General features: G+C 60.1%; 54 protein-coding genes and 2 pseudogenes (2 of these 56 cut by a window edge). 24 read left to right on the forward strand and 32 right to left on the reverse strand.

Annotation, left to right across the window (positions count from 1 at the left end; all coding sequences use genetic code 11):
• Positions 1–285, reverse strand: the 5' portion of a protein-coding gene (gene cadR, locus AC1DHT_RS01080) for a Cd(II)/Pb(II)-responsive transcriptional regulator (protein WP_427533924.1). 165 nt of this gene lie to the left of the window's left edge; only the first 285 of its 450 coding nucleotides appear in the window; its start codon is at positions 283–285; the stop codon falls past the left edge of the window.
• Positions 286–369: 84 nt separating this feature from the next.
• Here cadR and AC1DHT_RS01085 point away from each other — a divergent pair, with 84 nt between their 5' ends.
• The 9 genes from AC1DHT_RS01085 (at position 370) to AC1DHT_RS01125 (ending at position 10,789) form a co-directional block, all read left to right on the forward strand.
• Positions 370–2,658 (forward strand): heavy metal translocating P-type ATPase, encoded by a 2,289-nt coding sequence (locus tag AC1DHT_RS01085; protein WP_477748991.1) that lies wholly within the window; start codon positions 370–372, stop codon positions 2,656–2,658.
• Positions 2,659–2,674: 16 nt separating this feature from the next.
• The gene (locus tag AC1DHT_RS01090) at positions 2,675–3,538 is read left to right on the forward strand and encodes a LysR family transcriptional regulator (RefSeq protein WP_054594505.1); all 864 of its coding nucleotides are present in this window, start codon (positions 2,675–2,677) and stop codon (positions 3,536–3,538) included.
• Between the two features lie 222 nt (positions 3,539–3,760).
• Positions 3,761–4,837 carry a putative 2-aminoethylphosphonate ABC transporter ATP-binding protein gene (locus tag AC1DHT_RS01095; protein ID WP_442114408.1) on the forward strand — a complete coding sequence of 359 codons (1,077 nt, stop codon included), beginning with the start codon at positions 3,761–3,763 and terminating at the stop codon, positions 4,835–4,837.
• Positions 4,837–6,561 carry a putative 2-aminoethylphosphonate ABC transporter permease subunit gene (locus AC1DHT_RS01100; RefSeq protein ID WP_427546215.1) on the forward strand — a complete coding sequence of 575 codons (1,725 nt, stop codon included), beginning with the start codon at positions 4,837–4,839 and terminating at the stop codon, positions 6,559–6,561. The genes AC1DHT_RS01095 and AC1DHT_RS01100 overlap by 1 nt, the downstream gene beginning before the upstream one ends.
• A 53-nt stretch (positions 6,562–6,614) precedes the next feature.
• Positions 6,615–7,640, forward strand: coding sequence for a putative 2-aminoethylphosphonate ABC transporter substrate-binding protein (locus AC1DHT_RS01105; RefSeq protein WP_427546217.1), 1,026 nt, complete (start codon positions 6,615–6,617; stop codon positions 7,638–7,640).
• A gap of 117 nt (positions 7,641–7,757) precedes the next feature.
• Positions 7,758–8,891: a TIGR03364 family FAD-dependent oxidoreductase gene (locus AC1DHT_RS01110; RefSeq protein WP_427546219.1), complete on the forward strand. Its 1,134-nt coding sequence runs from the start codon at positions 7,758–7,760 to the stop codon at positions 8,889–8,891.
• The gene (locus AC1DHT_RS01115) at positions 8,891–9,448 is read left to right on the forward strand and encodes a phosphonate degradation HD-domain oxygenase (RefSeq protein WP_427546221.1); all 558 of its coding nucleotides are present in this window, start codon (positions 8,891–8,893) and stop codon (positions 9,446–9,448) included. The genes AC1DHT_RS01110 and AC1DHT_RS01115 overlap by 1 nt, the downstream gene beginning before the upstream one ends.
• Before the next feature lie 140 nt (positions 9,449–9,588).
• Positions 9,589–10,119 (forward strand): hypothetical protein, encoded by a 531-nt coding sequence (locus AC1DHT_RS01120; protein WP_427533937.1) that lies wholly within the window; start codon positions 9,589–9,591, stop codon positions 10,117–10,119.
• Between the two features lie 214 nt (positions 10,120–10,333).
• Positions 10,334–10,789, forward strand: coding sequence for a hypothetical protein (locus AC1DHT_RS01125; RefSeq protein WP_427546223.1), 456 nt, complete (start codon positions 10,334–10,336; stop codon positions 10,787–10,789).
• A gap of 26 nt (positions 10,790–10,815) precedes the next feature.
• On the opposite strand, the gene AC1DHT_RS01130 is transcribed toward AC1DHT_RS01125, so the two are convergent.
• Together AC1DHT_RS01130 and AC1DHT_RS01135 are read right to left on the reverse strand one after the other, a co-directional pair.
• A complete protein-coding gene (locus AC1DHT_RS01130; protein WP_427546225.1) occupies positions 10,816–12,192 on the reverse strand; it encodes a GTPase/DUF3482 domain-containing protein in 1,377 nt (458 codons plus the stop codon).
• A complete protein-coding gene (locus AC1DHT_RS01135; protein ID WP_427546227.1) occupies positions 12,185–13,564 on the reverse strand; it encodes a DUF2868 domain-containing protein in 1,380 nt (459 codons plus the stop codon). Before AC1DHT_RS01135 ends, AC1DHT_RS01130 begins: the two co-directional genes overlap by 8 nt.
• Before the next feature lie 96 nt (positions 13,565–13,660).
• Between AC1DHT_RS01135 and AC1DHT_RS01140 the strand changes: the two genes are divergently transcribed.
• Positions 13,661–14,173 carry a dihydrofolate reductase gene (locus tag AC1DHT_RS01140; RefSeq protein WP_427546229.1) on the forward strand — a complete coding sequence of 171 codons (513 nt, stop codon included), beginning with the start codon at positions 13,661–13,663 and terminating at the stop codon, positions 14,171–14,173.
• Positions 14,174–14,288: 115 nt separating this feature from the next.
• Here AC1DHT_RS01140 and AC1DHT_RS01145 read toward each other — a convergent pair whose 3' ends face one another.
• Positions 14,289–15,680: an L-cystine transporter gene (locus tag AC1DHT_RS01145; RefSeq protein ID WP_427546231.1), complete on the reverse strand. Its 1,392-nt coding sequence runs from the start codon at positions 15,678–15,680 to the stop codon at positions 14,289–14,291.
• A 240-nt stretch (positions 15,681–15,920) separates the two neighbouring features.
• On the opposite strand from AC1DHT_RS01145, the gene AC1DHT_RS01150 reads away from it, so the two are divergent.
• Complete coding sequence (locus tag AC1DHT_RS01150; protein WP_427546233.1) at positions 15,921–16,976, forward strand: HAD family hydrolase; 1,056 nt, start codon at positions 15,921–15,923, stop codon at positions 16,974–16,976.
• 216 nt (positions 16,977–17,192) lie between these two features.
• Here AC1DHT_RS01150 and ilvD read toward each other — a convergent pair whose 3' ends face one another.
• From ilvD to AC1DHT_RS01175, 5 genes are all read right to left on the reverse strand, one after another.
• Entirely contained in the window at positions 17,193–19,034 is a 1,842-nt protein-coding gene (gene ilvD, locus AC1DHT_RS01155) for a dihydroxy-acid dehydratase (protein WP_427546235.1), read from the reverse strand.
• A 259-nt stretch (positions 19,035–19,293) separates the two neighbouring features.
• Entirely contained in the window at positions 19,294–20,502 is a 1,209-nt protein-coding gene (locus AC1DHT_RS01160) for an MFS transporter (RefSeq protein ID WP_427546237.1), read from the reverse strand.
• Positions 20,495–21,472: a diiron oxygenase gene (locus tag AC1DHT_RS01165; RefSeq protein ID WP_427531869.1), complete on the reverse strand. Its 978-nt coding sequence runs from the start codon at positions 21,470–21,472 to the stop codon at positions 20,495–20,497. Before AC1DHT_RS01165 ends, AC1DHT_RS01160 begins: the two co-directional genes overlap by 8 nt.
• Positions 21,453–22,547 carry a SagB family peptide dehydrogenase gene (locus AC1DHT_RS01170; RefSeq protein ID WP_427546238.1) on the reverse strand — a complete coding sequence of 365 codons (1,095 nt, stop codon included), beginning with the start codon at positions 22,545–22,547 and terminating at the stop codon, positions 21,453–21,455. The genes AC1DHT_RS01165 and AC1DHT_RS01170 overlap by 20 nt, the downstream gene beginning before the upstream one ends.
• Positions 22,548–22,997: 450 nt before the next feature.
• The gene (locus AC1DHT_RS01175; RefSeq protein ID WP_427531873.1) at positions 22,998–24,194 is read right to left on the reverse strand and encodes a class I SAM-dependent rRNA methyltransferase; all 1,197 of its coding nucleotides are present in this window, start codon (positions 24,192–24,194) and stop codon (positions 22,998–23,000) included.
• Between the two features lie 201 nt (positions 24,195–24,395).
• Between AC1DHT_RS01175 and AC1DHT_RS01180 the strand changes: the two genes are divergently transcribed.
• The 3 genes from AC1DHT_RS01180 to AC1DHT_RS01190 are packed head-to-tail and all read left to right on the forward strand — an operon-like array spanning position 24,396 to position 26,433.
• Complete coding sequence (locus AC1DHT_RS01180; RefSeq protein WP_427546244.1) at positions 24,396–25,211, forward strand: HDOD domain-containing protein; 816 nt, start codon at positions 24,396–24,398, stop codon at positions 25,209–25,211.
• A gap of 31 nt (positions 25,212–25,242) precedes the next feature.
• Positions 25,243–26,055 carry a bifunctional DNA-formamidopyrimidine glycosylase/DNA-(apurinic or apyrimidinic site) lyase gene (gene mutM / locus AC1DHT_RS01185; RefSeq protein WP_054594486.1) on the forward strand — a complete coding sequence of 271 codons (813 nt, stop codon included), beginning with the start codon at positions 25,243–25,245 and terminating at the stop codon, positions 26,053–26,055.
• Positions 26,056–26,109: 54 nt separating this feature from the next.
• Positions 26,110–26,433 (forward strand): multidrug transporter, encoded by a 324-nt coding sequence (locus tag AC1DHT_RS01190; RefSeq protein ID WP_427543946.1) that lies wholly within the window; start codon positions 26,110–26,112, stop codon positions 26,431–26,433.
• A 159-nt stretch (positions 26,434–26,592) separates the two neighbouring features.
• Here AC1DHT_RS01190 and AC1DHT_RS01195 read toward each other — a convergent pair whose 3' ends face one another.
• The 5 genes from AC1DHT_RS01195 to AC1DHT_RS01215 form a co-directional block, all read right to left on the reverse strand.
• Positions 26,593–26,844, reverse strand: coding sequence for a YfhL family 4Fe-4S dicluster ferredoxin (locus AC1DHT_RS01195; RefSeq protein WP_019694109.1), 252 nt, complete (start codon positions 26,842–26,844; stop codon positions 26,593–26,595).
• A gap of 124 nt (positions 26,845–26,968) precedes the next feature.
• Positions 26,969–27,448 (reverse strand): pantetheine-phosphate adenylyltransferase, encoded by a 480-nt coding sequence (gene coaD / locus AC1DHT_RS01200; protein ID WP_008019993.1) that lies wholly within the window; start codon positions 27,446–27,448, stop codon positions 26,969–26,971.
• Between the two features lie 115 nt (positions 27,449–27,563).
• Positions 27,564–29,159, reverse strand: a complete 1,596-nt coding sequence (locus AC1DHT_RS01205) for a GMC family oxidoreductase (RefSeq protein WP_429538876.1) — start codon at positions 29,157–29,159, stop codon at positions 27,564–27,566.
• 142 nt (positions 29,160–29,301) lie between these two features.
• The gene (locus AC1DHT_RS01210) at positions 29,302–29,847 is read right to left on the reverse strand and encodes a twin-arginine translocation pathway signal protein (protein WP_427543940.1); all 546 of its coding nucleotides are present in this window, start codon (positions 29,845–29,847) and stop codon (positions 29,302–29,304) included.
• A gap of 26 nt (positions 29,848–29,873) precedes the next feature.
• Positions 29,874–31,304, reverse strand: coding sequence for a coniferyl aldehyde dehydrogenase (locus tag AC1DHT_RS01215; RefSeq protein WP_427543937.1), 1,431 nt, complete (start codon positions 31,302–31,304; stop codon positions 29,874–29,876).
• 146 nt (positions 31,305–31,450) lie between these two features.
• Between AC1DHT_RS01215 and AC1DHT_RS01220 the strand changes: the two genes are divergently transcribed.
• Both AC1DHT_RS01220 and AC1DHT_RS01225 read left to right on the forward strand, forming a co-directional pair.
• Positions 31,451–32,122: a TetR/AcrR family transcriptional regulator gene (locus AC1DHT_RS01220; RefSeq protein WP_427543934.1), complete on the forward strand. Its 672-nt coding sequence runs from the start codon at positions 31,451–31,453 to the stop codon at positions 32,120–32,122.
• 32 nt (positions 32,123–32,154) lie between these two features.
• Complete coding sequence (locus AC1DHT_RS01225; protein ID WP_427543931.1) at positions 32,155–33,009, forward strand: sulfurtransferase; 855 nt, start codon at positions 32,155–32,157, stop codon at positions 33,007–33,009.
• Between the two features lie 139 nt (positions 33,010–33,148).
• Here AC1DHT_RS01225 and AC1DHT_RS01230 read toward each other — a convergent pair whose 3' ends face one another.
• From AC1DHT_RS01230 to AC1DHT_RS01260, 7 genes and pseudogenes are all read right to left on the reverse strand, one after another.
• The gene (locus tag AC1DHT_RS01230) at positions 33,149–33,979 is read right to left on the reverse strand and encodes an AraC family transcriptional regulator (RefSeq protein ID WP_427543928.1); all 831 of its coding nucleotides are present in this window, start codon (positions 33,977–33,979) and stop codon (positions 33,149–33,151) included.
• Positions 33,980–33,983: 4 nt separating this feature from the next.
• Entirely contained in the window at positions 33,984–34,982 is a 999-nt protein-coding gene (locus AC1DHT_RS01235) for a hydrolase (protein WP_427543925.1), read from the reverse strand.
• Positions 34,983–35,135: 153 nt separating this feature from the next.
• A pseudogene (locus AC1DHT_RS01240) lies at positions 35,136–36,491 on the reverse strand (M16 family metallopeptidase); the annotation flags it as partial.
• Between the two features lie 24 nt (positions 36,492–36,515).
• Positions 36,516–37,817, reverse strand: a pseudogene (locus AC1DHT_RS01245) (M16 family metallopeptidase); the annotation flags it as partial.
• Positions 37,818–37,964: 147 nt separating this feature from the next.
• Positions 37,965–38,582 carry a 16S rRNA (guanine(966)-N(2))-methyltransferase RsmD gene (gene rsmD / locus AC1DHT_RS01250; protein WP_427543922.1) on the reverse strand — a complete coding sequence of 206 codons (618 nt, stop codon included), beginning with the start codon at positions 38,580–38,582 and terminating at the stop codon, positions 37,965–37,967.
• Positions 38,582–40,072, reverse strand: coding sequence for a M16 family metallopeptidase (locus AC1DHT_RS01255; RefSeq protein ID WP_427543919.1), 1,491 nt, complete (start codon positions 40,070–40,072; stop codon positions 38,582–38,584). The genes rsmD and AC1DHT_RS01255 overlap by 1 nt, the downstream gene beginning before the upstream one ends.
• The gene (locus AC1DHT_RS01260; RefSeq protein ID WP_427531895.1) at positions 40,065–41,426 is read right to left on the reverse strand and encodes a M16 family metallopeptidase; all 1,362 of its coding nucleotides are present in this window, start codon (positions 41,424–41,426) and stop codon (positions 40,065–40,067) included. The genes AC1DHT_RS01255 and AC1DHT_RS01260 overlap by 8 nt, the downstream gene beginning before the upstream one ends.
• A gap of 342 nt (positions 41,427–41,768) precedes the next feature.
• On the opposite strand from AC1DHT_RS01260, the gene ftsY reads away from it, so the two are divergent.
• The 4 genes from ftsY (at position 41,769) to rpoH (ending at position 45,974) form a co-directional block, all read left to right on the forward strand.
• Positions 41,769–43,319: a signal recognition particle-docking protein FtsY gene (ftsY, locus tag AC1DHT_RS01265; protein ID WP_427543916.1), complete on the forward strand. Its 1,551-nt coding sequence runs from the start codon at positions 41,769–41,771 to the stop codon at positions 43,317–43,319.
• Positions 43,316–43,987 (forward strand): cell division ATP-binding protein FtsE, encoded by a 672-nt coding sequence (gene ftsE / locus AC1DHT_RS01270; RefSeq protein ID WP_019694097.1) that lies wholly within the window; start codon positions 43,316–43,318, stop codon positions 43,985–43,987. The genes ftsY and ftsE overlap by 4 nt, the downstream gene beginning before the upstream one ends.
• Positions 43,984–45,006, forward strand: coding sequence for a permease-like cell division protein FtsX (gene ftsX, locus AC1DHT_RS01275; protein WP_427543913.1), 1,023 nt, complete (start codon positions 43,984–43,986; stop codon positions 45,004–45,006). The genes ftsE and ftsX overlap by 4 nt, the downstream gene beginning before the upstream one ends.
• Before the next feature lie 113 nt (positions 45,007–45,119).
• Positions 45,120–45,974 carry an RNA polymerase sigma factor RpoH gene (rpoH, locus tag AC1DHT_RS01280; RefSeq protein ID WP_019694095.1) on the forward strand — a complete coding sequence of 285 codons (855 nt, stop codon included), beginning with the start codon at positions 45,120–45,122 and terminating at the stop codon, positions 45,972–45,974.
• Between the two features lie 205 nt (positions 45,975–46,179).
• On the opposite strand, the gene mtgA is transcribed toward rpoH, so the two are convergent.
• A complete protein-coding gene (mtgA, locus tag AC1DHT_RS01285) occupies positions 46,180–46,902 on the reverse strand; it encodes a monofunctional biosynthetic peptidoglycan transglycosylase (protein WP_427531902.1) in 723 nt (240 codons plus the stop codon).
• Between the two features lie 74 nt (positions 46,903–46,976).
• On the opposite strand from mtgA, the gene AC1DHT_RS01290 reads away from it, so the two are divergent.
• The 4 genes from AC1DHT_RS01290 to trmB all read left to right on the forward strand — a co-directional run bounded on the left by AC1DHT_RS01290 (position 46,977) and on the right by trmB (position 49,237).
• The gene (locus AC1DHT_RS01290) at positions 46,977–47,348 is read left to right on the forward strand and encodes a DUF423 domain-containing protein (protein WP_427543910.1); all 372 of its coding nucleotides are present in this window, start codon (positions 46,977–46,979) and stop codon (positions 47,346–47,348) included.
• A gap of 90 nt (positions 47,349–47,438) precedes the next feature.
• A complete protein-coding gene (gene thiS / locus AC1DHT_RS01295) occupies positions 47,439–47,639 on the forward strand; it encodes a sulfur carrier protein ThiS (protein WP_007897898.1) in 201 nt (66 codons plus the stop codon).
• A 68-nt stretch (positions 47,640–47,707) separates the two neighbouring features.
• The gene (locus AC1DHT_RS01300; RefSeq protein WP_019694092.1) at positions 47,708–48,502 is read left to right on the forward strand and encodes a thiazole synthase; all 795 of its coding nucleotides are present in this window, start codon (positions 47,708–47,710) and stop codon (positions 48,500–48,502) included.
• A 9-nt stretch (positions 48,503–48,511) separates the two neighbouring features.
• Positions 48,512–49,237, forward strand: coding sequence for a tRNA (guanosine(46)-N7)-methyltransferase TrmB (gene trmB / locus AC1DHT_RS01305; protein ID WP_427543906.1), 726 nt, complete (start codon positions 48,512–48,514; stop codon positions 49,235–49,237).
• 131 nt (positions 49,238–49,368) lie between these two features.
• On the opposite strand, the gene AC1DHT_RS01310 is transcribed toward trmB, so the two are convergent.
• From AC1DHT_RS01310 to AC1DHT_RS01355, 10 genes are all read right to left on the reverse strand, one after another.
• The gene (locus AC1DHT_RS01310; protein WP_054594469.1) at positions 49,369–49,692 is read right to left on the reverse strand and encodes a DUF3392 domain-containing protein; all 324 of its coding nucleotides are present in this window, start codon (positions 49,690–49,692) and stop codon (positions 49,369–49,371) included.
• Positions 49,693–49,701: 9 nt separating this feature from the next.
• On the reverse strand, positions 49,702–50,904 hold the full coding sequence (hemW, locus tag AC1DHT_RS01315) for a radical SAM family heme chaperone HemW (RefSeq protein ID WP_427543903.1): 1,203 nt from the start codon (positions 50,902–50,904) through the stop codon (positions 49,702–49,704).
• Entirely contained in the window at positions 50,901–51,497 is a 597-nt protein-coding gene (rdgB, locus tag AC1DHT_RS01320) for an RdgB/HAM1 family non-canonical purine NTP pyrophosphatase (RefSeq protein ID WP_427543900.1), read from the reverse strand. The genes hemW and rdgB overlap by 4 nt, the downstream gene beginning before the upstream one ends.
• Positions 51,494–51,928: a DUF4426 domain-containing protein gene (locus AC1DHT_RS01325; protein ID WP_442114410.1), complete on the reverse strand. Its 435-nt coding sequence runs from the start codon at positions 51,926–51,928 to the stop codon at positions 51,494–51,496. Before AC1DHT_RS01325 ends, rdgB begins: the two co-directional genes overlap by 4 nt.
• A gap of 24 nt (positions 51,929–51,952) precedes the next feature.
• The gene (gene metW, locus AC1DHT_RS01330) at positions 51,953–52,573 is read right to left on the reverse strand and encodes a methionine biosynthesis protein MetW (RefSeq protein ID WP_071552963.1); all 621 of its coding nucleotides are present in this window, start codon (positions 52,571–52,573) and stop codon (positions 51,953–51,955) included.
• Between the two features lie 7 nt (positions 52,574–52,580).
• Positions 52,581–53,720, reverse strand: a complete 1,140-nt coding sequence (metX, locus tag AC1DHT_RS01335; RefSeq protein ID WP_427543894.1) for a homoserine O-succinyltransferase MetX — start codon at positions 53,718–53,720, stop codon at positions 52,581–52,583.
• 184 nt (positions 53,721–53,904) lie between these two features.
• Positions 53,905–54,198, reverse strand: a complete 294-nt coding sequence (locus AC1DHT_RS01340) for a DUF167 domain-containing protein (RefSeq protein ID WP_427543891.1) — start codon at positions 54,196–54,198, stop codon at positions 53,905–53,907.
• Positions 54,198–54,785, reverse strand: a complete 588-nt coding sequence (locus AC1DHT_RS01345) for a YggT family protein (RefSeq protein WP_103316770.1) — start codon at positions 54,783–54,785, stop codon at positions 54,198–54,200. Before AC1DHT_RS01345 ends, AC1DHT_RS01340 begins: the two co-directional genes overlap by 1 nt.
• A gap of 24 nt (positions 54,786–54,809) precedes the next feature.
• Positions 54,810–55,628, reverse strand: a complete 819-nt coding sequence (proC, locus tag AC1DHT_RS01350) for a pyrroline-5-carboxylate reductase (RefSeq protein ID WP_427543888.1) — start codon at positions 55,626–55,628, stop codon at positions 54,810–54,812.
• 33 nt (positions 55,629–55,661) lie between these two features.
• A protein-coding gene (locus AC1DHT_RS01355; protein WP_427543885.1) for a YggS family pyridoxal phosphate-dependent enzyme crosses the window boundary here: on the reverse strand, positions 55,662–56,062 show its 3' portion. 298 nt of this gene lie beyond the right edge of the window; only the last 401 of its 699 coding nucleotides appear in the window; its start codon lies off the right edge, out of view; the stop codon is at positions 55,662–55,664.

A 56,062-nucleotide genomic window follows, 5' to 3' on the forward strand; every position in this document is an offset into this window, starting at 1 on the left:
GATCCGTGCCTTGACGTGGTGGATGTGCTCGTCGATCAGCGCGTTGACGCTTTCGCATTGATCCTGCGGGCTGTCGCGCAGGCTGAGCAGGCTGCGGATTTCTTCGAGGGTCATGTCGAGGGTGCGGCAGTTACGGATGAAGGTCAGGCGCTCGGTGTGGGCCTGAGTGTACAAACGGTAATTGCCTTCACTGCGGGCCGGTTCCGGCAACAGACCTTCGCGCTCGTAGTAGCGGATGGTTTCGACCTGGCAGTCGGTCAGTTTCGCCAGTTCACCGATCTTCATTGCGCCAGTCTCCAAAAGGTTGCTTGACCCTATAGTGGCTACAGGGTCTTTACTTGGCAACAGGCACTTTTTGGACGCGAACTTATGAGCGACTCCCAGCACACCCACAAACCCCACGCTGATCACGATCACGATCACGATCACGATCACAGCCACGGGCAAAAGCTTCAGCCGGTTCAGAAACACGATCACGCAAGTGGCGGCGGCTCTTGCTGTTCCAGCGCCGCAGCGCCTTCATTGATCAAGCTCAGTGAAACGCCGACCGACGGCGCGCGCCTGAGCCGGTTTCGCATCGACGCCATGGATTGCCCGACCGAGCAGACGCTGATCCAGAACAAGCTCGGCAAGCTTGCGGGTGTGCAGCAACTGGAGTTCAACCTGATCAACCGCGTACTCGGCGTCACCCATGACCTGCCGAGCACCGTGCCGATTATCGACGCCATCAAGTCCATCGGCATGCTGGCCGAGCCGATCGAGGAGGGCGCCAAGGCGAATGACAGCCGTCCGGCTCCAGTGAAAAAGCCCTGGTGGCCGTTAGCAGTATCAGGTGTCGGTGCTTTGGCGGCCGAGGTGATTCACTTCACCAGCGCCGCGCCGACCTGGGTAGTGGCGATCGTTGCGCTGATCTCGATCCTCAGCGGCGGTTTGGGCACTTACAAAAAGGGCTGGATTGCCCTGAAGAACCTCAACTTGAACATCAACGCGCTGATGAGCATCGCGGTGACCGGTGCAGTGTTGATCGGCCAGTGGCCGGAAGCGGCGATGGTGATGTTCCTGTTCACCGTCGCCGAGCTGATCGAAGCCAAATCCCTGGACCGCGCGCGCAATGCAATCAGCGGGCTGATGCAGATGACCCCGGAAAAGGTCACGGTGCAGCAGGAAGACGGAAGCTGGATCGAGCGTGAAGCTAAAAGTATCGATCTCGGTGCGCGGGTGCGGGTTCGTCCCGGCGAGCGGATTGGCCTGGACGGCGAAGTGCTGTCCGGCAGCTCGACCATAGACCAGGCGCCGATTACCGGTGAAAGCCTGCCTGTCGAGAAAACCGTTGGCGACAAGGTCTTCGCCGGGACCATTAACCAGGCAGGTTCCCTGGAGTTCAAAGTGACGGCCGCTGCCGACAACTCGACCCTGGCGCGGATCATTCATGCCGTCGAAGCCGCCCAGGGCGCACGGGCGCCGACCCAGCGGTTCGTCGACCGCTTCTCGAAAATCTACACGCCGGTGGTGTTCGTCTTCGCCTTGGCCGTGGCGCTTATTCCGCCGCTGTTCATGGGCGCGGTCTGGTTCGACTGGATTTATCGCGCCCTGGTGCTGCTGGTGGTCGCGTGCCCTTGCGCACTGGTGATTTCCACTCCGGTGACCATCGTCAGCGGTCTGGCTGCGGCGGCGCGCAAAGGTATCCTGATCAAGGGCGGCGTGTACCTGGAGGGTGGTCACGAACTGGATTACCTGGCGCTGGACAAGACCGGGACAATCACCCATGGCAAACCGGTACAGACCGATTATCTGTCCCTGGACCCGACCGTCGAAGACACTGCGCAGATTCTGGCCGCCAGCCTCGCCGGGCGTTCCGATCACCCGGTATCGCTGGCCATCGCCAACGCGGCTGTGGATAAACAGCTGACGTTGCTCGCTGTGGATAACTTCGAAGCGCTGACCGGTCGCGGTGTGCGCGGTGAGATTGATGGTCAGGTTTACCACTTGGGCAATCACCGCCTGGTGGAAGAGCTGGGCCTTTGCTCGCCAGCGCTGGAAGAGAAACTGTTTGCCCTCGAAGAGCAGGGCAAGACCGTGGTGCTGTTGCTCGACCGGTCGGGTCCGTTGGCACTGTTCGCGGTGGCCGATACGGTCAAGACCTCCAGCCGCGAAGCTATCCGGCAGCTGCATGAACTGGGCATCAAGACCTTGATGCTGACCGGCGACAACCCGCACACCGCTCGGGCAATTGCCGCTCAGGTGGGTATTGATGAGGCGCGAGGCGACCTGCTGCCGACCGACAAGCTCAAGGCTATCGAAGGCTTGTACGCTAAGGGGCATCGGGTCGGGATGGTCGGCGACGGCATCAACGATGCGCCGGCGCTGGCCCGTGCGCAGATCGGTTTTGCCATGGCTGCGGCCGGTACCGATACCGCGATTGAAACCGCGGATGTCGCCCTGATGGACGATGATTTGCGCAAAATTCCGGCATTTATCCGGCTGTCGCGGCAGACTTCGAATATCCTCACGCAAAACATCGCCCTGGCGTTGATCATCAAGGCGATCTTTCTTGGGGTAACCTTCGTGGGTCTCGCCACCATGTGGATGGCGGTGTTTGCCGACATGGGCGTGGCCCTGCTGGTGGTGTTCAACGGTCTGCGCCTGTTGCGCAAATAATCAATGCGAGGGTTAAGTGCTGAGTGCCGAGCTGAAGGCTTTTTACATGGTCGCGCGATTGGGCAGCATTACCCTCGCGGCGAAAAAGCTCGGCTTGAGCCAACCCACGGTGACCACTCAGATTCGTCATCTGGAAAGCCAGTACTCGGTTGAATTGTTCTATCGCGGTGGTCGTCGGCTGACGGTCAGCGAGGATGGCGCACGGTTGCTACCGATGGTCAAAACGCTGTTGCAGCAGGAAGCCGATATCGAGTTTTTCCTGCGCAACAGTGGCCAGGTTCAAGGCGTGCTGCGCATCGCCGCCACTGCGCCGTATTACATTCTCGATCTGGTGAAGACCTTCCGCGAGCGCCTGCCGCAAGTGGAAGTCTCGGTGGAAATCGGCAACTCCCAACAGGTGCTCGAGTCCCTTGAGGAATACCGGGTCGACATCGCCGCATCATCGCAATTGCTCGAAGACTCGCGATTGATCCGCCGCGTGCTGGGCAGCGATCCACTGGTGTTGGCGGTGCACCGTAACCATCCGCTGGCGGTGCATGATCATGTGCCGCTGAGTGCCTTGGTCGGACACACCCTGTTGATGCGTGAAAGCGGCTCGACCACCCGGCGTCTGACTGAAGCGTTGCTGGCAACCGCTGGGGTGAGTTTCGGCCCGTTGCTGGAGATCGGCAGCCGGGAGTCGATTCGTGAAGCGGTGCTGCGCAACATCGGCATCAGCATCATCGCCCGTCAGGAAGTGCCCCATGACCCGCAATTGCGGGTGCTGACGATCGAAAATGCGCCGCAGATCCCTGAATATCTGTACTGCCTCAAAGAGCGCAAAGGCGCACGCCTGCCGGCGGCGTTTCTTGGACTCGCGCAGGAAATGGCGCCGGCTTAAGACATGCGTCGAATGTACGGGCCTCATCGCGAGCAGGCTCGCTCCCACAGGTGATCGCGTTCCCATGTGGGAGCGAGCCTGCTCGCGATGGGGTCAGTCCATGCAACACATGACTTGAACCCAAATCCCCGAATACCACTATCGGCCGATTTTGCCTCGCTGCCACAGGACGGACGCATTACCCACCTAGGATGGCCTTCATCTGCTTGATGAGGTCCGTCCATGAACCACCCGAACGCAACTGCCCAGGTCTTCCCCGGTGCGCCGATGAAGGTACGTGGTATCGAGAAACGCTTCGGCGCGTTCACTGCGCTGGATAACGTTTCGCTGGATGTCGCCGCGGGTGAACTGGTGTGCCTGCTCGGGCCCTCCGGCTGCGGCAAAACCACGTTGCTACGCTGCATCGCCGGCCTTGAACGCCAGGATCGTGGCGAGTTGTACCTCGGTGATCGGAACGTTTCCCTGCTGGCACCACAGGCTCGGGACTACGGCATTCTGTTCCAGTCCTACGCGCTGTTCCCCAACCTCACCGTCGAAGCCAACATTGCCTACGGCCTGGCCGGCAGCGGCCGCGAGGAAGTGCGCAAGCGCGTCGTGCAAATGCTCGAACTGGTGGGCCTGATCGGCAGTGAAAAGAAGTACCCCGGCCAATTGTCCGGCGGTCAGCAACAACGCGTGGCACTGGCCCGAGCCCTGGCGCCGGCACCGTCGCTGTTGTTGCTGGACGAACCGATGTCGGCCCTCGATGCCCGGGTCCGCGAGCACCTGTGCACCGAGTTGCGCCAATTGCAGCGCAGCCTCGGTATTACCACCTTGATGGTCACCCACAACCAGGACGAGGCCATGTTGATGGCCGACCGCATCGCCGTGATGAACAACGGCAAGGTCGAGCAGTACGCCACGCCGCAGGAAATCTACAATCGTCCGGCCACGCCATTTGTTGCCGAGTTCGTCGGGCAGGGCAACTGGCTGCCGTTCCAGCGCAGCAGCGACAGTCACGCGCAGGTCGGCGGGATGAATGTGCGCCTGGCCGACAACTCCGGCAAAGCCGCATCGGGCCGACTGTTCTGTCGCCCGGAAGCGATCAGCATCAACCCGCCGGTGCACGAGGAAAACCTGTTCCCGGCCAAGGTCCGCGAGATCACCTTTCTCGGCAATCGCTGCCGGATGAGCTTCGAGTTGAACCAACTGCCGGGCCATGCGCTGCTCGCCGAACTGGCGCCTGAAGCCATGCCACGCCTCGGCGCGCAGGACATCATGGTCGCCTTGCCGCCGCGCAGTTTGCAGGTGTTTGCCTGATGAGCACGCCGATCGCCCTGCCGATACCGCACAAGCAGGTTCGACAGAGTTCCCGTGCCGAAATCGGTGACTGGGTGTTCGTGGTGGGTGGCAAAGTCTTGCTGCTGTGCCTGCTCAGCGTCGCGGTGTTGATGCCGTTGCTGGCGATCTTCTGGCGCGGCTTCAGCAACGACGCCGGGCAGGGCGGTGGTCTGGTTGCTGCCGGCGAACTGCTGACCAGCGACAACTTCCACTGGTTGCTGGGCAACAGCCTGAAGGTTTCCCTCAGCGTGGCGGCCATTGTCGTACCGCTGGCCTACCTGTTTGCCTACGCGCTGCAACGCACACTGATTCCCGGCAAGGCGATCTGGCGCGGCATATCGTTGTTGCCATTGATGGCACCGTCGATGCTGCCCGGTATTGCGCTCGTGTACCTGTTCGGCAATCAGGGCCTGTTGCGCGGGCTGCTGTCGGACAACATCTACGGCTTCTGGGGCATTGTCCTCGGCGAAGTGATTTACACCTTTCCCCACGCCCTGATGATTCTGCTCTCGGCATTGTCACTAGCCGATGCGCGCTTGTTCGACGCCGCGTCGAGCATGGGCGCCAGCCCCGCCAAGGCGTTTCGCAGCATTACCTGGCCGGCGACCCGGCAAGCGGTGTTCGCCGCGTTCTGCCTGGTGTTCACCCTGACCATCACCGATTTTGGTGTGCCGGTGGTGGTCGGTGGCGATTATCAAGTGCTGGCGCTGGAGGCCTACAAAGCCGTGGTTGGCCAGCAGCAATTCGGTCGCGGTGCGTTGATCGGCATGGTGTTGCTGCTGCCAGCGCTGTTCAGCTTCGGCGTCGACGCGTGGTTGCGTCGTCGGCATGGCGACTCCATGAGCGGGCGGGCGCAAGTCTTTCAACCGGCGCCGTCGCGGCTGCGGGACGGTTGCTACCTGACCATCGTGTTGCTGATCTGCGCCGCGCTGGTGCTGGTGTTCGGCATGGCGGTGTACTCGTCGCTGGTGAAGTTCTGGCCGTACAACCTGTCGCTGTCGCTCAATCACTATCAGTTCGGCGACACTGCCGGTGGCGGCTGGCTGGCTTACGGCAACAGCGTGAAAATGGCCTTGTGCACGGCGTTGATCGGCAGCGGGTTGATTTTTACCGGTGCCTATCTGATGGAGAAAACCCGTGGCCAGCGCGGCCTGAACCTTATGCTGCGCATGCTCAGTTTCGTGCCGATGGCGGTGCCGGGTTTGGTGCTGGGCCTGGGCTACGTGTTCTTCTTCAACCTCACCGGCAACCCGCTGCACGTGTTCTACGGGACCATGACCCTGCTGGTGGTCTGCACCATTGCGCACTATCTGACCACCGCGCAAATGACCGCCACCACCGCATTGCGCCAGCTCGACGCCGAGTTCGAAGCCGCCGCGCTGTCGCTCAAGGCGCCGCTGTACCGCCACTACCTGCGCGTCACCGTGCCGATCTGCCTGCCGGCGCTGCTGGACATCGTGCGCTACCTGTTCGTCTCGGCGATGACCACGGTGTCGGCAGCGATTTTCCTCTACAGCCCCGACACCATCCTCGCAGCGGTGGCGGTGTTGAACATGGACGACGCCGGCAACGTCGGCGGCGCAGCGGCCATGTCGACCCTGATTCTGTTCACCTCGGCGGGCGTTTCCCTGCTCCTGGCCTGGGCCTCGCGCGGCTTGCTGCGCCGCTCCCAGGCCTGGCGGCAAAGCGCGCCCGGTTGCTGATTTCCAATCCCGCAAACCTGAACTCAACTGCCGGTAAACAAAAGGAAAAAGACATGTTCAAGCCTATGGCCCTGGCCGCTGCTGTCCTCACCGCTTTCAGCCTGAACGCCTTCGCGGCGAAAACCGAGTTGACGGTCTACACCGCCCTCGAAGCCGAACAACTGAAGACCTACAAAGAAGCATTTGAAAAGGCCAACCCGGACGTCGAGATCAAGTGGGTGCGCGATTCCACCGGGATCATCACCGCCAAACTGCTGGCCGAAAAAGCCCGACCGCAGGCTGACGCGGTCTGGGGTCTGGCAGCGTCCAGCCTGGCGATTCTCGATCAGCAAGGCATGCTGCAAAGCTACGCGCCGAAGGACCTCGGCAAGATCGGCAGCAACTACCGCGACGCTGCCAACCCGCCAGCCTGGGTCGGCATGGACGTGTGGGCTGCAACCATTTGCTTCAACACCGTCGAAGCCGAGAAACAGGGCCTGAGCAAGCCGGTGAGCTGGCAGGACCTGACCAAGCCTGAATACAAGGGCAAGATCGTCATGCCGAACCCGGCGTCGTCCGGCACCGGTTTCCTCGACGTCAGCGCCTGGCTGCAAACCTTCGGCGAGAAGCAGGGTTGGCAGTACATGGACGCACTGCACCAGAACATCGGCCAGTACGTTCACTCCGGCTCCAAGCCGTGCAAGCTCGCGGCTGCCGGCGAATTCCCGATTGGTATCTCGTTTGAATACCCGGCCGTGCAGTTGAAGCGCCAGGGCGCGCCGCTGGACATCGTCCTGCCGAAGGAAGGCCTGGGCTGGGAAATCGAAGCCACCGCCGTAATCAAAGGCACGCCACATGAAGACGCGGCGAAGAAACTTGCGGACTTCTCCGCAAGCCCCGCGGCGATGGAACTGTACAAAGAAAACTTCGCAGTCCTCGCCCAGCCTGGCATCGCCAAGCCGCAGACCGAACTGCCGGCCGACTACGAGCAACGCCTGATCAAGAACGACTTCGCCTGGGCCTCGAAAAACCGCGACGAAATCCTCAGCGAGTGGCGCAAGCGCTATGACGGCAAATCCGAGAAGGTGGTCGCCAAGTAAGATCTTCATCGGCTGATAGGGCCTCATCGCGAGCAGGCTCGCTCCCACAGGGGAACGCGGTCAACTGTGGGAGCGAGCCTGCTCGCGATAGCGGTCTCGAACCCAGGACATATCTCCATGACTCACCACAGCGACATATTGATCGTCGGCGCCGGCATCCTCGGCCTGTCCCACGCCTATGCGGCGGCCAGGCGCGGGCTCAAGGTCAAGGTCTTCGAGCGCAGCGCCACGCCTTTGGGCGCCTCGGTACGCAACTTTGGCCAGGCGCTGGTCACCGGCCAGCCGCCGGGGCAGATGCTCGAACTGGCCAGGGCCAGCCGCGAAATCTGGGGCCAATGGGCGCAGTTCGCGGGCTTGCAGCTCAAGCGCAACGGTTCGTATCTGTTTGCTCGCACCGAAGCTGAAGAGCAACTGCTGGAAGCCTTCTGCGCCGGCCGCGCGATCGAACACGGTTATCGCGTCGAGCTGTTGCGCGGCGCCGCATTGGGCGATGTGTACGGCGGCCAGTTCCGTCATCACCGCGCGGCATTGCATGGTCTGGATGACCAGCAACTGTATTCGCGCGAAGCGATTCCAGTGTTGATCGACTACCTGCGTCGCGACCTCGGCGTGGAGTTTCACTTTTCCACCCTGGTGCGCGACATTGAACCCGGTCGTGTGCACAGCACCGCCGGCAGCTTTACGGGGGAGCAGATCATCGTCTGCTCCGGCCACGATTATCAGACCCTGCTGGCCGAGCCTATCGCTGCGCTCAAGCCGCAGATCTGCCGTCTGCAAATGCTCCGCGCGCGGCCGCAAATCAACCTCAATTTGCAACATGCGCTGCTCACCGGATTGAGTTGCGTGCATTACGGCGCCTTCGCCGATTTGCCGGAAGCTGCGCCAGTGCAGGCGCAGATTCTGCGTGAGGCGCCGCACTTGCACGAACACGGTATTCACCTGTTGATCAGCCCGACGCCGCACGGCGAACTGATCATCGGTGATTCTCACCATTACGGCAGCGACCCTTCACCGTTCAATGCTGAACAGGTCGATAACTGGCTGATCGAACTGGCCGAACAAACCCTGGGCTGCAAGGTGCAGGTGGTCGAGCGGTGGCAGGGCGTCTATGGCGCTCGCGGAGCACAGCCGTTTTCGTTCCTGCAGGCCGCACCGGGCGTGCATGCCGCGTTGATGCACACGGGCGTCGGCATGAGCGTCGGGCCGGCGATGGCTGAGCGCAACATCAGGACCTTGCTGGGAGAACATTGATGGGCCGCAATGAACAAGTGATTGCTGAAGTATTCGGCTGGTACGAGCGCTTCGGTGATAGCGACTACATCGGTGAGCCAGTGTCGCAGATCGAGCACATGTCCCAGGCCGCTGAACTGGCCATGGCCGAAAGCTTCGACGATGAAGTGGTGCTGGCCGCGTTCTTTCATGACATCGGACATCTGTGCGCCGAGAACGCCGAAAACATGGGCGGCTTTGGTGTGGTCAGCCATGAATGCCTCGGCGCCGATTACTTGCGCCGGTTGGGTTTTGGCGAGCGTCTGGCACGGCTGGTGGAGTACCACGTTCAGGCCAAGCGTTATCTGACGTTCAAAGAACCGGGGTACTACGAACGCTTGAGCGAGGCCAGTCGGCGCACGCTGGCATATCAGGGCGGGGTAATGACGGCTGAAGAGGTGCAGGCGTTTGAGCGCGATCCGTTGTGTGCGATCAGCCTGCGGATGCGCCGGTGGGACGAGCAGGCGAAAGAGATGCGGGTGCCGGTGATTGATCTGGAGGTATTGAAGGCAAAGGCTTTGAGAGTGTTGGCGTTCTGACCCTTGTTTGGATTTTGCGGAGGGAATGGTGGAAGTCAGCAAATCGAGACGTTTCCTACGAGATATCAGGACGAGGCTGGCTAGTCGCTTCGCCAGGGGCTGTCTAGCTTTGCTGACCCTTTCGCGTCAGAGGAACAACCATGCGTTACTTAAAAATTACCGCTCAGGATCGCAGCGGCAATCATCGTGCAGACACGGTCCTCCTGCATTTTTTTGAAGCAGTGAAAAATGGCGAAGACAAACTGATTCACAAGGCGTACGCACTGGATATCACTGCAGATGGCAAGGTTGATTTTCAGGTTGGCGACGTCAATAACGACGGTAAAGAGAACACCAAGGATGAACGGTTGCTCAAGAAGTTCGCAGATGCCTTTTTGCAACTGAACTGGTTCAATCCAGGCGAAACCTCAACGCGCTACCTGAAGATTTTTGTCGAGGACTTTGCTCAGGACGGCTCCCCCGATACGGTCCGTTTGCACTTTCATGAGGGTGAGGGCGAGCCGACAGATAACTCCATCGTCTATACCGCGTCGGCTTATGACACCAACAATGACGGGAAGCTGGATTGGCTCGTGCATTTTGATGTCGACAATGATGGCGATATCGATGCGGTGGATCAGAAACAGGTCACGTTGCTGAGTAACGAGTATTTGAAGTTCAAATGGAAATGATCGGTCGACTGGCAGCGTTTTCAACGTCGCCTTGAAGCATCATTGATGCGGCTCCGGCTTTGTCCGAAGCCGCATTTTTTATACCCCATCGATGTTTTCCCGCAAACAGACGTCAACTGAGGAAAATCCTTACGGACCGCAACGGCCTGATGCCGTAGAGACGGTCTGCTCGGCTGGTTAGTGTTCCAGGCTCTTTACTGTGCAAGGAATGCTCGTGTTCTATTTAAAAGCAACCGCCCAGGACCGTGGCAGGAAGGGCGAGGCAGATACTGTTCATTTCCGGTTCTATGAAGATGAACGCCTGATAAGGGAGGCGATTGTTACTGCTACGGACTCTGGGCGTCACCCGCTGGCGAAATTTGCCAGGACCTATTTGAAGCTTGGGTGGTTCAATGCCGGGGATGGTTCGGAGCGGTACTTGCAGATATTTGCGCAAAACCTCGTCGGCAATGGAACACCGGAAACTGTGCGGCTGCATTTTCATGACGGAACGCTGCGCTCGACCGGGAGCACGATTGCGTACAAGGCATCAGCGCTTGACCAGGATAATGACGGGAGTTTCGAATTGATCCTGAGCTCGGATGTGGACAATGACGGTCGTGCTGACCGGAACGACCGACGTCGAGTGAAGGCGCTGGCCATTGAGTTTCTGAAAATCAACGCAGGCTGACGGCACTGCGGGGCAATGATCAGTTGCTACAGTTGCTGAGCCAACACCTCTACCTGCTCCTGCCGTTCCGCCTGGCTCAACCTTGCATGAGGATTGAGAGCGGACCATTGCGGATGGGCGCGCGCCTTGGTCAGTGCCTCCGGCAGTTTGCCTTCGCGCCAGCTCTTGTCCTGCGGTGTGGCGACCTGGATGCTGTCCATCGCCGCGTGTCCGCGCAGGTTCATGGCCTGCACCAGTTGCCGCTGACGCAATGCCAGCAAACGCAGCACGCTGTCGTCAACGGTCAGCTCACGCTGGCCTTTGATTTTACCCAGCAAGCGGCTGCCATAGCCGCGCGCCGTTTGCAGGGCGCCACCGGCAATCGCCCCGGCCAGCGCTGCGGCACCGAGGGTCAGGCCGCCTACCAGCAGATCCACGCCGGCACCGGCCGCCGCGCCTGCGGCGATCCCGCTGCCGACGCGTACGCCCAGTTGCTTGAGGGTTTCGGGGTTGAACAAGTCATCGCCCCAGCGGCCATCCAGCAGCGGCAAGTCGCTGGTGGCAGCGTCCTGTGGGCGGAAGGCGTACAACTTGAGCAGCGCTTCGACGCAGCGTTGTTCACGTTGACGAACGGCTTTGCGCAGTTCGCCGATGGCCTGCTGTTCCTGTGCGGCATCGCTGACCACGCTGCGCCGACAAGCGGCGCAATCGATCAGCAATTCGGCAATCAAGCGTGCCGCACTTTGCTGGCGCGCCGCGCGTTGGACCTGTTGGTCGACGATCAATCGCTCAAGCTGACCGCGTGCGCTTTCCATCAACAGCGCGAGGCTTTCATAAAGCCGGCGCTCGCCATCTTCGGGCGGCGCCACGCTGTCGAAACGCACCAGCGCATGCAGCCCCAAACGGGCCAGGGCGTCGCGCCAATCCGGCTCGCGGTGGTTGGCGCTGCTGACGAAATTCAGCACCGGCAGTAGCGGTTTGCCGCAACTGGCCAGCACTTCGAGTTCATCGCGGTACTTGGCCAACACCGGTTCGCGGGCGTCGATCACATAGAGGCCGGCGTCGGACGCCAGCAGTTGCCGCAACACCTTGGCTTCCTGCTCGAAACGTTGACGCGCCTCGCTGCCGTCGAGGAAACGCGCCAGCCGCGCCGGGCCGTCGAGGCGTTCGCCGGGACGTTCCAACCGTTCCAGGTAATCAAGCAGGGCGATAGCGTCTTCCAGCCCCGGCGTGTCATAGAGCTCGAGCAAGGCCTCGCCGTCCACCGACAGCCGGGCGCCCTCGACATGCCGGGTGGTGCTCGGGCGATGGGAGACTTCGCCGAAACCGACGTCGCGGGTCAGGGTGCGCAGCAACGAGGTTTTGCCGACGTTGGTGTGGCCGACCACAGCGAGCTTCAGCGGCTTCTTTGCAGAATCAGTCATGACCCGACTCCAGCCAGTTCATCGGAGCACAGTCAGCGAACGGCAACGCCAACTGTTGCAGCGCGGTGTGCCAGTCGCCGAGGCGTTCGGCGTCGAGTGCCTGACCAGGCGGCGCTTGCAGCAGCCAGATCCGGGTCGCGCTGGCGCTGCGAGCGAGTTCGGCGATCAGCGCCAGGCTGCCGCGATCCGGTGAGCGCCGAGGGTCGCAGGCAATGGCCAAGCGTTCCGGCGGGAAACGGGTCAGCTGTTCCAGCAACTTTTGTCGGGATTCGCGGCTGTCGAGGATGCCTGCGTTTTTGACGTTCTTCGGCAGTTGCGGCGGCCATGGGCGCTGGTCGTCGAGTTCGATGGCCACCAGCAACGCGCCGTCGCTGTCCAGCGCATTGGTACCGCCTTCGACCTGATGCAGGCGCTCGGGCGCGAGATCGTTGACGCCGAGGCGTTCGCTGCTCGGCATCAGTTGTTCGCGCAACGGCGCGTAGCCGGGCAGGTTCAGGTCCAGATGCAACGCCGCACGGCCGGTAGTCCAGCGCCACAGGCAGAATAGCGCGAGCAGCAGGCGTGGAAATACGCCGTACACCAGCAACACGCCCACCAGCCATGCGGCCCAGGCTTGCCGGGCGCTTTCGATGTTCAACGCGGTGTCGCCGCTGGCGCGGATCATTTCCACGGTCGGCACGCTGAAGCCGAGCAGTGCCGGTAGCGCACCAAGGGCCTGGGTCATGACCACGAACGTGTCGCCGCTGAGAATCGTGGTTTCCCAGACGAAACCGTAGCGCCGGGTGGCCATCAGCGTCAGCAGAATCGCCAGGGCGCTGAGCATTGCCAGCAGCCACAAGCCGTTGACCAGCATGCCGAGCGCCCAGCGATTGAGTTTCTGCCGCTGCAGCAACAGCAGCAGGGCCGGCGCCAGTTGCGCGGCTTTGGCGTCGCGGGCGAGTTTTTCGCTGAGCCACAACCACAAGCGCCCGAGGGTGGCGCTGTAATCGCCAGCGAAAATCAGGCCCGATGCCCAGCTCAGCAGCAGAATCAGGTTCAACCCCAGCAGACTGCCGAGGGCCCAGAACACGTTGACTGGTGTCTGGCCGTCGTTCAATGCGGCAAATGCCAGCCCGGCACCGCTGACGATCGCCAATACGGCCAGAATGATCAGCGCCAATCGTGCCCCTTGCAGCCAATGGCGCAGCGCGCCGGTCAAGCCATCGCGTTCGGCCAGCCACAGGGCGCGGGCCTCGATGCGGGTCGGCAGGTCGCCGCCCGCGCTGCGGGCCAGACGGTTGGCTTCCTGATCTTCCAGCGGGCCTGCGTGTTCCTCGCGCAGGCGGACGGTTTCGGTCAGCCAAAGTGTTTGCAGTGTGGTCAGTTCAGTCACGCGGCATCCCGTCGCTCAAATGAACGCTGAGCATAACCGCTGTTACGCTGGTCGGGGTACGTTGCGAGATAGTGAGCCTCTGGTATCCTCGCCCGCATGAAAAAAACACTTCCTCTCAGTTTGATCGCTGCCCTCGGTGAAAATCGCGTGATTGGCGTCGACAACAGCATGCCCTGGCACTTGCCGGGGGATTTCAAATACTTCAAGGCCACCACACTGGGCAAGCCGATCATCATGGGTCGCAAGACCTGGGATTCGCTCGGTCGCCCGCTGCCCGGCCGGCTGAACATCGTGGTCAGCCGTCAGACCGACCTGCAACTTGAAGGCGCGGAAGTCTATCCGTCGCTGGAAGCCGCAGTGATTCGGGCGCAGGAATGGGCGCTGGCGCAGGGCGTCGATGAGCTGATGCTGATTGGCGGCGCGCAGCTGTATGCGCAAGGCCTGGCACAGGCCGATCGGCTGTACCTGACCCGCGTGGCGCTGAGCCCCGAGGGCGATGCGTGGTTTCCGGAGTTTGATTCGAACCAGTGGAAACTGGTGTCGAATGTTCCGAATCCGGCGGAGGGCGATAAGCCGGCGTACAGCTTCGAGGTTTGGGAAAAAGCTTAAAAGCATCGCGAGCAGGCTCGCTCCCACAAGGGTTGTTGGTGTTCACACACTATGTGTTTCACCTTGCCCACTGTGGGAGCGAGCCTGCTCGCGATAGCGGTCTGTCAGACGCAGCTTAAGCCTGCGCCAACTCCTCATGCTCATCCGCATCCAGCAGCGCTTTGTCAGTCTGCTGCATGATCTGGCTGGTAATCGCACCGGCAGTCATCGAACCACTGACGTTCAATGCCGTGCGGCCCATGTCGATCAGCGGTTCAACCGAGATCAGCAGCGCCACCAGTGACACCGGCAAGCCCATGGCCGGCAGTACGATCAGCGCAGCGAAGGTTGCGCCGCCACCGACACCGGCAACCCCTGCCGAACTCAAGGTCACAATCGCTACCAAGGTCGCGATCCACAGCGGGTCCAGCGGGTTGATGCCCACGGTCGGCGCCACCATGACCGCCAACATCGCAGGGTAAAGACCGGCACAGCCGTTCTGGCCGATGGTCGCGCCGAACGAGGCGGCGAAGCTGGCGATCGATTGTGGAATGCCCAGGCGGCGGGTTTGCGCTTCGATACTCAGCGGAATGCTCGCGGCGCTGGAGCGGCTGGTGAAGGCGAAGGTCAGCACCGGCCAGACCTTGCGGAAGAAGCGCAGCGGGTTGATCCCGGCCAGCGACACCAGCAGGCCGTGAACCACGAACATCAGGCCCAGGCCGATGTACGACACCACCACGAAACTGCCGAGCTTGATGATGTCTTGCAGGTTGGAACCGGCGACCACTTTGGTCATCAGCGCCAATACGCCGTACGGGGTCAGTTTCATCACCAGACGCACCAGACGCATTACCCAGGCTTGCAGGGTGTCGATGGCGTTGAGCACTTTCTGACCTTTTTCGACGTCATCCTTGAGCAGTTGCAGCGCCGCGACCCCAAGGAATGCAGCGAAGATCACCACGCTGATGATCGAGGTCGGCTTGGCTCGGGCCAGATCGGCAAACGGGTTCTGCGGGATGAACGACAACAGCAACTGCGGGACATTCAGGTCGGCAACCTTACCCGCGTAGTCGGTCTGGATGGTTTGCAGGCGAGCCATTTCCTGGGTGCCGGCGACCAGGCCTTCAGCCGTCAGGCCGAACAGGTTGGTCAGGCCAATGCCGATCAGCGCCGCAATGGCGGTGGTGAACAGCAGGGTGCCGATGGTCAGGAAGCTGATCTTGCCCAGCGAAGAGGCATTGTGCAGACGGGCGACGGCGCTGAGGATCGAGGCGAATACCAGCGGGATCACGATCATTTGCAGCAACTGCACATAACCGTTGCCGACCAGATCGAACCAGCCGATCGAGGCCTTCAGCACCGGGCTACCGGCGCCGTAAACAGTGTGCAGCGCAACACCGAACACCACGCCCAACACCAGAGCGACCAGGACTTTTTTCGCCAGGCTCCAGGTGGTGTGACGGGTTTGTGCCAGGCCAAACAGCAAGGCGAGGAACACCAGCAGATTGAGGATCAGCGGCAGATTCATTGAGACTCCAAAAAGACTTGTGCCAATCGCGTTCCAGGGCGATTGCGAACCGGCAAGCCTAACAGCTTGATATCTAAAGAATTAATATCAAAAACGCATGGCGACCGTCGTTTTTGGAATAAGGCCGTGACGCTGTCGCGAATGCCAGTGACGGGTTCTGAACGCAAACGGTCGTGCGCAGACGAGGACTGTCACACTGATTTGTTAGCGTCGATGGCTTTCATTCAGGGAGAGATGCACATGAAGTTCGTACCGAAACTGTTAGCCGTCGCACTGTGCCTGGGTCTTGCCGGTCAGGCGTTTGCCACCGAACTCAAGCACTGGCCCGAGGCCCAGGCCAAGCAGCTGGACGCGATGATCGCGGCCAACGCCAACAAGGGTAACTTTGCGGTGTTCGACATGGACAACACCAGTTACCGCTACGACCTTGAAGAGTCGTTGTTGCCGTTCATGGAGAACAAGGGCCTGATCACCCGCGAGACCCTTGATCCTTCCCTGAAGCTGATGCCGTTCAAGGACACCGCCGACCACAAGGAAAGCCTGTTCAGTTACTACTATCGCCTCTGTGAAGTCGACGACATGGTCTGCTACCCATGGGTCGCTCAGGTGTTCTCGGGGTTCACCCTCAAGGAACTCAAAGGCTACGTCGATGAGATGATGGCCTCCGGTAAACCGGTGCCGAGCACCTATTACGACGGCGATGTGGTGAAGAACATCGACGTCCAGCCGCCGAAGGTCTACACCGGCCAGGCCGAGCTGTACAACAAGCTGATGGAGAACGGCATTGAGGTCTACGTGATGACCGCAGCTTCCGAAGAGCTGGTGCGCATGGTCGCGGCTGATCCGAAGTACGGTTACAACGTCAAACCGCAAAACGTGATCGGCGTGAGTACGCTGCTCAAGGACCGCAAGACCGGCGAGCTGACCACCGCACGCAAGCAGATCAGCGCCGGCAAGTATGACGAGAAGGCCAACCTGGGCCTGGAGTTGACTCCGTATTTGTGGACGCCAGCGACGTGGATGGCCGGCAAGCAAGCGGCGATCCTGACCTACATCGACGAGTGGAAAAAACCGGTGCTGGTGGGCGGCGACACCCCGTCCAGTGACGGCTACATGCTGTTCCACAGCGTCGACGTGGCCAAGGGCGGCGTGCACTTGTGGGTCAATCGCAAGGACAAATACATGACCCAACTCAACGGCATGATGGCCAAACACGCTGCCGCCCAGGCCAAAGAAGGTCTGGCCGTGACAGCGGACAAGAACTGGGTGATCGTCAAGCCGGAAGATATTCAGTAACCGGGGCGTGGCTAAACACACACTCACAAGCGCCATAGATCCAATGTGAGAAGGGCCGGGCGACGTTCGCTTGCTCGCGAAAGCGGTCTGTCATTCAACATCATTAGTGAATGTGACGGCCTCTTCGCGAGCAAGCCCGCTCCCACAGTTGACCGAGTTGATCACATAAAAATGCCCCGCACTTGGCGGGGCATTTTTGTGTTCAACGGTTAAGCATTACAGCCCGTCGAGCATCGCTTTGTTACGCACAGCGCCCTTGTCGGCACTGGTGGCCAGCAAGGCATAGGCTTTCAGTGCGGTGGTCACTTTACGTGGGCGCACTTCAACCGGTTTCCAGCCTTTCTTGTCTTGCTCGACGCGGCGCGCAGCCAACTCTTCGTCGCTGACCAACAGGTTGATCGAGCGGTTCGGAATGTCGATCAGCACCTTGTCGCCGTCCCGTACCAGACCGATTGCACCGCCGGCAGCGGCTTCTGGCGAAGCGTGGCCGATGGACAGGCCCGAGGTGCCGCCGGAGAAGCGGCCGTCGGTGAGCAAGGCGCAGGCTTTGCCCAGGCCCTTGGATTTCAGGTAGGACGTCGGGTAGAGCATTTCCTGCATGCCCGGGCCGCCTTTCGGACCTTCGTAGCGAATGATGACGATATCGCCTTCTTTCACTTCATCGGCAAGGATGCCGCGTACGGCGCTGTCCTGGCTTTCGAAGATCTTCGCGTTACCTTCGAAGACGTGGATCGACTCATCGACGCCAGCGGTTTTCACCACGCAGCCGTCGAGGGCGATGTTGCCGTACAGCACGGCCAGGCCGCCTTCTTTTGAGTAGGCGTGCTCGACACTGCGGATGCAGCCGTTTTCACGGTCGTCGTCGAGGGTTTCCCAACGGGTCGACTGGCTGAACGCGGTTTGGGTCGGGATGCCTGCCGGACCGGCCTTGAAGAAGTGGTGCACCGCTTCGTCATTGGTCTGGGTGATGTCCCACTTGGCGATACCTTCCGCCATGGTCTTGCTGTGCACGGTCGGCAGGTCGGTGTGCAGCAAGCCGCCACGGGCCAGGGAGCCGAGGATGCTGAAGATCCCGCCGGCGCGGTGCACGTCTTCCATGTGGTACTTCTGGATGTTCGGCGCGACTTTGCACAGTTGCGGAACGTGGCGCGAAAGACGGTCGATGTCGCGCAAGTCGAAATCGATCTCGGCTTCCTGGGCAGCGGCCAGCAAGTGCAGGATGGTGTTGGTCGAGCCGCCCATGGCGATGTCCAGCGTCATGGCGTTTTCGAACGCCTTGAAGTTGGCGATGTTGCGCGGCAACACCGACTCGTCGTTCTCGCCGTAGTAGCGTTTGCACAGTTCGACGATGGTACGGCCGGCTTGCAGGAACAGCTGTTCACGGTCGCTGTGGGTGGCCAGTGTCGAACCGTTGCCCGGCAATGCCAGACCGAGGGCTTCGGTCAGGCAGTTCATCGAGTTGGCGGTGAACATGCCGGAGCACGAACCGCAGGTCGGGCAGGCGCTGCGCTCGTACTCGGCGACTTTCTCGTCAGAAGCGCTGGAGTCGGCGGCGATGACCATGGCGTCGACCAGGTCGAGGCCGTGGCTGGCGAGTTTGGTCTTGCCGGCTTCCATCGGGCCACCGGAGACGAAGATCACCGGAATGTTCAGGCGCAGGGCGGCCATCAGCATGCCAGGGGTGATCTTGTCGCAGTTGGAGATGCACACAATAGCGTCGGCGCAGTGGGCGTTGACCATGTACTCGACGGAGTCGGCGATGATCTCGCGGCTCGGCAGCGAATACAGCATGCCGTCATGGCCCATGGCGATGCCGTCATCGACCGCGATGGTGTTGAATTCCTTGGCGACGCCGCCAGCACGTTCGATCTCGCGGGCGACCAGTTGGCCGAGGTCCTTGAGGTGGACGTGGCCCGGTACGAATTGGGTGAACGAGTTGGCAATGGCGATGATCGGCTTTTTGAAGTCGTCATCTTTCATCCCCGTGGCGCGCCACAGTGCGCGGGCGCCGGCCATGTTGCGGCCATGGGTGGATGTTTTCGAACGGTAATCAGGCATGGAGCACTCCGGGCGGCTAAGCAGGTATCAAAAGGGGAGTGAGCTTCTATTGACCTCGGGAACACTCAGAAATGGCCGTGTGTCCGAAAGTTGCCGATGACTTTGCGGGATCGCCGCGCGCCTCAGCCTGAGCTCATAAACCCGCCGGGGGATGACTGGCGATGAATCGTTCGATTCTACACCGCTGGCGTCAGGAAGGAATGGCGGGAAACGTTGAAGCAGGGCTTGTGAAGCGTGATGAGTGACGACTGGCGGGCTGTCAGTCGGGAATTAGCCCGGGCTGGCGTCTTTCGGTCAGGGCGTTCAAGGTCAGTCCGGCAATACTCAACACTATGAAACACAGCGACAAGGACGTTTGCAGGTTGCTGGTGGTCAGGTTGATCACCACGCTGATCAAGCCACCGACAATGAAGATCAGCATGCTTCCGGCCGACGCCGAAGTACCGGCGTTGTCGGTAAAAATGTTCATGGCTCTGGACGTGGCAGCGGGGCGGGCGATGGTGGTCCCGGCGGTGCAGATGATCATCGGGACCAGTACAGCCAAGGTCGACAGACCCCATTGATTCGACAAATAGAGCATCACCAGACCTGACAACAGGATCAGACAAAGCCCGGTGATGATCTGGATGTTGGGATTGATTCGTCTGCCTGCCAGTGCCGCAAGAATGCCGCCGATAACGTATGCCGCACCATAAGCCAGCAAGGTCAGCGCGAACTCGTAGGCTGACATTTGCAACTGCTCCATGAAGATCAGTGGCGAGATGACGATAAAGGAAAAGTGACAGGCGAATGCAAAGGCTGAAATGAGCCACCAGGCGATAAAGTCGAAGTTACTACAGACCCGGCGGTAGGCCTGGAAGATATTCGCTTGTGGCCCCAGGCTCTTGCTGGGCAAGCTTTCCAGAAAGAAGCATGCCTTCAAGAATACGGCTGCGGCCAAGGCGGTAAACACCAGAAAACTGCCTGGCCAATCCATCAGCTCTTGCAGAAAGGTTCCGGCCAGCGGCGAGACGGAAATGAAAATGCCGGTAGCGGTGACCATCAGTATCCGCAAGCGGTCACGTTCCTGGCCTTCGAACAGGTCTTGCACCAGCGCCTGGGACAGCACGAAACAGCCACAACCCAGAGCCTGGACGACGCGGAACAACAGAAAGTAGACGTACTCGGTGGACAGCACACAGCCGACGGCACCGAGCATTGAAACAGCCATGCCTGACAGCAGCAGACCCTTGCGGCCAATGATGTCCGAAAGTGGCCCGATCAGCAGTTGGGAGAAAGCAATGCCGATGGCGAACAGGCTGATGGACAGCGCGATGTCTGCTGGCACTGTCCGAAAATGTTCCGATAGCGCAGGAAACGATGGCAATAGAACGTCGATCGGAAATACTCCGAGCAGGGTCATCGCCATCAACAGGCCGATGGCCCCTCTGCGTTTTTTTTCCCCCATTGCCGCCGTCACTTCAGGCATCGATCAGCCCCGCCCTGATGAAGAGTTGCTGGTTATAGGGCAGAGCAAAGAAACCGGATTTTTTCATCGCCCGTAGCGTGACTGATGCTCCAGAGCGGGCGCGCTGAATACCCGCTTGTTCACCAGAAACATCGCTGAGAATGTCGACTATGGACGCCGTGGGCAGACCGACGCTGCGTAGGCCTTCACTCAGCCATTGTTCATCGACCTCAAAAAAAGCCCCGATGACCTCCAGTAGAAATTTCCCTGCAAACGTTTGTTGGCCGCTGTCCATCGTCAGCCACAGGTAGTTGAATACTTCGCAGAAATATCGGCTGTGCCGGGCCTCGTCTACCAAGTGGTCAGTGAGCATTTCGTGGACAGTGGAAACCAGGCTGTCGCGGGTAATGTCGAGCAACTCTTTGGCGATGATCGTTTCCGAGACAAACCCGATCAGGAACCATGCAAGGGTCTTGTATTTATTGCGGGCTTTGTCGACCAAGGCTTTTAAACGGTGTATTCGTCGCGGCATCGTGCGGCGATTTTTGATCCTGTAGAGGTCTGCGACCTGCTCGGCCACCAGGTTGGAAAACAACGCGTGATAACCCTCGTCGGTATAGAGCTGAAGGGCTGCGGTTTTCATCCGCACGGGGATTACGGCGTTGAGTTCGCCATGCACGATGGTCTCGACCGCACGATTGACGACCCGATGTTCGAGCGCGGTGGTGTAGTCGAGGAAGTACACCAGATGGTTCGCGGCCAGCCGATGGCGGATTGCTTGTCCGGCTTCCTCAAGCAACGGGTGTTTCAGATAAGGCAGGAAGGCCGGGGGGAACCAGTCTCTGGTTTCCAGTTCGCGCTCAAGTTCAGGAGGCAGCAGGTAAGCGTTCTGGCTGCTGCGCACCGATGCGTTGTTGTTCCAGTCACCCAGGGTAAACCTGCGGATCGGCGAGACTGGCAGGGAGTCTGGTTCATTGATCGCAATGGGCATCATCGGTTTCCTGGCAGTTGATCAGGGCTTTCAGTTCCACGCACAGCGCTTGTCCGTCGCCGTGTCCGCAGCCGACAAAAAACAAAGGTTGTTCGGCGCTGTCTTGCAGCCCCAGCAGTGCTTCGACCCGATCGTCTGTGAGGGCCCCGGTCAACCAGGTGTTCAGCCCCAGGGAGGTGGCGATCAACTGAAAGGTTTGCGAGATGTGGCCGGCTTCGACATAGGCCATTCGGTAGGCTCGCGAGTGTTCATATTTCCACCACAGCGCGTCGAAGCGCGACGTGATGAACAATCCAAATGGCAAGTTGTTGATGAAGTGCTGGCCGCACAGCAGTTGACCGAGCGGCTCTTCAGGCAAGGGCTTCACCAGGCTCAGTGCATGCCGATCGCTGTGGTAGCAGTAGAGTCCAGGCTTCAACTGACTGACATTACGGACATAGACGAACCCTTCACAGGCATTCAGCCCTCCACCGGAAGGGCTGCTGCGTCTGGCTCCGAGGCCTTCAGGAATGGCGTCGTCGCTATCGTTTTCACGTTCTTTCAGATAACCGAGGGACAGGTACAGCAGCGTGCTGACGTCGCTCAGCGAGACAGCATCTTCATTGAAGGCGCGACAGGTTTTCCTGCTGAACAATGACTTGACCAGAGAGCTGGCCGGTGAGCTGGAAGGGGGCGGCAGGACAATCAGGTCGTCTGTCGGGTATTGCGCGCGCATCTCCGTTGGCGATGGCGTGGCCAGTACTTCGTTGCAATGGTCCAGATACTGTTTTGACCATTCATGAATGTCGTAGGGCGTCTGTTCACAGGGAATGTTTTTTGTTCCGGTGTGGAAGATTTTTGAAAGTTCATCCCATCCCCATTTCATGGTGTCCACTTTTGCAGTTGTCAGTAGGTGGGTATTAAGAAGATCGCTATCGATTAAGTTGTTGCTGCAGAATTGCCCGGGGTCTTCAATAAGTTGTATGAGGCGAGTCGAATATTCCAGGTTTAACTCGAATTGAGTGTGGTTCTTGTAATTCCAGATTATTAAATGGGGAGGGCGTGCGAGCATGAATAAATATGGGTTTATATGCATGGTGGCTGGAATACTCTGAAGGTGGTCAGAGAGGGCGCTGGGGTGCCGGCACTCCCCAGCGTCTCAATCACTTAACGGGCTTTTGGGGCAACCAGAAAAGCCAGGTTAGCGATTTTTGCAGCTTCCATATTAATAGCTTTCATTTTTGTAACTCCCTGTAGTTATGCAGCTCGTAATGGGTGCCACCTGCTTGGTGACATTTAGAGAATAGGTTGTATTGAACTTTCAGCAAGGGAGAATTTGGTAGGAGTGTTCCAGTAATTTTGTGGGAGTGATCCCACAGGTTAGAGCTGATTGTAAGTTCTATTCACTGGGTTGGCAGGTGCGCGGAAACGTCCTGCAAATTGATAGGGCGATAAGAGTAAGAAAGTTATGTTTTGAATAGGGTGAAAGTTCGTCAGGGGGGAGCCATGACGGGGAGCCGGTGGGCTCCCCGCCAAGCCAGCGAACTCAGCTGTTAGGCAGCAGGCGGCAGGTGATGCTCTTGATGTAGCGGGTTTCAGCGATGGCCGGGTGCACCGGGTGATCCGGCCCCTGACCGCCACGTTCCAGCAGCTGGATGTTGCGGTCCAGGTGACGGGCGCTGGTCAGCAGGATGTTCTGCAGATCGTCTTCCGGCAGGTGCATCGAGCACGAAGCGCTGACCAGGATGCCGTCCTTGTTGAGCAGACGCATGGCTTGCTCGTTCAGGCGACGGTAGGCGCCTTCGCCATTCTTCATGTCTTTCTTGCGTTTGATGAAGGCTGGCGGGTCGGCCACGATGACGTCGAATCGTTCTTCGTTGGCTTTCAGCTCTTTCAGGGCTTCGAACACGTCGCCTTCAATGCAGGTCATTTTGTCGGCGAAACCGTTCAGTGCGGCGTTACGCTCGACACCATCGAGGGCAAAGGTCGACGCGTCGACGCAGAACACTTCACTGGCACCGAAAGCGGCAGCTTGCACGCCCCAGCCGCCGATGTAGCTGTACAGGTCCAGCACACGTTTACCTTTGGCATAGGGTGCCAGGCGCGCGCGGTTCATGCGGTGGTCGTAGAACCAGCCGGTTTTCTGTCCCTGAATGACTGGCGCTTCGAACTTAACGCCGTTCTCTTCCAGGGCAACCCACTCAGGCACCAGGCCGAAGACGGTTTCGACGTAGCGGTTGAGGCCTTCGGCGTCACGGGCCGCAGAGTCATTCTTGAACAGAATGCCGCTTGGCTTGAGCACTTGGGTCAGCGCAGCGATCACGTCGTCTTTATGAGCTTCCATGGTCGCCGAAGCGATCTGCACCACCAGGATGTCGCCGAAACGGTCGACCACCAGGCCCGGCAGCAGGTCGGAGTCGCCGTAGACCAGGCGGTAGAACGGCTTGTCGAACAGGCGCTCGCGCAGGGACAGCGCAACGTTGAGGCGGTGCACCAGCAGCGACTTGTCGAGCGGCAACTTGATGTCGCGCGACAGCAGGCGAGCGCAGATCAGGTTGTTCGGGCTCATGGCGACGATGCCCAGCGGCTTGCCGCCGGCAGCTTCGAGAATCGCTTGATCGCCAGCCTTGAAGCCGTGCAGTGGGGTGGCGGCTACGTCGATTTCGTTACTGTAGACCCACAGGTGACCGGCGCGCAGGCGACGGTCGGCGTTGGCTTTGAGGCGCAAGCTTGGCAGGGACATGACGTCGCTCCAGGTGAAAAAAAAGAGCGGGATTATAGCGCTAGATGGGAGGCGCAGCGCGGTTGTTTCTGGGCGTTGCGTCGGACAGATCGCCCATGTGGCGGATTTTTTCCGCTAGAATCGCCCCTTGGCCCAGAGTGAGTACGTATGTCCCAAGAGCTATCTTCCGAACAGATTCAACAGGCCCTGCAAGGCATCAGCGTGCCGCCTCAGCCGCAAATCATGGTGGATTTGCAGATGGAGCAGTACATGCCGGACCCGGACCTGGAAGTGATCGCGAAGTTGATCTCCCAGGACCCGGGCCTCTCTGGCGCCTTGTTGAAGATCGTCAATTCGCCCTATTACGGGCTGAGCAACAAGATCGCCTCGATCCAGCGCGCGGTGAACCTGCTGGGCAGTCGTTCGGTCATCAACCTGATCAACGCACAGTCGATCAAGGGCGAGATGAATGACGACACCATCGTCACCTTGAACCGATTCTGGGACACCGCCCAAGACGTGGCGATGACCAGCCTGAGCCTGGCCAAGCGCATTGGTTCGCAAGCGGTGGACGAGGCTTATGCTTTAGGCCTGTTCCACGATTGTGGCGTGCCGTTGATGCTCAAGCGCTTCCCCAGCTATATGTCGGTGCTGGAAGAAGCCTACGCCAGTGCCAACGCCGAGTGCCGGGTGGTGGATACCGAGAACCGTGTGCTCAATACCAACCACGCGGTGGTCGGTTACTACACTGCGAAGTCCTGGCGTCTGCCGGAGCATGTGACCGACGCCATCGCCAATCACCACAATGCGCTGGCGATTTTCAGCGATGAATCATCCCGTAACAGCCAGTTGAAAAACTTGCTGGCGATCCTGAAGATGGCCGAACACATTTGCGCGTCGTATCGGGTGTTGGGTAATCAGACCGAAGACCACGAGTGGGATAGCATCGGGCCGCTGGTGCTCGATTATGTCGGCCTCTCGGACTACGACTTCGAAAACCTCAAACAGACGATTCGCGAGCTCGGCGCTCATCATTGAGTGTCGGTTTTTCAGCTGATCCGGGAACACCATGCCTGAACTGCCAGAAGTCGAAACCACCCGTCGCGGTATTGCCCCGTTCCTTGAAGGGCAGCGCGTCAGCCGCGTGATTGTGCGTGATCGGCGTCTGCGCTGGCCGATCCCCGAGGACCTCGATGTGCGGCTGTCCGGGCAGCGCATCGTGTTGGTGGAGCGACGCGCCAAGTATTTGCTGATCAACGCCGAGGTCGGCACGTTGATCAGCCATTTGGGCATGTCGGGAAATCTGCGTCTGGTGGAAGTCGGCTTGCCGGCGCTCAAGCACGAGCATGTGGACATCGAACTCGAGTCCGGCCTGGCGCTGCGATACACCGACCCGCGGCGTTTTGGGGCGATGCTCTGGAGCCTTGATCCGCTGAATCACGAATTGCTGGTTCGTCTGGGGCCGGAGCCGCTGACTGATCTGTTCGATGGCGAGCGGCTGTTCCAGCTGTCACGCGGGCGTTCGATGGCGGTCAAGCCGTTCATCATGGACAACGCCGTGGTGGTCGGGGTCGGCAACATTTATGCGACCGAAGCACTCTTTGCTGCCGGGATCGACCCGCGCCGCGAGGCCAAGGGGATTTCCCGGGCGCGCTATCTGAAGCTGGCAATCGAGATCAAACGCATTCTGGCCGCCGCGATCGAACGCGGCGGCACCACGCTTCGCGACTTCATTGGCGGTGACGGCCAGCCGGGCTATTTCCAGCAAGAGCTGTTCGTGTACGGTCGTGGCGGTGAGCAGTGCAAGGTCTGTGGTAGCGAACTGCGGGAAGTTCGCCTCGGGCAGCGCGCCAGCGTCTTTTGCCCGCGTTGTCAGAGCTGAGAATTCCTACGGTCTATAGTTAGTGGTCTGACTGCCTAGCCGAAGGACCGTGCCATGACATCGATTCGAACCCTTGCTGCCGCGCTGCTGTTGAGCATCGGCTTATCTGCCCAGGCGTCCGACGGCGGCAGTGGCGACCCCAATTACAGCATCCACAACCCACCGGCCTACGCGATGATCGGCGATCTGCTGATCGCCCGTCCGTTGCTGGTGGCGGCGACGGTGATTGGTGCGGGGGTGTTTATCGTGTCCTTGCCGTTTACCGCGCTGGGCGGCGGGGTAGGTGATGCCGGGCAGGCGCTGGTGGTCGATCCGGCGAAAGCGGCGTTCGTCCGTTGCCTGGGGTGTGTCGGGGAGGGGTTTGAGCAGCAGAACTGAATCAGCTGGATCATCGGTGTGGCTGATGGCCTCTTCGCGAGCAGGCTCGCTCCCACATTAGATTTGCTTTGGGCACAAATTGTGTACACACAGCAGATCCAATGTGGGAGCGAGCCTGCTCGCGAAGAGGCCTGGACAAACGCTACAAAAACACCAGATTCAAGCCTTGCCGGTAAGCTTGCGGTACTTCTCCATCAACTGCTCTTGAGTTTCTGGATGCGCTTCGTCCAGCGGAATGCAATCCACCGGGCAAACCTGCTGGCACTGTGGTTCGTCGTAGTGGCCGACGCACTGGGTGCAGAGGTTCGGGTCGATCACATAGATCTCTTCGCCCTGGGAGATGGCGGCGTTCGGGCACTCGGGTTCGCAGACGTCGCAGTTGATGCAATCGTCGGTGATGATCAGGGACATTGGGACTCCTGCCAGGGTAGTTTGCCCAGGCATCTGAAAACTGATGCGTACAATTGTGCCGCATCGGCGCCCGCAGTGCACGCAGGCGCGATGGACTGCAAGAGATTGCAGTTTGCGGCAGCGCTTACTTCTTGAAGCGCAGGGTCAGCGCGTCGGCCACGACAGGGTGGACGAACTTGGTGATATCGCCGCCCAGGGCAGCAATTTCACGGACCAGCGTCGAAGAAATAAACGAATAACGCTCGGACGGGGTAAGAAACAGGCTTTCCACGTCCGGGGCCAATTGGCGGTTCATGTTGGCCAGCTGGAATTCGTATTCGAAGTCCGATACCGCGCGCAGGCCACGCAGGAACACGTTGGCGTTCTGCTCTTTGGCAAAGTGCGCCAGCAGCGTCGAAAAGCCGACGACTTCGACGTTCGGCAGATGTTTAGTGACCTCGCGGGCCAGCTCCACACGCTGTTCCAGGGGAAATAGCGGGTTTTTCTTCGGGCTGGCGGCGACGGCGATGATCACATGATCGAACAGGCGCGAGGCGCGTTCGACCAGATCGCCATGGCCCTTGGTAATAGGGTCGAAGGTACCTGGGTACAACACTCGGTTCATCGCGTCGTCCTGGCGGGAGTCCGTTGGGGAGTCGGATGGTATCGCAGCCTTCCCGGTCGGCCAAGTCGCCTTTGGGGTAAGAAAGCACTATAGACGATGCGAATTATGGGTTTTTTCATGGGTTTTTTAAACGGATGGCCAACGCTGTCGCCAGTTGCGCGGTCAGCCCATAGACCGACAATTGCGGGTTGGCGCCAATGCTGGTGGGGAACAGCGAGCCATCATGGATCGACAGATTACTCAGTTGATGATGACGGCCGAGACTGTCGGTGACGGCATTTTTCGGGTCTTCACCCATGGCACATCCACCCATCACATGAGCACTGCCCAGTCGTGTGCGGTACAGCTCGAGACTCAGGCCGTCGATCAGCGCGCGTGCTTCAGCGAGGGTTTTCACGTAGCGCGCATCGACGTGCATCGGCATGACCGCGTTGGCACCGCCGGCGAACTGAATCTCGGCCATGCTATGAAACGCTCGACGTATCCCGTCCCAGGCATAGGCTGAGACCTGATAGTCGAGCACTGGTGAGCCATCGCCGCGCAATTCGACACTGCCGCCAGGGCTGTCCGGGTGAAAACCGTCACGCAGCAGGGCCAGCATCGCGTGGGTGTGCGGCAATTGCTGCATGTGGCGAGCGTTCTCTTCACCAAAGCCACCGAGCAAGGTCGCCGCCAGCGCAGGGTGTAGTGGCGGCACTTCCAGCTTGTAGGACATTTTGCCGGTGGTGCCGTCCTGCCATTGAAAGTGGTCGGAGTAAATCGACTGCGGCGCGCCGTAGAACGGGTTGATCACCTCGTCGAACAGCCCGGCGGACATGTTCACCAGGTGCAGAAAGGTCCGCTTGCCAAGCCGTTCATGGGGATCCGGGGCTTTGGAACGCAGCAACAGCGCCGGGCTGTTGATGCCGCCGCCGGCCAGCACGTAATGTCGCGCCTTGACGGTGATGCTGCGCCCGGTCGGCGCCACGCAGCGCTCATCCATTGCCACGCAGCGCAGGCCGGTGACTTTGTCGTCCTTGATCAGCAGGTGTTCGACACGGGCCAGATAGAGCAGCTCACCGCCTTTTTCCAGGGTCGCGGGGATGGTGGTGACCATCATCGATTGCTTGGCGTTGGTCGGGCAGCCCATGCCGCAATAGCCGAGGTTCCAGCAACCGCGCACGTTGCGCGGGATCACGTGCCAGCTGTAGCCGAGCTGTTCGCAACCTTTTTTTATCACGTCGTTGTTCGCGTTGGGCGGCACCAGCCATGGGGCGACGCCAAGGCGCTGCTCCATTTTTTCGAACCAGGGCGCCATTTCCGCCGGGCTGTGGCCCTTGACGTCGTGTTCCCTGGCCCAGTGTTCGAGGGTTGGTTCGGGGGTGCGAAAGCTTGAGGTCCAATTGACCAGCGTCGTGCCACCGACTGCGCGGCCTTGCAGGATGGTGATCGCGCCATCCTTGCTCATGCGGCCGATGCCTTCCTGATAAAGGCTGGAATAGGCCTGGTCTTCGAGCATCTTGAAGTCGCTGCTGGTCTTCAGCGGGCCTTCTTCGATCAACAGCACTTTGTAGCCGGCAGCGCTGAGGATTTCGGCGGTGGTGCCGCCGCCAGCGCCACTGCCGATGATCGCGATGTCGGCTTCGAGTGTCAGATCATTGGCCAGTTGCGAGCCGTTGTAGGTTTTCCAGCCACGGGCCAGGCCTTCGCGGAACGGATCGGGTACGGGCATCTTTGGGCTCTCTTATTGTTTTGGATTCGGTGGTGATGCGGCTGGCGCCTTCGCGAGCAAACGGAACGCCGCCCGGCTGCTCCCACATGGATCGCGCGCCCCTTGTGGGAGCGAGCCTGCTCGCGATAGGGACACCTCGGTCTCAAACGGCGGGCGGCCCCGGATACCCGCAATGTGCCCATGATTCGGCGCGCTTGTACCAGGCCATCATCACCAGTTGCAGGATCGAGCTGTGGCCCATGCGCAACAGGCTCAGCGAGCTGTTTTGCCAGCGCCGCAGGAATTGGCGAATGTCGTCGCTGCTGGCGTTTTCCCAGTGGCCCCAGATTCCGGTCAGTGGCCCGCGAGTGATAGCCATGGCGAGCACATCGAACAGTTGTTGGGTCAGCTTGAGCATTTCCGGCGACAGGTGATTGAGGTCGTGGTCGAGCGATTGCAGGGTGCCTTCGACGGCGGCCGGGAGTTTTTCGACGGCCACGGCGCCGTCGAGCATCACCGGGATCAGCGCGCGCAAGAACGGCAGATCACTGCTGCGCAATATGGCGAAACCGCTGGCCGGGCTGCTGGCCGAGCAACCACTGAGACTGGCGCCAAGGCCGGCCGTGGTCAGGAAGGCCGTGGCGCAGAGACTGAATTTGAGCAGGCCGCGCCGTGTCAGCGCGGGGGATTCGGTCAGGCTTGGGTTCATTATTGTTATTACCCGGTCATGAGGCGTCAGCGGATGAACAGCTTCTGGATCAGCTTCTGGATCGACTTGCCGTAAGGCGGATATATCAGCTTCGCCGCGTTAAAGCGCTGTTTGATCAGCACGCCTTTGGCTTTGCTGAACGTCAGGAAGCCTTCATGTCCGTGGTAATGGCCCATGCCTGAAGCGCCGATACCGCCAAACGGCATGTCGTCTTGCGCGACGTGCAGCAAGGTGTCGTTCAGGCACACGCCACCGGAATGGGTTTCGTTGAGCACGCGGTTTTGTTCGGCCTTGTTGTAGCCGAAGAAGTACAGCGCCAGCGGACGTGGCCGCTGGTTGATGTAGGCAAACGCCTGGTCCAGATTCTTGTAAGGCACGATCGGCAGCACCGGGCCGAAGATTTCGTCCTGCATCACGATCATCTCGTCGCTGACATTCAGCAGCAGGCTATGGCTCATGCGTCGGCCCTGATCCTGTTCGAAGACCGGGATCAGCAGCGCGCCCTTGCTGGTGGCATCGCTGAGGTAGCTGTGCAGCCGGGCCAATTGGCGCTCATTGATGATCGCGGTGTAGTCCGGGTTGTCCGCGAGTGTCGGGTAAAACCCGCGAACCGCCTGACGATAGGCTTCGACGAAGGAGCCGACCCGCTCTTCCGGCACCAGCACGTAGTCCGGTGCGACACAGGTTTGTCCGGCATTCAGGGTTTTACCGAAGGCAATACGTTCGGCGGCGTCCTTGAGCGGTACGTCGTGGGAAACGATTGCCGGAGACTTGCCGCCTAATTCCAGTGTCACCGGTGTCAGGTTCTCTGCCGCCGCACGCATGACATGTTTGCCGATGCTGGTGGCGCCAGTGAACAGCAGGTGATCGAAGGGCAGCCTGGAAAAGGCCACGCCGACCTCGGCTTCGCCCAACACTACGCACACCAGGTCTTCGGGGAACACTTTGGCCAACAAGGTTTTCAGCAGTTGCCCGGTGGCTGGCGTGGACTCGCTGAGTTTGAGCATCACCCGGTTGCCCGCCGACAACGCGCCGACCAACGGGCCGATGGCCAGGTACAGCGGATAGTTCCACGGCACGATGACCCCGACCACGCCCAGCGGCTGATAAACCACCTTGGCCGCTGCCGGCTGAAAGGCGATTCCTACCTTGCGCGGGGACGCTTTCATCCAGCCTTTGAGGTGTTTGCTGGCGTACTGAATGCAGTGCAGGCTCGGCATCAGCTCGGCGAGCAGGGTTTCATCGGCGCTGCGGTTGCTGAAATCCTGGCTGATCGCGTCGATCAAGGCCTGACGCTCGTCACTCAGCAGATCACGCAATGCCTTGAGCCATTGCTGGCGTTGCGCAGCCGGTGGCATCGGGTGGGCCGCGTAGGCCTGACGCTGGACGGCAAACAGAGCGTGTAGCTCACTCAATAGCTGTTGGGAGCTTTGCAGGTAGGCAATGTCGGCGGGCATGGTAGCTCCGGTTTTTTTAGAATGAGGAAGTTTTTAGAGTCTATGCTCTAGAAAGTCAAATGATGTCCTCGGGAAGCGATGATTTATCCGCCAGCGGATAGGTCGTAAGATGCCCGGCAACGCACTGAAGAATTAAAGCTCAAGCCATGGCCCCACGAATAAAAACCAGCGAGCGCATCGTGCAGAACAGCCTGGAGCTGTTCAATCAACAGGGTGAACGCAGCATCAGCACCAACCATATCGCTGCGCATATGGAGATTTCTCCGGGCAACCTGTACTACCACTTCCCCAACAAGCAGGCGATCATCGCCGTGTTGTTCAGTGAGTACGAAGCCCTGGTAGAGAGCTTCCTGCGCCCACCCCAGGGCCGCGCCGCGACCGTTGAAGACAAGCGCTTCTACTTGCAGGAACTATTGTCGGCCATGTGGCGCTACCGATTTTTACACCGCGATCTCGAGCACTTGCTCGACAACGATGCGGAACTGGCTGCCCGTTACCGGCGTTTTTCCCAACGGTGCCTGATCCAGGGCACGGCAATTTATGCAGGCTTCGTCGACGCCGGGATCCTGTGCATGGACAAGGTCCAGATCGAGTCCCTGACGCTCAACGCCTGGATCATCCTCACATCCTGGGTGCGCTTTCTGTGCACCACACGGGAAAATTCCAACCACCTCAGCGAACAAGCCATTAAACGTGGCGTGTATCAGGTGCTGGTGCTGGAAGCCGGATTTGTCACGGAGCAAGCGCGCGAGGCGGTCAATGCCTTGTTCGAGGAGTTTTACGTGCCGTTGGCCCAGGCCCTGGAAGAAGTGCAGTAGGATCGACAAAGACTTAACCACAGGAGCCCGCTATGCCCATCGCGCAACTGATCAACCCGAATGCCCTGGACCAGAAAAAGGATCAGGCCGGGTTGGTGATTCTGGATTGTCGTTTTGCCCTCGAAGACCCGGATTATGGCCAGCGCAGCTATGCCCAGGGGCATATCGAGGGGGCCTCGTTCGCGGACCTTGAACGTGACCTCAGCGGCCCCGTGGTCAAGGGTGTCACCGGTCGCCATCCATTGCCGACGCCGCACCACTTGATTCAGCGTTTGCAGGATTGGGGTATCAATAACGACAGCGAAATCGTTTTGTATGACGACGGCCCCGGCATGTATGCCGCGCGGGCCTGGTGGTTGCTGGCGTGGCTGGGCAAGCGCGACGGCGTGTTCATTCTCGACGGTGGCCTCAAGGCCTGGCACGCGGCCGGTTTGCCGCTGAGCCTGGATGCACCGGCCATCACCCGCGGCTCCTTCACCGGCGCGCCGGACCACACCTTGTTAGTGAGCGCCGAAAAACTGCAACAGCGCCTCGGTCAACCGACCCTGACCTTGCTCGACGCCCGGGGTTTGCCGCGTTTTCGTGGCGAGGTCGAGCCGATTGACCCGGTCGCCGGGCACATTCCCGGCGCGCAATGCGCGGCCTTTACCGACAACCTGGATGCCGACGGGCGCTTTCTTCCTGCCGATCAGCTCAAGCAGCGTTTTGCCGCGAAACTGGGCGATCGTTCGCCGACCGAACTGGTGGCGTATTGCGGCTCGGGCGTGACCGCGTGCCATAACCTGTTTGCGTTGTGCCTGGCCGGTTATCCGTTGGGCTCGCTGTATGCCGGGTCGTGGAGCGAGTGGATCACCGATCCTGCGCGGGGCGTCGCTACCGGCGACTAATCGCAAATCCCCTGTGGGAGCGAGCCTGCTCGCGATGGCGGACTGTCAGTCAACATCGTTGTTGAATCTGACGGCCTCATCGTCGGAGCGCCGCCCGGAGCAGGCTCGCTCCCACATGGGTATCAGGGGGCTTTGAGATTCAAAGCAGTCGGGCACTGCGATAAGCCCCGGGCCCTACGCCGTAAACCTTCTTGAACTGCCGGCTCAGATGACTCTGGTCGGCAAAGCCGAGCCGGGTGGCAACGTCCAGCGGCAGGCAGCCTTTCTGTAATAACGCACGGGCCTGGGCGATACGCTGCTGCATCAGCCAGGCGTGCGGCGGCATGCCGGTGGCATGGCGAAACACTCGGGCGAAGTGGAAGGGCGAAAGGTTCACCGCAGCGGCCAGTTCTTCCAGGGAGGGCGGTGCAGCGAGTTGCGCGTGCATCAGTTCCTTGGCCCGGGCGATGGCCCGATGTTCCTGGCCAGGTTGACCGGGCGTTGCCACTGCGGCGTGGCGTTGCAGCAATGCCAGCATCATTTCCCGCCACGCGGTCTGCTGTTGCAGCGCACTGGCAGGGCTCTCCAGCAAACGGTGCAGTTGGCAGAGGCCACTCACCAGGTCCGGGTCGCGATACAGCGTCGCACCAAAGGCCGGCAAGTCGTGGTCAGGCAGCTCAAGTTCGCCCAGCAACGAAAGGATTTGCTGGTTGTCGGGATAGAACGCCCGGTACAACCAGCCGTTGTCCGTCCCTTTGTGGCCAGTGTGTAATTCGTCCGGATTGATCACCACCAGAGTCCCGCTGCCGGCCAGATGTTCGGCGCCACGATAGCGGTAGCGTTGAGCGCCGGCCATGATGATGCCGATGACAAAACCGTCGTGTACGTGAGGGACGAAGCGCTGTTCGATGTAGCGCGCGGACAACAGCTCTACGCCGGCCAAAGGGGCCGTTTGCCAGAAGTGGATTGACTCGCCCGGAGTGGCCTCCATGGCCTTACTCGCGACCTGTGTTGGCCAACCAGGCCGGGATACGCCGCTCCAGGTAGTAACCGGGGTTGCGGAACGTGCCGTCGACAAAGCCGACATGCCCGCCCTTGGCCTGCAATTCGAACTGCGTGCAGTCCGATAACTCGCTGGCGTGCGGCAGGCTGTGGAGAAAGACGAAAGGATCGTCGGCCGCTTGGATGATCAGGGTCGGCGTGCGGATCTCACCGAGAAAATAACGGCTGGAGGCGCGGCGATAATAGTCATGCGCGTCCTTGAAACCGTTCAGTGGCGCAGTCACCCGGCCATCGAAATCCCAGAAAGTGCGCAGGTTCTCCAGTGACCCCAGTCTGGCCAGGGTCTCCAGGCCCTCGTGGTGGCCGTCATGCAGGAACTTCTGTTGCTTGGTCTTGATGTAGGCGAGCATTTCGCGCATGAAGTGCGCTTGATAGATCCGCGAAAATCCCTGGCCGATGCGGTCAGCGCATTGGTCCAGGCGAAAGGGTACCGAGACCGCCACCGCGCCCTGCAACTGACTGCCACTGCCGGTTTCCCCCAGGTGCTTGAGCAGCACATTGCCGCCCAGCGAATAGCCGACGGCGTACAGCGGCGCTGACGGACGGGTGGCTCGAAGGTGGTTGATCGCTGCCGCGAGGTCTTCGCTGGCGCCGGAGTGATAGCTGCGCGGCAACAGATTCGGCTCGCCCGAACAGCCGCGCCAGTTCAGCGCTACGCTGGCCCAGCCTTGGGCGAACAGGGCTTTTTGCAGGCCGGCGACATAGGGCGAGTTCGACGAGCCGGTCAAACCGTGCAACACCAGCACCAGTGGCGCATCGGCGCTGTGCGGCCCGTGCCAGTCCAGGTCAAGAAAGTCGCCATCCTCGAGCCACAAGCGTTCGCGCTCGCGTTCGATGTGCGTGGTTTTGCGCCACAGCGGTCCCCACAAGGTTTGCAAGTGCGGGTTGCCAAGGCCGAAGGCAGGGGTGAAGCGTTCAGGCGGAAAAAACACGATGGCTCTCAATGCAACGGTGCGCAACCTGTGCGCACCTTTTCAGAATAGTCGGTTAACCGGCAATCTTCGCCATACGTTGCCACAACGAACAACAGAGTTGCTCGGTTTTCTGCTTTCCGACGCTGTGATAGTCGCCTGACGGATTGGCAATTACCTGGCAGGTTTGCCGGTAGGCTCTGGCAATGGCTTTTGCAGGACGATCGGTCCCGCGCTGATGATGACCAATTTGTCCATGCTCAGGTGTTTGTTCAATGCGGTTTTGACTTGCTCGACGGTTAGACGCTGGGACTGCTGCATGAAGTCGTCCAAGTGATTCAACGGCAGGTTATAAAAGCCGATAGACGCCAGTTTCGAGACGATTTGTGAGTTGCTGGCAGTGGACTGCGGGAAGCTGCCGGCCAACTCGCGTTTGGCATCCTCAAGTTCTTTTTCGGTCGGACCGGTTTTGAGGTAGTCGTCGAGCAAGTCCTTTACCAGTTTCAGAGTGCCTTCGCTCATTTCGGCGCGGGTCTGCAGCTTGATCATGAACGTACCGCGCGCCTGCATTGGGGAGAAAGCCGAAACCACGCCGTACGTCAGGCCACGTTTCTCGCGGACTTCGCTCATCAGTCGAGTGCCGAAACCGCCGCCAAGGATCTGGTTGCCCATGGACAGTGCCGCGTAGTCTGGATTGTCACGGTCGATACCCAGCTGCGCGAGCATCAGAGTGGTCTGTTTCGATGGGAATTCGATGTGGCTGATGCTGGCCTTGGGTTCTATCGGTTGCGGGATTTTCGCCAGGGCCGGGCCTTTGGGCAGGCTAGCGGATACCTTCGCGGCAATGGCTTCGGCTTCGGCGCGAGACAAGTCGCCCACCAACGCGATCACCACGTTGCCGGCCGCGTAGGCTTTTTCGTGGAATGCGCGCAGCTGTGCCGGGGTGACGGACGGAATGGCTTGCGCCGTGCCATCGCTGGCGTGCGCGTATGGATGATCGCCATACAAACGGTTCATCAACTCAAGGCTCGCCAGTTTGCCGGGGTCACGCTTCTGATCTTCGAAAGCAGCGAGGGTCTGATTACTCAGGCGTGCATACGAGTCGTCAGGGAAGGTCGGCTTGCCTACGACTTCGGCGAAGAGCGTCAATGCCGGATCGCGTTTGTCCTTGGCGCTAAGGCTGCGCAGGGATACCTGCGCCGTATCCAGATCAGTGCCGGGGACATACTGTGCGCCCAGGCTTTCGAAACCTTGGGCAATAGCGTTGGCGTCCCTGCCGGCAACACCTTCGTTGAGCATCAGGTTTGTCAGCATTGCCAGACCCGGAGTGTCTCCATCCCGGCTGCTGCCGGCAGCGAAGGTCAGACGCACGTCGAACATCGGTAATCCTCGGGCTTCGGCGAACAACACCTTGGCGCCTTCGGCGGTGTTCCAGGTCTGAATATCAAGCGTACGGTGACTGGGTGCCTTGCTGTCGAGTTCAGTCAGCGATTGCAGCATCTGGCCGGAGTTTTCCTTGTCTGGCACTTCACCGTCGCCGGACTCATCCCCATCCTCTTTATTAGCCTCCGTTGGCAGTATATGAGCGACGCTGAGCCGCTCGCGGGTGAAATACAGCCTGGCGGCTTTCTGGATGTCTTCTGGCGTTACGCTTTCCAGTTCGGCCAGTTCGGTGTCCATCAGTTTCCACGACAGACCGAAGGTTTCCAGTCGGCCGATAGTGGTGGCCTGACGGGTGATCGAGTCACGCTCGTAAACCAGCTCGGCGATGACCTGCGCGCGTACGCGCCCCAGTTCTTCAGTGGTTGGCGGAGTGGTTTTCAGCTGGTCCAGCAGCCTCCACAAACCGGCTTCGGCCTGGGCGATGGTTTTGTTTTTATGGCTGTTGGGTGTCGCCGACAGGAGGAACAGGCTGTCGCCCCGGGTGTAGGCGCTATAGCTCGACGAACCGTCGGACACCAGCTCTTCATCGCGTTGCAGTTGCGTCGGGATGCGCGCGCTGTGGCCGTCGCCGAGCAGGGCCGAAATCAGGCGCAAGGCATTCACAGAGCGTTTGTCTTTGGCGGTGGCAATGCTCGGCACGTTGAAGGTCAGCATCAGGCTGGGCACTTGGGTCTTCACGTGCAGCGTGATCTGGCGTTCACCGGGCCTTGCCAGTTCCAACGGTATTTTCGCGGCCGGCACATTGCGTCTGGCGATCGGGCCGAAGTAGCGCTGGGCCAGGGTTTTGACTTCGTTCGGGGTCACGTCGCCAACCACCACCAGCGTGGCGTTGTTCGGTGCATACCAGGACTGATACCAGTGGCGCAGTTCTTCGACCTTCATCCGTTCGAGGTCCGCCATCCAGCCTATGGTCGGCGTGTGATAACCGCTGGCCGGGTAGGCCATGGCCTTGAAGCGTTCGTAGGCATTGGCCAGTGGTTTGTCATCGGTGGTCTGGCGACGTTCTTCCTTGATGACTTCGATCTCCCGGGCGAACTCGTCGGCCGGCAGAAGCAGATTGGCCATGCGGTCCGCTTCCAGTTCGAAGGCCACGCCCAGACGATCTCGAGCCAGCGTTTGGTAGTACGCGGTGGAGTCGCTGCTGGTGAAGGCGTTGAATTTGGTACCGAGCTCGCGCAGAAGCGGCAAGAGTTTGCCTGGGCCGACTTTTTTGCTGCCCATGAACATCATGTGTTCCAGAGCGTGGGACAAGCCGGTCTGACCCGGAGGCTCGTAGCTGGCGCCGACCTTGTACCAGACTTGGGACGCTACCACCGGTGCCCGATGATCCTCGCGCACGATGACCTTGAGGCCGTTATCGAGTGTGAACTCGGTAGTTGAACTGGAAGTTGTCTCGTTAGTTAATGCGTTCATTCCGTTAATAGTCCTTTGCGTCCATGCGATTTGTTTCGCAAGTTCACAATGAACTAAAGGAAAAGAACTAAGCAAACCGGGTATGTTGCTGTTTGAAAAAACGGGAGGGCGCCCCGAGCAAGCGGTTCGCCCGTCCAGGCGATTCCTTTAAGAATTTAGTTCAGTGCTTCGCTGCCACAACGCGTAGTAGACCCGCCCGGACTTTTGCTCCCGGTGCAGGCGCCAGCCCGCTGGCAGGCCGAGGGTTGATGGCGCGGTTTCACTTTCAGTGTAGATCCACGCGTTGTCGGCGAGCCATTGGCGTTCTTCAAGCAGCGTGCAAACGGCGGGCAACAGGTTCTGGTTGAACGGCGGGTCGAGGAACACCAGGTCGTAGGCGATCGCTGGCTGGGTTTCCAGGTAGCGCAAGGCATCGGCGGTTTGCACCTGGCCGACGGTGCAACGCAGCGTTCCCAAATGCTCTTTCAGGCTGGAAACCGCCAGGCTGCTGGCGTCCAGCGCCTGGCCCATGGCGGCGCCACGGGACAGCGCTTCGAGAAACAGCGCGCCGCTGCCGGCAAACGGGTCGAGCACCTTGGCCCCGGCCACATACGGTGCGAGCCAGTTGAACAGGGTTTCACGCACGCGGTCGGGCGTCGGGCGCAGGCCCGGAGCGTCCGGGAAACTCAGCCGACGGCTGCGCCATTCGCCGCCGATGATGCGCAATTGGTTCACGCCGTTGTGCACGTTATGAACAGGTTTCTTGGGACGCGATGGACTGGCCATTAATGCTCCGGAACCCCGAGCGGCTGCTCGGTTGGTTTGTCAGTGGGGGCCGGTAACGGCTTTTGCGGCACGGTCGGGCCAGCAGAAACGATGACCATTTTGTCCGTGCTCAGGTGTTTGTTCATTGCTGCGGTGACCTGCTCGACCGTCAGGCTTTGCGACTGCCGCATGAAGTCTTCAAGGTAACTCAGCGGCAAGTCATAGAAACCCATGGCGCCCAGTTGGCCAACGATATCGGCGTTGCTGGCGTTGGACAGCGGGAAGCTGCCGGCCAGTTCACGCTTGGCGTCGTCGAGTTCTTTCTGGGTCGGGCCGGTTTTCAAGTAGTCCGCGAGCACATCCTGCACCAGTTTGAGCGTGCCTTCGCTCATTTCGGCGCGGGTTTGCAGGTTGACCATGAACGGGCCACGGGCCTGCATTGGCGTGAAACCGGAGTAGACGCCATAGGTCAGGCCACGTTTTTCACGTACTTCGCTCATCAGTCGGGTGCCGAAGCCACCGCCGCCGAGGATCTGGTTGCCCAGGGAGATGGCCGCATAGTCCGGATCACTACGGTCGATGCCCAATTGCGCGAGCATCAGGTTGGTTTGCTTGGACGGAAACTCGATGTGTCCGATGCTGGCTTTCGGTTCAACCGGTTGTCCGATTTTCGCCAGCGCCGGGCCTTTTGGCAGTGCGGCGGAAATCTGTGCAGCAATCGCTTCGGCTTCGCTGCGTGACAAGTCGCCCACCAGTGCAATCACCACGTTGCCCGCGGCATAGGCTTTCTCGTGAAAAGCCCGCAATTGCGCCACGGTAATCGATGGGACACTTTGCGCGTCGCCGTCGCTTGAATGTGCGTAAGGGTGATCGCCATACAGGCGCTTCATCAGCTCCAGGCTCGCCAGTTTGCCGGGGTTCTGCTTCTGGTATTCGAAGCCGGCAAGCAACTGGTTCTTGATGCGTGCCAAGGAGTCGGTCGGGAATGTCGGTTTGCCGACCACTTCAGCGAACAGCTTCAGCGCCGGTTCGCGTTTATCCACAGCACTCAGGCTGCGCAACGTGGCGACGGCCATGTCTTTGTAGGCGCCGTTGCCGAAGTTTGCGCCAAGGCCTTCGAAGCCTTCAGCGATCTTGCCGACATCTTTGCCGGCGATACCTTCGTTGAGCATGGCATTGGTCAGCACGGCCAGCCCTGGTTTATCACCGTCCTGACTGCTGCCGGCGGCGAAGATCAGGCGCATGTCGAACATCGGCAGTTCCGGGGCTGCAACGAACAGCACCTTGGCGCCCTCAGCGGTTTTCCAGGTTTGCACATCCAACTTACGGTGGCTCGGCGCTTTACCGTCGAGTTCGGTCAGTGATTGCAGCTTTTTGCTGGCCTTGGCCTGGTCGAGGGCTTCGCTGGCATTGGTCTCGGTCGAACGGCTGAGGTAGAAACCGAACGCGGCGACCAGTGCGACGAGTATCAGGCCGATCAGGACCAGGCGTGGTTTTTTACTCTCACTCATGAGCGGTTTCCTCGGGCAGTGGCAGTACATGCGCAACGCTGAGACGTTCGCGAGTGAAATAGGTACGGGCGGCTTTCTGGATGTCTTCCGGTGTCACGCTTTGCAGCTCGGCGAGTTCGGTGTCCATCAACTTCCACGACAGACCGACGGTTTCCAGCTGACCAATGGCAGTGGCCTGGCTGGTGATCGAATCACGCTCGTAGACCAGGCCGGCGATCACTTGTGCGCGTACGCGTTCAACTTCATCAGCCGACGGCGCGGTGGTTTTCAGCTGTTCGAGCAGTTTCCACAGGCCGGCTTCGACCTGGGCCATGGTTTTGTGTTTCTGAGTGTTCGGCGATGCCGACAAGGTAAACAGGCTGTCCCCGCGGGTGTAGGCGTCGTAGCTCGATGAACCACCTGAGACCAGTTCTTCGCCGCGCTCCAGTTGCGCCGAGATGCGCGCGCTGTAGCCGCCATCAAGCAATGCCGCGATCAACCGCAGGGCATTGACCGAGCGTTTGTCTTGCGCGGTGGCGATGCTCGGCACGTTGAAGGCCAGCATCAGGCTCGGCAATTGCGTCTGTACATGCAGGGTGATCTGGCGCTCGCCGGGCTCGGCCAGTTCCAGCGGAATCTTCGCTGGCGGCACGTCGCGCTTCGGGATCGGTCCGAAGTAGCGCTGGGCCAGGGCTTTGACTTCGTCCGGGGTTACGTCACCGACCACCACCAGCGTGGCGTTGTTCGGCACGTACCAGGATTTATACCAGTGGCGCAGCTCTTCGACCTTCATGCGGTCCAGGTCAGCCATCCAGCCGATGGTCGGCGTGTGGTAGCCGCTGGCCGGGTAGGCCATGGCCTTGAAGCGCTCGTAAGCCTTGGCCATCGGCTTGTCGTCGGTGCGCATGCGGCGCTCTTCCTTGATCACTTCGATCTCGCGGCTGAACTCGTCGGCCGGCAGGCGCAGGTTGGCCATGCGATCGGCTTCCAGCTCAAAGGCCACACCCAGGCGATCACGCGCCAGCACCTGGTAATACGCGGTGTAGTCGTCGCTGGTGAAGGCGTTCTCTTCGGCGCCGAGGTCGCGCAGGATCAACGACGCTTCGCCGGGGCCGACTTTCTCGCTGCCCTTGAACATCATGTGTTCCAGGGCGTGGGACAAACCGGTCTGGCCCGGGGTTTCGTAGCTGGAGCCAACCTTGTACCAGATCTGGGAAACCACCACGGGTGCCCGATGATCCTCGCGCACGACGACCTTGAGGCCGTTGTCGAGGGTGAATTCGTGGGTTGGTTGGGGGTCGGCAGCCAAAGCTGAAAGGGGCAGACAAACTGTGCTGAGCAGCAGGCCTGCAGCGCGGCGGGCTAGAGCATTCATTCGTTTTTAAACCTGTTGGGCTGCCCGCTAGGTCTTAGCGTCAGCGGGCTAGAGGGTGCTAGGATAACGGTCCGTTTTACTGGCGGCCACGTCTATCAGGCTTTTGTGCTTGATCAGGCTGTATGGGTTCACGGCGGAAAGCCTCTGTTTATCAGCTAAACTCCGCTTTTTCGCCGATTTTGCCAGTTCAGTCCTTCGTAAAATCGATCCTTGAGGTGCTGTTGAGCACTTCGACAAAATGTTGCGCGTGAACAAGCTGGGTGAAACGCAGTCTGTTCTGCATCGAATATTTATTTGCCGAGGCGCCATTGGCGCGTCGCTACCGTGAGATAGCCGTCCTCCATGTTTGGTTCCAACGACGACAAGAAGACCCCAGCTGCAGCTGGCGAGAAGAAAAGCCTGTTCGGATGGCTGCGCAAAAAGCCGCAGGCACCCGCCGTCGAACAGCCACAGCCACTTCCAGAGGTTACGCCTGAGCCGGTAAAAGAAGCTGCGCCTGTTGTGCAAGCACCGGCCGCCGCCGTATTGCCGATAACCGAGCCGGTAGTGCAACCGGTTGTCGAGCCAGCGCCTGCGCCCGTGGCTGAAGTACCGCGCGCGCCGGAAGTCGTACACAAACCGTGGTTGACGTTGCCGGTAGCTGAAGAGCCGGTGGCCCTGGTCGAAAACGAGCTGGCGCCGCATGTCACGCCACCGATTCCTGCGCCGACAGTGATCCAGCAAGCGGTAGAGCTGCTGGTGGTCGAGCCGGTCCCGGTCATCGATCCGGCGGCTGAACAGCTGACGGTTGATGAGCCTGATCTGCCTCAGCCGGTGATTGCCGCATTCGTGGCGCCAGAACGTGCTCCAGAACCTGCCCCAGCGCCGGCACCCGTTGTCGCGGCACCGGTAACACCGCCAGCGCCGGTCGTTCCGGTTGCGGCTCCGGTTGCGGCCGAACCGGCTCGCACCGAAGAAACCAAAGCCGGCTTCTTTGCCCGCCTCAAGCAAGGCCTGTCGAAAACCAGCGCCAGCATCGGCGAGGGCATGGCCAGCCTGTTCTTCGGCAAGAAGATCATCGATGACGAACTGCTCGAAGACATTGAAACCCGCCTGCTGACCGCTGACGTTGGCGTCGAAGCGACATCGGTGATCATCCAGAGCCTGACCCAGAAGGTCGCGCGCAAGCAGTTGGCCGATGCCGATGCCCTGTACAAATCCTTGCAAGCCGAGCTTGCCAACATGCTCAAGCCTGTCGAGCAACCGCTGAAAATCACCTCACAGAACAAGCCGTTCGTGATTCTGGTGGTCGGCGTCAACGGCGCCGGCAAAACCACCACCATCGGTAAGTTGGCGAAGAAGCTGCAACTCGAAGGCAAGAAAGTCATGCTCGCAGCCGGTGATACCTTCCGCGCCGCGGCCGTCGAGCAATTGCAGGTCTGGGGCGAACGCAACAAGATCCCGGTGATCGCCCAGCACACCGGCGCCGACTCGGCTTCGGTTATCTTCGATGCGGTACAGGCCGCCAAGGCCCGTGGCATTGACGTGTTGATCGCCGATACCGCCGGTCGGCTGCACACCAAAGACAACCTGATGGAAGAACTGAAAAAGGTTCGCCGGGTGATCAGCAAACTCGACGCCGATGCGCCGCATGAGGTGCTGCTGGTGCTCGACGCCGGCACTGGTCAGAACGCCATCAACCAGGCCAAGCAATTCAACCAGACGGTCGAACTGACCGGCCTGGCCCTGACCAAACTCGATGGCACGGCCAAGGGCGGGGTGATTTTCGCCCTGGCCAAGCAGTTTGGCCTGCCGATTCGCTACATCGGTGTCGGCGAAGGCATCGATGACTTGCGTACCTTTGAAGCAGAACCCTTTGTCCAGGCACTATTTGCCGAGCGGGAGCGTTCATGATTCGTTTCGAACAGGTCGGTAAGCGCTATCCGAACGGTCACGTCGGCTTGCATGAGCTGAGCTTTCGAGTCCGTCGGGGCGAGTTCTTGTTTGTCACCGGCCACTCCGGTGCCGGTAAAAGTACCCTGCTGCGGCTGTTGCTCGCGATGGAACGTCCGACCACCGGCAAACTGCTGCTGGCCGGGCAGGACCTGGCGACCATCAGCAACGCGCAGATCCCGTACCTGCGTCGGCAGATTGGTGTGGTGTTCCAGAACCACCAGTTGTTGTTCGACCGTACGGTGTTCAACAACGTCGCCTTGCCGTTGCAGATTCTTGGTTTGTCCAAGGCTGAAATCGCCAAGCGCGTGGATTCGGCCCTGGAGCGCGTTGCACTCTCGGACAAGACCGACCTCTATCCAGGTGATCTGTCCACCGGTCAGCAACAGCGCGTCGGCATTGCCCGCGCCATCGTCCATCGCCCGGCCTTGCTGCTGGCGGACGAACCGACCGGTAACCTCGACCCGCGTCTGGCGGCAGAAATCATGGGTGTTTTCGAAGACATCAATCGTCTGGGCACCAGCGTGCTGATCGCCAGTCACGATCTGGCGCTGATCGCTCGCATGCGTCATCGCATGCTGACCTTGCAACGTGGCCGATTGATCGGCGACGGGGAGGCCGGGGTATGAGTGCAACACGCAGTCCGAAGGTTTCCGAACGCGTGGCCCCGAAGGCCGCCGATCCGCAGCCACAGAAGAAAAAGCGCGACGAAGACGAGGGTCCGGACTTCAGCACCTTGCTGCGCGCCTGGATCGAAAGTCACCGCGCCAGTTTGCTGGACAGCCTGCGACGTCTGGGCAAGCAGCCCATCGGCAGTTTCTTCACCTGTCTGGTGATGGCGGTTGCCCTGAGTTTGCCGATGGGCTTGTCGTTGCTGCTGAACAATGTCGAACGCCTGGGGGGTTCCTGGCAGCGTGCGGCGCAGATCTCGCTTTACCTGCAGATCGATGCCAGCGCCAATGAAGGCGAGCAACTGCGCGAGCAGATCAAAGGCATGCCGGGTGTAGCCGATGCCGAATACATCAGCCGCGAACAGGCGCTGGAAGAGTTCCAGCAGCAGTCCGGTCTGGGCGAGGCACTCAAGGAGCTGCCGCAAAACCCGTTGCCTGGCGTGGTGCTGGTCACTCCGAAGGAAGTCGACAAGGCGACTCTTGAAGCATTAAGACAAAAACTTTCCGAGTTGCCGAAGGTACAACAGGCGCAACTTGATCTAGTCTGGGTCGAGCGTTTGGCGGCCATCCTCAAGCTGGGCGAGCGGTTTGTCTTCGGTCTGACGGTGCTTCTGGTTTCTGCATTACTTTTGGTGATAGGCAATACCATTCGTCTTCATATTGAAAACCGCCGCACAGAGATAGAAGTGATTAAACTTGTCGGTGGCACTGACAGTTATGTGCGCAGGCCTTTTCTGTACATGGGCGCGCTCTATGGCTTCGGTGCGGGGATTCTGTCCTGGGGTGTTCTGGCGTTTGGCCTGAACTGGCTGAACGACGCAGTGGTTGGGCTGGCCGGCTTGTATGGCAGTAATTTCGCGTTGGCCGGGGTCCCGGTTGCCGATGGGCTGTCACTCTTGCTAGGCGCAGTGCTGTTGGGGTATATCGGTGCATGGATTGCGGTAGCGCGCCATTTGAGAGAGCTCGCACCGAAGTAGTGTCTTATTGCTTGTATGACCTTTCAGCGTATAGGGGAACTTGTCCTTCGGTTCCCGGTCAACTTTTCGCAGTGCTGAACTGCACGAGTTATGTGAGTCGGAGGTTTTTTCGTATGACCACTTCTTTGCAACCTGCTTATGCTCTGGTCCCAGGCGCGAACCTGGAGGCTTATGTGCATACGGTGAACAGCATTCCATTGCTGACACCGGAGCAGGAGCGTGAACTGGCCGAGAGTCTCTACTATGAGCAGGATTTGGGGGCGGCTCGGCAGATGGTGCTCGCCCACCTGCGTTTTGTTGTACATATTGCCCGTAGCTATTCCGGCTACGGCCTGGCCCAGGCTGACCTGATTCAGGAAGGCAACGTTGGCTTGATGAAAGCGGTCAAGCGCTTCAACCCGGAAATGGGCGTGCGTCTGGTGTCCTTTGCGGTGCACTGGATCAAGGCTGAAATCCACGAATTCATCCTGCGCAACTGGCGCATCGTCAAGGTCGCCACGACCAAGGCCCAGCGCAAGCTGTTCTTCAACCTGCGTAGCCAGAAAAAACGCTTGGCATGGCTGAACAACGAGGAAGTCCATCGCGTAGCTGAAAGCCTCGGCGTAGAGCCGCGGGAAGTTCGCGAGATGGAAAGCCGCCTGACCGGCCACGACATGGCCTTCGACCCGGCCGCCGAAGCGGACGACGACAGCGCTTTCCAGTCGCCGGCCAACTATCTGGAAGACCACCGGTACGACCCGGCCCGTCAACTGGAAGATGCCGACTGGACCGACAACTCCACCCACAACCTGCACGAAGCGCTGGAAGTGCTGGACGACCGCAGCCGTGACATCCTCTACCAGCGCTGGCTGGCAGAAGAAAAAGCCACGCTGCACGACCTGGCGCAGAAGTACAACGTGTCGGCCGAGCGTATTCGTCAGCTCGAGAAGAGTGCGATGAACAAGCTCAAGCTGTCGATTGCTGCTTAAGCGGTAACGCAATAAAAAACGCCCCGATCATTGATCGGGGCGTTTTTGTTTGTGCCCAATAATCCTGCCTCGCACCGGCCCCTGTGGGAGCGAGCCTGCTCGCGAAAGCGTCGGATCAGTCGATATCGATGTTAAATGTTCAACCGTCATCGCGAGCAGGCTCGCTCCCACAGTGGAGCTTCAGTGCTGCTGGAGTTGTGATTGACTACTGGTTCCACGGCGCCCGGCGCGAAGAGTTGATCCCGATCAGGTAGCTGTCGCCACCCAACTGGCTCATCTGCTGCCGAATCCAGCTGGCGCGGCGCAATACATAGGGGCTCGGATGGCCGGCGCTCCAGACTCGCGGGTTTGGCAGTACCGCGGCCAGCAAACTGGCCTGCTGACGGCTCAGCGACCGGGCGCTCACGCCAAAGTGATGGCGGGCGGCCGCTTCGGCGCCAAACACGCCGTCATCCCATTCCACGCTGTTGAGGTACACCTCAAGAATCCGCTGCTTGGGCCAGAACACTTCGATCAGACCGGTAAACCAGGCTTCCAGCCCTTTGCGCAGCCAGCTGCGGCCGGACCACAGGAACAGGTTCTTCGACACTTGCTGGCTCAAGGTGCTGGCGCCGCGGATCGAGCCACCGAGTTCGTTGTGGGCCAGAGCAGCCTGAATCGCGCCGAAGTCAAAACCCCAGTGCTCGGGGAATTTCTGGTCTTCGCCAGCCATCACCGCGACCTTCAGGTCATCGGAAATGTTTTCCCACGGCTGCCAGTTGCGCTGCACGTCGATAGGCTCGCCATCGACCCAGGATTCGATCTTGCGCTCGACCATCAACGCCGTCCCCGGAGGCGGAACGACGCGAAACACCAGCACCAGCAACACGCTGCCACAGGCGAACCAGAGCAGGGCTTTTGTGAAACGGCGGAACAATAAACGCAGCATAGAGATGGCTTGGCCGAACCCGTCGAGCGGGCCATTATACAGACCCTGCCCGATGATTCTGACTGGAGTTCCTCATGCTGCGTGGCTTTCTGATGCTGGCCGCTTTTTTCGGTTTCTCGGGCGTGGGTCTGGGCGCATTTGCCGCCCATGGCCTGAAAGACCGCCTGAGTGCCGAATACCTGGCGATTTTCCACACCGGCGTCACCTACCAACTGGTGCACACCCTGGCGCTGTTGGGCGTAGCACTGCTGGCCGTGCAGATTCCCGGGCGTTTGATCACGTGGGCCGGTGTATCATTTGCCATCGGCATCCTGTTGTTTTCCGGCAGCCTGTACCTGCTGACCCTGACCGGCGTCAGCAAGCTTGGCATCGTTACGCCGTTCGGCGGGTTGGCGTTCCTTGTGGGCTGGCTGTGCCTGGGAATTGCCGCTTGGCGCTTGAGCTGACTTAAGAGTCCGTTTCAAGACGAATGGCTTGGGTCGACCTGACTGATCGGGCTAGAATGCTGGCCCCTAAAAATGATGGCGGCATCCGGCATGCGCATTCAGTTGAACGGCGAATCCCTTGAACTGCCCGACGGCGAAACCGTTGCGGCCCTGCTGACCCGTCTGGAACTGACCGGACGCCGGGTGGCGGTCGAGCTCAATCTGGATATCGTCCCGCGCAGCCAGCATGCTGAAACAACGCTGAACGACGGTGACTCGGTCGAAGTCGTTCACGCCATCGGCGGCGGCTAGTAGCCAGCAGGCGAATCCCGAGCCCTACACGCATTCTGCAAGAACCTCACCCCAACAGAGGATTTCCGATGAGCAACGTACGCAGCGACAAGCCGTTCGTCCTGGCCGGTCGTACTTACCAGTCGCGATTGCTGGTAGGTACCGGCAAGTACCGCGACATGGAAGAAACCCGCCTGGCCATCGAAGCCTCGGGTGCCGAAATCGTCACCTTCGCCGTGCGCCGCACCAACCTCGGCCAGAACCCGGGCGAACCGAACCTGCTCGAAGTCCTGTCGCCGGATCGCTACACCTTCCTGCCGAACACCGCCGGGTGCTTCGACGCTACCGAGGCTGTGCGCACCTGCCGCCTGGCCCGTGAGCTGCTCGGCGGCCACAACCTGGTGAAGCTGGAAGTGCTGGCGGACCAGAAAACCCTGTTCCCTAACGTGATCGAAACCCTCAAGGCCGCCGAAGTGCTGGTCAAGGAAGGTTTCGACGTGATGGTCTACACCAGCGATGACCCGATCATCGCCCGTCAACTGGCGGAAATCGGCTGCATCGCAGTCATGCCGCTGGCCGGTCTGATCGGTACGGGCCTGGGGATCTGCAACCCGTACAACCTGCAGATCATCCTCGAAGAAGCCAAGATCCCGGTGTTGGTGGATGCTGGTGTCGGTACTGCATCCGACGCCACCATTGCCATGGAACTGGGTTGCGAAGCGGTGCTGATGAACTCGGCCATCGCCCACGCCCAGCAGCCGATCATGATGGCTGAAGCGATGAAACACGCCATTGTTGCAGGTCGTCTGGCGTACCTCGCCGGGCGCATGCCGAAAAAACTCTATGCCAGCGCTTCCTCGCCGCTGGATGGTCTGATCAAGTAAGAGCCATTGATGACTGAATCGAACGACACGCCTATCCAGACGGAAACAGGCGAAGAGCGCCAACACCGCCGCATCAAGAGTTTCGTGATGCGCGCCGGGCGCATGACCGAAGGCCAGCAGCGCGGCCTGGACCAGGGCACGCCGCTGTTCGTCCTGCCGCTGGCCGACGCGCCGGTGGACTTCGACCAGGTGTTTGGTCGCTCGGCACCGCGCTCGCTGGAAATCGGCTTTGGCATGGGCCATTCGCTGCTGGAAATGGCCGCGGCTTCGCCGGATCAGGATTTCATTGGCGTTGAAGTACACCGTCCTGGTGTCGGCGCGTTGCTCAATGGCGTGCTGACTCAAGGCCTGACCAACCTGCGGGTCTACGATTGCGATGCGATCGAAGTGCTCAACCGGTGCGTGGCCGATAACAGCCTCGATCGCCTGATGCTGTTTTTCCCGGACCCTTGGCACAAGAGCCGTCACCACAAGCGTCGCATCGTTCAGGCGTCGTTCGCTGAGTTGGTACGCAGCAAGTTGAAAGTCGGTGGTGTGCTGCACATGGCTACCGACTGGGAACCGTATGCCGAGTACATGCTGGAAGTGATGAACGTCGCGCCGGGCTACCGCAACCTCGCCGAAGACGGCAAGTGCGTGCCACGCCCGGCCGAGCGCCCGATCACCAAGTTCGAACGCCGCGGCGAACGTCTTGGGCATGGCGTGTGGGATTTGAAGTTCGAAAAACAGTCCTAAGCCCTACGCAATACAAACTGTGGGAGCGAGCCTGCTCGCGATGAGGCCATAACATTCAACATCCAAGTTGACTGTCAGGCCGTCATCGCGAGCAGGCTCGCTCCCACAGTTGTTTTGTGTCGGGTTCGGGCTCAGCGGCGGTCGGCGACGACGCCGATCAACACCAGCACCACCAGCAACACCGGTGCCAGGCTGTAGTTGTTGAACTGGCTCAGGCCGCGAACGATCCACGGCGTGGCGTAGATCAGTGCGGCGCCGCTGCCGATCATGCACACCAGGGCCATCAACGGGACGCGCAAGGCGCCGGCGATGCTGCCCAGGCGTTGATCGATCCAGCCTTTGATATCGGCGCCAAACAGCACGAGCAGGCAGCCCACCAGCGCCAGGGCGATTTCCGACAGGTTGCTACGGCTCCAGCGGGACACGGTGGCAAGCAGATCGAGTACCAAATCCATTCGATTTCCTTAAGTCAGAAAATTCTGCAGCAAGTCATTGAGGAATAGTTGTCCGCGCATCGTCGCCGCCAGACGTGACGGTTCGACCTGCAACAAGCCACTTTGTTCGGCCTCGCGGCGGCCTTCGGCAAGGCTTTCCAGTGTCAGTCCGGTGCGCTCTGGATACAGGCGCGACTCGACACCTTCGGTCAAGCGCAGGGCATTCATCAGGAACTCGAACGGCAGCTCTTCGTTGGTCAGGGCTTTCTCACCCGCCTGAAAGCTTTTTGCCGGGTTGAGGTAGTCCTTTGGCAGGCGAGTCTTCCAGGTGCGGACAATGCGTCCGTCCGGATGGCTGAGCTTGCCGTGAGCCCCGGCACCGATACCGATGAAGTCGCCAAAACTCCAGTAGTTGAGGTTATGCCGCGCCGGACGACCGGGTTGGGCATACGCCGACACTTCGTATTGGGCGTAACCGTGTTCGGCCAACAGCGCCTGGCCAGCCTCTTGAATGTCCCACAGGGTGTCATCTTCCGGCAGGGTTGGCGGCTGGTTCCAGAACACCGTGTTCGGCTCCAGCGTCAGCTGATACCAGGACAGGTGAGTCGGCTTCAGCGCGATAGCCTGACGCAGGTCGTCCAGCGCGTCGTCCAGGGACTGATCGGGCAAACCGTGCATCAGGTCCAGGTTGAAGTTATCGAACCCGGCCTGTCGGGCCATGCCAGCCGCGCGAATCGCTTCATCGCCGTTGTGGATCCGGCCCAGGGCCTTGAGTTTCTCTTGCTGGAAGCTCTGGATGCCGATCGACAGGCGATTGATGCCCAAGGCACGGTAAGCGACGAATTTTTCCTGTTCGAAGGTCCCGGGGTTGGCTTCCAGGGTGATTTCGATATCGCTGGCAAACGGGATTCGCTGTTCCACACCTTTGAGCAAACGGCCCAACGCTTGCGCGCTGAACAGGCTCGGTGTGCCGCCACCGAAGAAGATCGAGCTCAGCTCGCGGCCGTAAACCGCGTGCAGGTCTTGATCGAGGTCGGCCAGCAGGGCGTCCACGTACTCTTCTTCCGGCAGCACCGGGCTTGCGGTGTGGGAGTTGAAGTCGCAATAAGGGCATTTGCGTACACACCACGGAATGTGGATGTACAGCGCCAGGGGCGGCAGCACTGGCAAGGCCGCCCGAGGCGATTGCGCGCCGCCGTAAATCAGCGGCGACGCGGACGAGTCGTGGGTCATTTCAGGCTCAGGCGTTGGCGCAGCAAATCCATTGCACGGGCGCGGTGGCTGAGCTGGTTTTTCTCGGCCGGGTTCAATTCTGCACTGGAGCAATTGCGCTCCGGCACCCAGAACAGCGGATCGTAGCCAAAACCGTGTTCACCGCTGGCTTCGGTCAGGATGCGCCCATGCCACAGGCCTTCGCAGAGAATCGGCAGCGGATCATCGGCGTGGCGTACCAGCGCCAGTACGCACACAAACTGCGCACCGCGTTCTGCTTCGGGGACGTCTTTGAGCACGTCAAGCAGCTTGGCATTGTTCGCCGCGTCGCCCTGGCCGTCGGCGTAACGCGCCGAGTAGATGCCCGGCGCACCGCCGAGGAAGTCCACTGCCAGCCCCGAATCATCGGCCAGTGCCGGCAAACCGGAAATGCGCGAGGCATTGCGGGCCTTGAGGATGGCGTTTTCGACGAACGACAGGCCGGTTTCTTCAGGCTCGACGCTGCTGAACTCGCCAATCGAGCGCAGGCGCACCGATTCGCCGAGCATGGCCTGGAGTTCTTTGAGTTTGCCGGCGTTATGGCTGGCCAATACGAGTTGCGTGAAATTGATCATTCGCCGGGGAAGAGCTCTTGGTTGAAATTGATGGTGTTGATCTTGTCGCCGGTTTGCACGTTGATTTCGAAGGTGCGGACTTCTTGTTGATCCACCGGGAACTGGGCGATGTAGTAGACCGCTCCGGTTTCGGTAATCTGTTTGAACTTCAGCGGGACGCTTTTACTGGTCAGGTCTTTCACCGTGCCACTGACCTGGGCGATGACTGGTTTGTTGGCCTTGATCACCGACACATTGATCACGCCCTGATTCTTGCTGCGGACCAGTTCGGCGTTTTTGGCGATATCCGGCGTCAGGTAGGTGGAGTTGAAGGTGTTGTAGTGCACCGTCACGTCACCGAAGGTTTCCTGGCGCTCGCCTTTGATAGGTTCAGCGGCCATGGCGCTGGCGCTCAGGCAGGCTGTTAATAGAAGCAGGGCTAGACGACCCATGATCGTTCTCCTTGAAAAACCTCGTTAAACCGCTACCTGGTGATCCTGCAGGCCAGGACTGCTGACGCGGTAGATGCCAATCTCACCTAATAGATTAGGCCATAGCTTACTGGCCCACCCGTGTCGGTGTTGTTGATCGACAGCAAGCCGATCGATGACCTTGGCTTCACGTTCGCGGCATAGCGCTTCAAAGTCTTCAAAGGTGCAGAAGTGGATGTTCGGCGTGTTGTACCAGGTGTATGGCAAAAACTCCGAAACCGGCATCCGGCCCTTGCTCGCCAGGTACCAACGGCAGCGCCAGTGACCGAAGTTGGGGAAGGTGATGATGCACTGACGACCGACCCGCAGCATTTCATCGAGGATCTTGTCCGGGTAATGCACGGCTTGCAGGGCCTGGGTCATCACCACGATGTCGAAACTGTTGCTGGCAAAGTTGCCCAGGCCCTTGTCCAGGTCCTGCTCGATGACGTTGATGCCCTTGGCCACGCATTCGGCGATGTTGTCCGCATCGTTTTCCAGGCCGTAGCCGGTCACTTGCTTGTTATCGCGTAGCCAGGTCAGCAACTCGCCGTCACCGCAACCGAGGTCGAGCACGCGGCTGCCGGCGGGGATCCATTCCTGGATGATTTCCAGATCGGCTCTCATGTCTTCCTCAAAGCGAAATTCGGTTCATGTAATTGCGAAACGCCTGCAAGTAGCGCGGGATCGGAATCAGGAAGGCGTCGTGGCCTTGCGGAGCATCGATCTCCAGGTAGCAAACGTCTTTCTTGGCCGCCATCAGCGCGTCCACCAGTTCCCGCGAGCGGGCCGGGGAGAAGCGCCAGTCGGTGGTGAAGGACATCACGCAGAACTTGGCCTGGGCTGCCTCGAAGGTTTTCGCCAGGTTATCGTCGAAGTTCGCTGCTGGATCGAAGTAGTCCAGCGCCTTGGTCATCAGCAGGTAGGTGTTGGCATCAAAACGCCCGGAGAACTCCTCGCCCTGATAACGCAGGTAGCTTTCGACCTGGAACTCGACGCTGTGGAAGTCGTAGTTGAGCTTTTCACTCTTCAGGCCACGGCCGAATTTCTCGCCCATGGAATCGTCCGACAGGTAGGTGATGTGCCCGACCATCCGCGCCAGCATCAGCCCGCGCTTGGGGATCACGCCGTGCTCCTGGAACGAGCCGCCATGGAAATCCGGATCGGTGAGGATCGCCTGGCGCGCCACTTCGTTGAAGGCGATGTTCTGCGCCGAGAGTTTCGGCGCCGAGGCAATGGCCAGGCAGTGACGGATACGATCAGGGTAAGTGATGCTCCACTGTATCGCCTGCATCCCGCCCAGGCTGCCGCCGATCACGGCGGTCCACTGGTTGATGCCGATCCGGTCCGCCAGACGCGCCTGGCTGTGCACCCAGTCTTCCACGGTCAGCACCGGGAAGTCGGCACCGAACGGCTTGCCGGTGTCCGGGTTGATGCTGCTCGGGCCGGTAGATCCGTTGCAGCCGCCGAGGTTGTTCAGGCTGACCACGAAGAACTTGTTGGTGTCGATCGGTTTGCCCGGGCCAATGCAGCTGTCCCACCAACCGGGTTTACGGTCTTCGGTACTGTGATAACCRGCGGCGTGATGGTGACCGGACAAGGCATGGCAAATCAGCACGGCGTTGCTCGCCGTGGCGTTCAGCGTGCCGTAGGTTTCATAGATCAGGTCATAGGCTGGCAATGAGCGGCCGCAGGCAAGGGCCAGGGGCTCGCTGAAGTGCGCCACTTGCGGCGTCACCAGACCAACAGAATCGGCGGGAAAGGCAGTTGGCATCGACCCTGCTCTCGTTGAAATGAGGCGTAAGTCTAATGAGCAGGGCTCCCAGCGGCAAGCAAAGGCCGGGCCTGATTTCATTCGGCTGGACCGAGGTGGGGCAATCGCGAGCAGGCTCGCTCCCACAGGGGAGTGCATTCCAATGTGGGAGCGGGCTTGCTCGCGAATGCAGCGCCTCGGTGGATCAGGTCTGTCGCACCAACCCCGGCAACTCCGGCAGCTTCTTCGGCGAGCTGATCCGAACCCGCTTCTGCCGGTTCAGCTCACCGCTGATCAGGCTGACCTGGCTCTTGGACACGCCAAACGCTTTGGCCAGAAACGCCATCAGGTAGGCATTGGCCTTGCCTTCGACCGGCGGCGCGGTCAGGCGGATCTTCAGCCGATCGCCATGCAGCCCGCAGAAATCATCGCTGCGGGCCGCCGGTTGCAGGTGACAGTCGAGGATCAGATCATCCCCGTCCCAGCGAAAGTAGCTCATCAGATGAGCCCGAGCAGTCCCTGTGGCATGAGGGCGAAGTATGCAAGGCGTGGGATCAGCCAGCTTTGCAGCAACTGGATCACGATAAACGCAAAGATCGGCGAGATATCGAGGCCACCCAGGTTCGGCACGATACGGCGGAATGGGGCGAGTACCGGTTCAGTAATCTGAGCGACCAGCTCTGCGCCCGGATTGTGGCTCCCCGGGGCGACCCAGGACAGGATCACGCTGATGATCATCGCGTAGAACAGAATATTCAAAAACAGCGAGAAGATCGCGATCAGTGCCCAAGGCACCAAAAGCAGGAAGTCGACCAGGAAGCCTTTGAGGGCCAGGATGACGGCTATCAGCAGCATCTGCACGATCAGCGCCAGTACAAGAGACGACATGTCCAGCCCGAACATGCTTGGGATTACCCGGCGCAGAGGCTTGAGCAGCGGCTGAGTGGCTTTCACGATGAACTGGCAGAGCGGGTTGTAAAAGTTCGCCCGAACCAATTGCAGGATAAAACGCAGCAGCACGATCAGCAGGTACAGGCTGCCCAGGGTTTTAATGATGAAAATGGCAGCGTCATTGAGTCCGAGCATTATTGATTCCTTTGTAAGAGCTGATTAGCGACCCAGTTGCTCGGCCATCTCGGCTGAACGGTGGGCTGCGGCGCCGAGTGCTTTTTCGACCAGGGCTTCAAAGCCACCGGCCTGGAAGGACTTGATCGCGGCTTCGGTGGTGCCTGCTGGCGAGGTCACGCGACGGCGTAGCTCAGCGGCGTCGACGTCACTGGCGACGGCCATGTGCGCAGCGCCCAATGCGGTTTGCAGGGTCAGCTGGGCGGCGATGTCCCGTGGAAGGCCAAGTTTCTCGCCCGCAGCGGTCATGGCTTCGATCAGCAGGAAGAAGTACGCAGGACCCGAGCCGGAAACGGCGGTGACCGCATCCAGTTGCTGCTCTTCGTTCAGCCACAGGGCGATGCCAACGGCAGACAGCAGCTCTTGGGCTTGCTGACGCTGTTCGGCAGTCACTTGGGTCGTGGCGTACAAACCGCTCACGCCCTGACGCAGCAGCGCCGGGGTGTTGGGCATGCAACGCACGATTGGCTGAGCGCCGAGCCAGTTGTTCATGCTGGCGCAGGTGATCCCGGCGGCAATCGACACCACCAGTTGATTCGGCGCCAGGCTTGGGCGCAGTGCTTCACACACGGCTTTCATCGCCTGGGGTTTGACCGCCAGTACGACCACGTCTGCGCCTTGAATGGCGTCGGCGTTGTCGGCGAACGTTTCGATGCCGTGTTCCGCCGATACCCGTGCGCGGGTTTCAGCGCCCGGATCGCTGGCGCGGATCTGTGCAGCTTCCAGACCTTTGGCGCGCAGGCCGCCGATCAGGCTGGCGGCCATGTTTCCGGCACCGATAAAGGCAATTCGTGTCTTGCTCATGTCAGGTCCTTATAGAGAGGTAAGTCAGCCACGTTATGGCTGACCATAGTCGCGGGCGCCAAACAGGGCCGTACCGATACGAACCCAGGTGGCGCCCATGGCAATGGCCGACTCCAGGTCGTGGCTCATGCCCATGGAAAGTGTGTCGAGTGGCAGATTCAGGCTGGCTTGCAGGTTCTTGTTCAAGTCACGCACAGCAGCGAAGGCTGCGTCCTGAGCGGCGCGATCTTCAGTCGGCTCGGGAATTGCCATCAAACCGCGCAGTTTCAAGCGCGGCAACGCGTTGATGGCGCTGGCCAGTGCGGGCAGGTCGGCCGGGGTGCAACCGGATTTGCTGGCTTCACCGCTGACATTGACCTGAATGCAGATGTTCAAGGGTGGCAGCTCGGCCGGACGCTGTTCGGACAGGCGTTGTGCGATTTTCAAGCGATCCA

Source organism: Pseudomonas sp. 05N432 (assembly GCF_056396945.1).

Bases quoted from the DNA above. Each gene is read 5' to 3' on its own strand.
- AC1DHT_RS01085 (WP_477748991.1), top strand. From the start codon at position 370: ATGAGCGACTCCCAGCACACCCACAAACCCCACGCTGATCACGATCAC.
- AC1DHT_RS01095 (WP_442114408.1), top strand. From the start codon at position 3,761: ATGAACCACCCGAACGCAACTGCCCAGGTCTTCCCCGGTGCGCCGATG.
- AC1DHT_RS01100 (WP_427546215.1), top strand. From the start codon at position 4,837: ATGAGCACGCCGATCGCCCTGCCGATACCGCACAAGCAGGTTCGACAG.
- AC1DHT_RS01105 (WP_427546217.1), top strand. From the start codon at position 6,615: ATGTTCAAGCCTATGGCCCTGGCCGCTGCTGTCCTCACCGCTTTCAGC.
- AC1DHT_RS01110 (WP_427546219.1), top strand. From the start codon at position 7,758: ATGACTCACCACAGCGACATATTGATCGTCGGCGCCGGCATCCTCGGC.
- AC1DHT_RS01115 (WP_427546221.1), top strand. From the start codon at position 8,891: ATGGGCCGCAATGAACAAGTGATTGCTGAAGTATTCGGCTGGTACGAG.
- AC1DHT_RS01120 (WP_427533937.1), top strand. From the start codon at position 9,589: ATGCGTTACTTAAAAATTACCGCTCAGGATCGCAGCGGCAATCATCGT.
- AC1DHT_RS01130 (WP_427546225.1), bottom strand. From the start codon at position 12,192: ATGACTGATTCTGCAAAGAAGCCGCTGAAGCTCGCTGTGGTCGGCCAC.
- AC1DHT_RS01140 (WP_427546229.1), top strand. From the start codon at position 13,661: ATGAAAAAAACACTTCCTCTCAGTTTGATCGCTGCCCTCGGTGAAAAT.
- AC1DHT_RS01145 (WP_427546231.1), bottom strand. From the start codon at position 15,680: ATGAATCTGCCGCTGATCCTCAATCTGCTGGTGTTCCTCGCCTTGCTG.
- AC1DHT_RS01150 (WP_427546233.1), top strand. From the start codon at position 15,921: ATGAAGTTCGTACCGAAACTGTTAGCCGTCGCACTGTGCCTGGGTCTT.
- ilvD (WP_427546235.1), bottom strand. From the start codon at position 19,034: ATGCCTGATTACCGTTCGAAAACATCCACCCATGGCCGCAACATGGCC.
- AC1DHT_RS01160 (WP_427546237.1), bottom strand. From the start codon at position 20,502: ATGCCTGAAGTGACGGCGGCAATGGGGGAAAAAAAACGCAGAGGGGCC.
- AC1DHT_RS01165 (WP_427531869.1), bottom strand. From the start codon at position 21,472: ATGCCCATTGCGATCAATGAACCAGACTCCCTGCCAGTCTCGCCGATC.
- AC1DHT_RS01170 (WP_427546238.1), bottom strand. From the start codon at position 22,547: ATGCATATAAACCCATATTTATTCATGCTCGCACGCCCTCCCCATTTA.
- AC1DHT_RS01175 (WP_427531873.1), bottom strand. From the start codon at position 24,194: ATGTCCCTGCCAAGCTTGCGCCTCAAAGCCAACGCCGACCGTCGCCTG.
- mutM (WP_054594486.1), top strand. From the start codon at position 25,243: ATGCCTGAACTGCCAGAAGTCGAAACCACCCGTCGCGGTATTGCCCCG.
- AC1DHT_RS01190 (WP_427543946.1), top strand. From the start codon at position 26,110: ATGACATCGATTCGAACCCTTGCTGCCGCGCTGCTGTTGAGCATCGGC.
- AC1DHT_RS01195 (WP_019694109.1), bottom strand. From the start codon at position 26,844: ATGTCCCTGATCATCACCGACGATTGCATCAACTGCGACGTCTGCGAA.
- coaD (WP_008019993.1), bottom strand. From the start codon at position 27,448: ATGAACCGAGTGTTGTACCCAGGTACCTTCGACCCTATTACCAAGGGC.
- AC1DHT_RS01205 (WP_429538876.1), bottom strand. From the start codon at position 29,159: ATGCCCGTACCCGATCCGTTCCGCGAAGGCCTGGCCCGTGGCTGGAAA.
- AC1DHT_RS01210 (WP_427543940.1), bottom strand. From the start codon at position 29,847: ATGAACCCAAGCCTGACCGAATCCCCCGCGCTGACACGGCGCGGCCTG.
- AC1DHT_RS01215 (WP_427543937.1), bottom strand. From the start codon at position 31,304: ATGCCCGCCGACATTGCCTACCTGCAAAGCTCCCAACAGCTATTGAGT.
- AC1DHT_RS01220 (WP_427543934.1), top strand. From the start codon at position 31,451: ATGGCCCCACGAATAAAAACCAGCGAGCGCATCGTGCAGAACAGCCTG.
- AC1DHT_RS01225 (WP_427543931.1), top strand. From the start codon at position 32,155: ATGCCCATCGCGCAACTGATCAACCCGAATGCCCTGGACCAGAAAAAG.
- AC1DHT_RS01230 (WP_427543928.1), bottom strand. From the start codon at position 33,979: ATGGAGGCCACTCCGGGCGAGTCAATCCACTTCTGGCAAACGGCCCCT.
- rsmD (WP_427543922.1), bottom strand. From the start codon at position 38,582: ATGGCCAGTCCATCGCGTCCCAAGAAACCTGTTCATAACGTGCACAAC.
- AC1DHT_RS01255 (WP_427543919.1), bottom strand. From the start codon at position 40,072: ATGAGTGAGAGTAAAAAACCACGCCTGGTCCTGATCGGCCTGATACTC.
- AC1DHT_RS01260 (WP_427531895.1), bottom strand. From the start codon at position 41,426: ATGAATGCTCTAGCCCGCCGCGCTGCAGGCCTGCTGCTCAGCACAGTT.
- ftsY (WP_427543916.1), top strand. From the start codon at position 41,769: ATGTTTGGTTCCAACGACGACAAGAAGACCCCAGCTGCAGCTGGCGAG.
- ftsE (WP_019694097.1), top strand. From the start codon at position 43,316: ATGATTCGTTTCGAACAGGTCGGTAAGCGCTATCCGAACGGTCACGTC.
- ftsX (WP_427543913.1), top strand. From the start codon at position 43,984: ATGAGTGCAACACGCAGTCCGAAGGTTTCCGAACGCGTGGCCCCGAAG.
- rpoH (WP_019694095.1), top strand. From the start codon at position 45,120: ATGACCACTTCTTTGCAACCTGCTTATGCTCTGGTCCCAGGCGCGAAC.
- mtgA (WP_427531902.1), bottom strand. From the start codon at position 46,902: ATGCTGCGTTTATTGTTCCGCCGTTTCACAAAAGCCCTGCTCTGGTTC.
- AC1DHT_RS01290 (WP_427543910.1), top strand. From the start codon at position 46,977: ATGCTGCGTGGCTTTCTGATGCTGGCCGCTTTTTTCGGTTTCTCGGGC.
- thiS (WP_007897898.1), top strand. From the start codon at position 47,439: ATGCGCATTCAGTTGAACGGCGAATCCCTTGAACTGCCCGACGGCGAA.
- AC1DHT_RS01300 (WP_019694092.1), top strand. From the start codon at position 47,708: ATGAGCAACGTACGCAGCGACAAGCCGTTCGTCCTGGCCGGTCGTACT.
- trmB (WP_427543906.1), top strand. From the start codon at position 48,512: ATGACTGAATCGAACGACACGCCTATCCAGACGGAAACAGGCGAAGAG.
- AC1DHT_RS01310 (WP_054594469.1), bottom strand. From the start codon at position 49,692: ATGGATTTGGTACTCGATCTGCTTGCCACCGTGTCCCGCTGGAGCCGT.
- hemW (WP_427543903.1), bottom strand. From the start codon at position 50,904: ATGACCCACGACTCGTCCGCGTCGCCGCTGATTTACGGCGGCGCGCAA.
- rdgB (WP_427543900.1), bottom strand. From the start codon at position 51,497: ATGATCAATTTCACGCAACTCGTATTGGCCAGCCATAACGCCGGCAAA.
- AC1DHT_RS01325 (WP_442114410.1), bottom strand. From the start codon at position 51,928: ATGGGTCGTCTAGCCCTGCTTCTATTAACAGCCTGCCTGAGCGCCAGC.
- metW (WP_071552963.1), bottom strand. From the start codon at position 52,573: ATGAGAGCCGATCTGGAAATCATCCAGGAATGGATCCCCGCCGGCAGC.
- AC1DHT_RS01340 (WP_427543891.1), bottom strand. From the start codon at position 54,198: ATGAGCTACTTTCGCTGGGACGGGGATGATCTGATCCTCGACTGTCAC.
- AC1DHT_RS01345 (WP_103316770.1), bottom strand. From the start codon at position 54,785: ATGCTCGGACTCAATGACGCTGCCATTTTCATCATTAAAACCCTGGGC.
- proC (WP_427543888.1), bottom strand. From the start codon at position 55,628: ATGAGCAAGACACGAATTGCCTTTATCGGTGCCGGAAACATGGCCGCC.